General features: G+C 71.4%; 50 protein-coding genes (1 of these 50 running past the window's edge). 19 read left to right on the forward strand and 31 right to left on the reverse strand.

What is annotated here, in order from left to right; all coding sequences use genetic code 11:
- Positions 1–110 precede the first annotated feature (110 nt).
- Genes ACZ5GT_RS03640 through ACZ5GT_RS03675 form a run of 8 tightly spaced genes read right to left on the reverse strand, consistent with a single transcriptional unit; the run spans position 111 to position 6,680 of the window.
- Complete coding sequence (locus tag ACZ5GT_RS03640) at positions 111–443, reverse strand: metal-sulfur cluster assembly factor (protein WP_469013763.1); 333 nt, start codon at positions 441–443, stop codon at positions 111–113.
- A complete protein-coding gene (gene sufU / locus ACZ5GT_RS03645) occupies positions 440–907 on the reverse strand; it encodes a Fe-S cluster assembly sulfur transfer protein SufU (RefSeq protein ID WP_469013765.1) in 468 nt (155 codons plus the stop codon). The genes ACZ5GT_RS03640 and sufU overlap by 4 nt, the downstream gene beginning before the upstream one ends.
- Positions 908–923: 16 nt before the next feature.
- Positions 924–2,180 (reverse strand): cysteine desulfurase, encoded by a 1,257-nt coding sequence (locus ACZ5GT_RS03650; protein WP_469013768.1) that lies wholly within the window; start codon positions 2,178–2,180, stop codon positions 924–926.
- The gene (gene sufC, locus ACZ5GT_RS03655) at positions 2,177–2,944 is read right to left on the reverse strand and encodes a Fe-S cluster assembly ATPase SufC (RefSeq protein WP_469013772.1); all 768 of its coding nucleotides are present in this window, start codon (positions 2,942–2,944) and stop codon (positions 2,177–2,179) included. Before sufC ends, ACZ5GT_RS03650 begins: the two co-directional genes overlap by 4 nt.
- A 7-nt stretch (positions 2,945–2,951) precedes the next feature.
- Entirely contained in the window at positions 2,952–3,281 is a 330-nt protein-coding gene (locus ACZ5GT_RS03660; RefSeq protein ID WP_469013773.1) for a bifunctional 3-phenylpropionate/cinnamic acid dioxygenase ferredoxin subunit, read from the reverse strand.
- Positions 3,278–4,492: a Fe-S cluster assembly protein SufD gene (sufD, locus tag ACZ5GT_RS03665; protein ID WP_469013775.1), complete on the reverse strand. Its 1,215-nt coding sequence runs from the start codon at positions 4,490–4,492 to the stop codon at positions 3,278–3,280. The genes ACZ5GT_RS03660 and sufD overlap by 4 nt, the downstream gene beginning before the upstream one ends.
- A 53-nt stretch (positions 4,493–4,545) precedes the next feature.
- On the reverse strand, positions 4,546–5,967 hold the full coding sequence (gene sufB, locus ACZ5GT_RS03670) for a Fe-S cluster assembly protein SufB (protein WP_324785481.1): 1,422 nt from the start codon (positions 5,965–5,967) through the stop codon (positions 4,546–4,548).
- Positions 5,964–6,680: a helix-turn-helix transcriptional regulator gene (locus tag ACZ5GT_RS03675; protein WP_469013777.1), complete on the reverse strand. Its 717-nt coding sequence runs from the start codon at positions 6,678–6,680 to the stop codon at positions 5,964–5,966. Before ACZ5GT_RS03675 ends, sufB begins: the two co-directional genes overlap by 4 nt.
- Positions 6,681–6,894: 214 nt before the next feature.
- On the opposite strand from ACZ5GT_RS03675, the gene ACZ5GT_RS03680 reads away from it, so the two are divergent.
- Genes ACZ5GT_RS03680 through ACZ5GT_RS03690 form a run of 3 tightly spaced genes read left to right on the forward strand, consistent with a single transcriptional unit; the run spans position 6,895 to position 9,696 of the window.
- Positions 6,895–7,872 carry an ABC transporter ATP-binding protein gene (locus ACZ5GT_RS03680; RefSeq protein ID WP_469013780.1) on the forward strand — a complete coding sequence of 326 codons (978 nt, stop codon included), beginning with the start codon at positions 6,895–6,897 and terminating at the stop codon, positions 7,870–7,872.
- 20 nt (positions 7,873–7,892) lie between these two features.
- Positions 7,893–8,636: an ABC transporter permease gene (locus tag ACZ5GT_RS03685; protein ID WP_469014163.1), complete on the forward strand. Its 744-nt coding sequence runs from the start codon at positions 7,893–7,895 to the stop codon at positions 8,634–8,636.
- Positions 8,637–8,682: 46 nt separating this feature from the next.
- Positions 8,683–9,696 carry a COX15/CtaA family protein gene (locus tag ACZ5GT_RS03690; RefSeq protein ID WP_469013782.1) on the forward strand — a complete coding sequence of 338 codons (1,014 nt, stop codon included), beginning with the start codon at positions 8,683–8,685 and terminating at the stop codon, positions 9,694–9,696.
- Positions 9,697–9,736: 40 nt separating this feature from the next.
- Here ACZ5GT_RS03690 and ACZ5GT_RS03695 read toward each other — a convergent pair whose 3' ends face one another.
- The 3 genes from ACZ5GT_RS03695 to ACZ5GT_RS03705 form a co-directional block, all read right to left on the reverse strand.
- Positions 9,737–10,843, reverse strand: coding sequence for an amidohydrolase family protein (locus ACZ5GT_RS03695; RefSeq protein WP_469013783.1), 1,107 nt, complete (start codon positions 10,841–10,843; stop codon positions 9,737–9,739).
- 133 nt (positions 10,844–10,976) lie between these two features.
- Entirely contained in the window at positions 10,977–11,297 is a 321-nt protein-coding gene (locus ACZ5GT_RS03700; protein ID WP_360758962.1) for a hypothetical protein, read from the reverse strand.
- A gap of 58 nt (positions 11,298–11,355) precedes the next feature.
- Entirely contained in the window at positions 11,356–12,327 is a 972-nt protein-coding gene (locus ACZ5GT_RS03705) for a heme o synthase (RefSeq protein WP_469013786.1), read from the reverse strand.
- 338 nt (positions 12,328–12,665) lie between these two features.
- On the opposite strand from ACZ5GT_RS03705, the gene tkt reads away from it, so the two are divergent.
- Genes tkt through pgl form a run of 5 tightly spaced genes read left to right on the forward strand, consistent with a single transcriptional unit; the run spans position 12,666 to position 19,380 of the window.
- Positions 12,666–14,753: a transketolase gene (gene tkt, locus ACZ5GT_RS03710; protein ID WP_469013789.1), complete on the forward strand. Its 2,088-nt coding sequence runs from the start codon at positions 12,666–12,668 to the stop codon at positions 14,751–14,753.
- Positions 14,754–14,785: 32 nt separating this feature from the next.
- Positions 14,786–15,904: a transaldolase gene (gene tal, locus ACZ5GT_RS03715; protein ID WP_469013790.1), complete on the forward strand. Its 1,119-nt coding sequence runs from the start codon at positions 14,786–14,788 to the stop codon at positions 15,902–15,904.
- Between the two features lie 4 nt (positions 15,905–15,908).
- Complete coding sequence (gene zwf / locus ACZ5GT_RS03720) at positions 15,909–17,441, forward strand: glucose-6-phosphate dehydrogenase (RefSeq protein ID WP_360758954.1); 1,533 nt, start codon at positions 15,909–15,911, stop codon at positions 17,439–17,441.
- Positions 17,438–18,601: a glucose-6-phosphate dehydrogenase assembly protein OpcA gene (gene opcA, locus ACZ5GT_RS03725; RefSeq protein WP_469013792.1), complete on the forward strand. Its 1,164-nt coding sequence runs from the start codon at positions 17,438–17,440 to the stop codon at positions 18,599–18,601. The genes zwf and opcA overlap by 4 nt, the downstream gene beginning before the upstream one ends.
- Positions 18,598–19,380: a 6-phosphogluconolactonase gene (pgl, locus tag ACZ5GT_RS03730; RefSeq protein WP_469013793.1), complete on the forward strand. Its 783-nt coding sequence runs from the start codon at positions 18,598–18,600 to the stop codon at positions 19,378–19,380. The genes opcA and pgl overlap by 4 nt, the downstream gene beginning before the upstream one ends.
- Positions 19,381–19,445: 65 nt before the next feature.
- Here pgl and ACZ5GT_RS03735 read toward each other — a convergent pair whose 3' ends face one another.
- The 5 genes from ACZ5GT_RS03735 to ACZ5GT_RS03755 all read right to left on the reverse strand — a co-directional run bounded on the left by ACZ5GT_RS03735 (position 19,446) and on the right by ACZ5GT_RS03755 (position 26,086).
- A complete protein-coding gene (locus ACZ5GT_RS03735) occupies positions 19,446–20,285 on the reverse strand; it encodes a carbohydrate ABC transporter permease (protein ID WP_469013795.1) in 840 nt (279 codons plus the stop codon).
- Positions 20,282–21,646, reverse strand: coding sequence for an ABC transporter permease subunit (locus tag ACZ5GT_RS03740; RefSeq protein WP_469013796.1), 1,365 nt, complete (start codon positions 21,644–21,646; stop codon positions 20,282–20,284). Before ACZ5GT_RS03740 ends, ACZ5GT_RS03735 begins: the two co-directional genes overlap by 4 nt.
- A gap of 6 nt (positions 21,647–21,652) precedes the next feature.
- Positions 21,653–22,981: an ABC transporter substrate-binding protein gene (locus ACZ5GT_RS03745; RefSeq protein WP_469014165.1), complete on the reverse strand. Its 1,329-nt coding sequence runs from the start codon at positions 22,979–22,981 to the stop codon at positions 21,653–21,655.
- A 38-nt stretch (positions 22,982–23,019) separates the two neighbouring features.
- Positions 23,020–24,687 carry a glycoside hydrolase family 13 protein gene (locus tag ACZ5GT_RS03750; protein WP_469013798.1) on the reverse strand — a complete coding sequence of 556 codons (1,668 nt, stop codon included), beginning with the start codon at positions 24,685–24,687 and terminating at the stop codon, positions 23,020–23,022.
- A 130-nt stretch (positions 24,688–24,817) separates the two neighbouring features.
- The gene (locus tag ACZ5GT_RS03755) at positions 24,818–26,086 is read right to left on the reverse strand and encodes an ABC transporter substrate-binding protein (RefSeq protein WP_469013800.1); all 1,269 of its coding nucleotides are present in this window, start codon (positions 26,084–26,086) and stop codon (positions 24,818–24,820) included.
- 123 nt (positions 26,087–26,209) lie between these two features.
- Here ACZ5GT_RS03755 and ACZ5GT_RS03760 point away from each other — a divergent pair, with 123 nt between their 5' ends.
- The 3 genes from ACZ5GT_RS03760 to ACZ5GT_RS03770 are packed head-to-tail and all read left to right on the forward strand — an operon-like array spanning position 26,210 to position 29,791.
- A complete protein-coding gene (locus ACZ5GT_RS03760) occupies positions 26,210–26,725 on the forward strand; it encodes a PadR family transcriptional regulator (protein ID WP_469013802.1) in 516 nt (171 codons plus the stop codon).
- On the forward strand, positions 26,722–27,471 hold the full coding sequence (locus ACZ5GT_RS03765) for an ABC transporter ATP-binding protein (RefSeq protein WP_469013804.1): 750 nt from the start codon (positions 26,722–26,724) through the stop codon (positions 27,469–27,471). The genes ACZ5GT_RS03760 and ACZ5GT_RS03765 overlap by 4 nt, the downstream gene beginning before the upstream one ends.
- A gap of 40 nt (positions 27,472–27,511) precedes the next feature.
- On the forward strand, positions 27,512–29,791 hold the full coding sequence (locus ACZ5GT_RS03770; RefSeq protein WP_469013806.1) for an ABC transporter permease: 2,280 nt from the start codon (positions 27,512–27,514) through the stop codon (positions 29,789–29,791).
- Between the two features lie 99 nt (positions 29,792–29,890).
- Here the strand turns inward: ACZ5GT_RS03770 and ACZ5GT_RS03775 are convergent, their stop codons facing one another.
- The 7 genes from ACZ5GT_RS03775 to gap all read right to left on the reverse strand — a co-directional run bounded on the left by ACZ5GT_RS03775 (position 29,891) and on the right by gap (position 37,021).
- Positions 29,891–30,757, reverse strand: coding sequence for a hypothetical protein (locus ACZ5GT_RS03775; RefSeq protein ID WP_469013808.1), 867 nt, complete (start codon positions 30,755–30,757; stop codon positions 29,891–29,893).
- Positions 30,758–30,880: 123 nt separating this feature from the next.
- Positions 30,881–32,536 (reverse strand): glucose-6-phosphate isomerase, encoded by a 1,656-nt coding sequence (gene pgi / locus ACZ5GT_RS03780; RefSeq protein WP_469013811.1) that lies wholly within the window; start codon positions 32,534–32,536, stop codon positions 30,881–30,883.
- 330 nt (positions 32,537–32,866) lie between these two features.
- The gene (locus tag ACZ5GT_RS03785) at positions 32,867–33,202 is read right to left on the reverse strand and encodes an RNA polymerase-binding protein RbpA (protein WP_006349936.1); all 336 of its coding nucleotides are present in this window, start codon (positions 33,200–33,202) and stop codon (positions 32,867–32,869) included.
- Positions 33,203–33,430: 228 nt separating this feature from the next.
- Complete coding sequence (gene secG, locus ACZ5GT_RS03790) at positions 33,431–33,661, reverse strand: preprotein translocase subunit SecG (RefSeq protein ID WP_469014167.1); 231 nt, start codon at positions 33,659–33,661, stop codon at positions 33,431–33,433.
- A 168-nt stretch (positions 33,662–33,829) separates the two neighbouring features.
- On the reverse strand, positions 33,830–34,606 hold the full coding sequence (tpiA, locus tag ACZ5GT_RS03795) for a triose-phosphate isomerase (protein ID WP_469013816.1): 777 nt from the start codon (positions 34,604–34,606) through the stop codon (positions 33,830–33,832).
- A 6-nt stretch (positions 34,607–34,612) separates the two neighbouring features.
- Positions 34,613–35,824 carry a phosphoglycerate kinase gene (locus tag ACZ5GT_RS03800; protein ID WP_469013818.1) on the reverse strand — a complete coding sequence of 404 codons (1,212 nt, stop codon included), beginning with the start codon at positions 35,822–35,824 and terminating at the stop codon, positions 34,613–34,615.
- 189 nt (positions 35,825–36,013) lie between these two features.
- Positions 36,014–37,021 (reverse strand): type I glyceraldehyde-3-phosphate dehydrogenase, encoded by a 1,008-nt coding sequence (gap, locus tag ACZ5GT_RS03805; protein WP_360744534.1) that lies wholly within the window; start codon positions 37,019–37,021, stop codon positions 36,014–36,016.
- Between the two features lie 455 nt (positions 37,022–37,476).
- Between gap and ACZ5GT_RS03810 the strand changes: the two genes are divergently transcribed.
- Positions 37,477–38,757 (forward strand): MFS transporter, encoded by a 1,281-nt coding sequence (locus ACZ5GT_RS03810; protein ID WP_469013821.1) that lies wholly within the window; start codon positions 37,477–37,479, stop codon positions 38,755–38,757.
- 235 nt (positions 38,758–38,992) lie between these two features.
- Here the strand turns inward: ACZ5GT_RS03810 and whiA are convergent, their stop codons facing one another.
- The 4 genes from whiA to uvrC are packed head-to-tail and all read right to left on the reverse strand — an operon-like array spanning position 38,993 to position 44,101.
- A complete protein-coding gene (whiA, locus tag ACZ5GT_RS03815) occupies positions 38,993–39,982 on the reverse strand; it encodes a DNA-binding protein WhiA (protein WP_469013823.1) in 990 nt (329 codons plus the stop codon).
- A complete protein-coding gene (locus ACZ5GT_RS03820; RefSeq protein ID WP_469013824.1) occupies positions 39,973–41,064 on the reverse strand; it encodes a gluconeogenesis factor YvcK family protein in 1,092 nt (363 codons plus the stop codon). The genes whiA and ACZ5GT_RS03820 overlap by 10 nt, the downstream gene beginning before the upstream one ends.
- On the reverse strand, positions 41,061–42,017 hold the full coding sequence (gene rapZ / locus ACZ5GT_RS03825) for an RNase adapter RapZ (RefSeq protein WP_469013826.1): 957 nt from the start codon (positions 42,015–42,017) through the stop codon (positions 41,061–41,063). The genes ACZ5GT_RS03820 and rapZ overlap by 4 nt, the downstream gene beginning before the upstream one ends.
- Entirely contained in the window at positions 42,014–44,101 is a 2,088-nt protein-coding gene (gene uvrC / locus ACZ5GT_RS03830; protein ID WP_469013827.1) for an excinuclease ABC subunit UvrC, read from the reverse strand. Before uvrC ends, rapZ begins: the two co-directional genes overlap by 4 nt.
- 378 nt (positions 44,102–44,479) lie before the next feature.
- Between uvrC and ACZ5GT_RS03835 the strand changes: the two genes are divergently transcribed.
- The gene (locus ACZ5GT_RS03835; RefSeq protein ID WP_469013831.1) at positions 44,480–45,436 is read left to right on the forward strand and encodes a hypothetical protein; all 957 of its coding nucleotides are present in this window, start codon (positions 44,480–44,482) and stop codon (positions 45,434–45,436) included.
- A 138-nt stretch (positions 45,437–45,574) separates the two neighbouring features.
- On the opposite strand, the gene ACZ5GT_RS03840 is transcribed toward ACZ5GT_RS03835, so the two are convergent.
- Positions 45,575–46,000 (reverse strand): Rieske (2Fe-2S) protein, encoded by a 426-nt coding sequence (locus ACZ5GT_RS03840; RefSeq protein WP_469013835.1) that lies wholly within the window; start codon positions 45,998–46,000, stop codon positions 45,575–45,577.
- Positions 46,001–46,249: 249 nt separating this feature from the next.
- Between ACZ5GT_RS03840 and ACZ5GT_RS03845 the strand changes: the two genes are divergently transcribed.
- Positions 46,250–47,161, forward strand: a complete 912-nt coding sequence (locus ACZ5GT_RS03845) for a carbohydrate kinase family protein (RefSeq protein WP_469013839.1) — start codon at positions 46,250–46,252, stop codon at positions 47,159–47,161.
- A 190-nt stretch (positions 47,162–47,351) separates the two neighbouring features.
- Here the strand turns inward: ACZ5GT_RS03845 and uvrA are convergent, their stop codons facing one another.
- A complete protein-coding gene (uvrA, locus tag ACZ5GT_RS03850) occupies positions 47,352–50,375 on the reverse strand; it encodes an excinuclease ABC subunit UvrA (RefSeq protein ID WP_469013843.1) in 3,024 nt (1,007 codons plus the stop codon).
- 224 nt (positions 50,376–50,599) lie between these two features.
- Between uvrA and ACZ5GT_RS03855 the strand changes: the two genes are divergently transcribed.
- The 5 genes from ACZ5GT_RS03855 (at position 50,600) to ACZ5GT_RS03875 (ending at position 55,087) form a co-directional block, all read left to right on the forward strand.
- The gene (locus tag ACZ5GT_RS03855; RefSeq protein ID WP_469013845.1) at positions 50,600–51,286 is read left to right on the forward strand and encodes a maleylpyruvate isomerase family mycothiol-dependent enzyme; all 687 of its coding nucleotides are present in this window, start codon (positions 50,600–50,602) and stop codon (positions 51,284–51,286) included.
- Positions 51,287–51,357: 71 nt separating this feature from the next.
- Positions 51,358–52,014 (forward strand): MBL fold metallo-hydrolase, encoded by a 657-nt coding sequence (locus ACZ5GT_RS03860; protein WP_469013847.1) that lies wholly within the window; start codon positions 51,358–51,360, stop codon positions 52,012–52,014.
- A gap of 516 nt (positions 52,015–52,530) precedes the next feature.
- Positions 52,531–53,415, forward strand: coding sequence for an ABC transporter substrate-binding protein (locus ACZ5GT_RS03865; RefSeq protein ID WP_469013849.1), 885 nt, complete (start codon positions 52,531–52,533; stop codon positions 53,413–53,415).
- Positions 53,412–54,338 (forward strand): amino acid ABC transporter permease, encoded by a 927-nt coding sequence (locus tag ACZ5GT_RS03870; protein ID WP_469013852.1) that lies wholly within the window; start codon positions 53,412–53,414, stop codon positions 54,336–54,338. The genes ACZ5GT_RS03865 and ACZ5GT_RS03870 overlap by 4 nt, the downstream gene beginning before the upstream one ends.
- Before the next feature lie 20 nt (positions 54,339–54,358).
- Entirely contained in the window at positions 54,359–55,087 is a 729-nt protein-coding gene (locus tag ACZ5GT_RS03875; protein ID WP_469014169.1) for an amino acid ABC transporter ATP-binding protein, read from the forward strand.
- A 41-nt stretch (positions 55,088–55,128) separates the two neighbouring features.
- On the opposite strand, the gene aroQ is transcribed toward ACZ5GT_RS03875, so the two are convergent.
- Positions 55,129–55,602, reverse strand: a complete 474-nt coding sequence (aroQ, locus tag ACZ5GT_RS03880) for a type II 3-dehydroquinate dehydratase (RefSeq protein ID WP_469013854.1) — start codon at positions 55,600–55,602, stop codon at positions 55,129–55,131.
- 81 nt (positions 55,603–55,683) lie between these two features.
- Positions 55,684–56,765, reverse strand: the 3' portion of a protein-coding gene (locus ACZ5GT_RS03885) for a calcium:cation antiporter (RefSeq protein WP_469013855.1). The gene runs 19 nt beyond the window's last position; only the last 1,082 of its 1,101 coding nucleotides appear in the window; the start codon falls outside the window, past its right edge; it ends in the stop codon at positions 55,684–55,686.

The following is a 56,765-nucleotide window of genomic DNA, read 5'->3' on the forward strand; positions in this document are numbered from 1 at the left end:
CGGGGGGGTAGGCTGCCCCTCGAAAGCAGGCGGTCACAGAGAAACAAACACGCGGGGGCGCCCCCCCCCCCCCCCCCCCCCCCCGCGCTTGTCGCGTGCCGGGGAAGGTGTCAGACGTTGAACCCGAGCGCGCGCAGCTGCTCGCGTCCGTCGTCCGTGATCTTGTCCGGGCCCCACGGCGGCATCCAGACCCAGTTGATGCGCAGTTCGCTGACCAGGCCGTCGGTGGCGGACTTGGCCTGGTCCTCGATGACGTCGGTCAGCGGGCAGGCCGCCGAGGTCAGGGTCATGTCGACGGTCGCGATGTTGGCGTCGTCGACGTGGATTCCGTAGATCAGGCCCAGGTTGACGACGTCGATGCCCAGCTCGGGGTCGACGACGTCCATCAGGGCCTCGCGGAGCTCCTCCTCCGAGGCCGGCTTCATCTCAGCGGTGTCGGTCATGCCGTCTTCCTTTCGGCGTCGGCTCCGCCCAGGGCCTGGGCCGTCGCGTCCTTCCACGCCATCCAGCTCAGGAGGGCGCACTTGACCCGGGCCGGGTACTTGGAGACGCCCGCGAACGCGACCGCGTCCTCCAGGACCTCCTCCATCGCGTCGTCGGGCTCGATGCGGCCCTTGGACTGCATCAGCTCCAGGAAGGTCTCCTGGATCTTCTGCGCCTCGGCGAGGTCCTTGCCGACGAGGAGTTCGTTCAGCACGGAGGCCGAGGCCTGGCTGATGGAACAGCCCTGGCCCTCGTAGCTGACGTCCTCGATCTTCGTGCCGTCGTACTTCACGCGAAGGGTGATCTCGTCGCCGCACGTCGGGTTGACGTGGTGCACCTCGGCGTCGCCGTCCCGCAAGCCCCGCCCGTGCGGATTCTTGTAGTGGTCCAGGATGACTTCCTGGTACATCGAGTCCAGCTTCATGCGATCGCTCGTCCCGTCAGCCGAAGAAGTTCCGTACGTGCTCCAGTCCGTCGACCAGAGCGTCGATCTCGGCCGGCGTGGAGTACAGGTAGAACGACGCTCGCGTGGTCGCGGGAATTCCGTACCGCAGGCAGACCGGCCGGGCGCAGTGGTGACCGACCCGGACCGCGATGCCCTGCTCGTCGAGGACCTGGCCCACGTCGTGCGGGTGGATGTCGCCGAGCGTGAAGGAGATCGCCGCGCCCCGGTCCTCGGCCGTGGTCGGGCCGATGATCCGCAGGTCGGGGACCTGGGCCAGCCGCTGGACGGCGTACTCGGTCAGCGCGTGCTCATGGGCGAGGATCTTGTCCATGCCGATGGCGTCGAGGTAGTCGATCGCCGCGCCCAGGCCGACCGCCTGCGCGATCGGGGGCGTGCCCGCCTCGAACTTGTGCGGCGCCGGGGCGTAGGTCGAGGAGTGCATCGACACCGTCTCGATCATCTCGCCGCCGCCGAGGAACGGGGGCAGGTCCTCGAGCAGCTCCTGGCGGCCCCACAGCACGCCGATGCCGGTCGGGCCGCACATCTTGTGACCGGTGAAGGCCACGAAGTCGGCCTGCAGCGCCTGCACGTCCAGCGGCATGTGCGGGGCGGCCTGCGAGGCGTCGACGCAGACCAGGGCGCCGACCTCCTGGGCGCGCCGGACGATCGCCTCGACCGGGTTGACCGTGCCCAGGATGTTGGACACCAGCACGAAGGAGACGATCTTCGTCTTCTCGGTGATGACCTCGTCGATGTTCGACAGGTCCAGGCGGCCGTCGTCGGTGAGGCCGAACCACTTCAGCTTCGCGCCCGTACGTTGCGCGAGCAGCTGCCACGGCACGATGTTGGAGTGGTGCTCCATCTCCGTGATGACGATCTCGGTCTCGTGGTCCACCCGGTAGGGCTCCTCGGCCCAGCCGAGCATGTTGGCCACGAGGTTGAGCGACTCGGAGGCGTTCTTGGTGAAGATCACCTCGTCGCGGCTGGGCGCGTTGATGAACGCGGCGACCTTGTCGCGCGCGCCCTCGTACAGCGCCGTGGCCTCCTCGGCGAGGACGTGCACACCGCGATGGACGTTGGCGTTGTAACGCTCGTAGTACTCGTTCAGGGCGTCGAGCACCTGGCGCGGCTTCTGCGAGGTCGCCGCGTTGTCCAGGTAGACGAGCTTGCGGCCGTCGTGGACCTGGCGGTCCAGGATCGGGAAGTCCTTGCGCAGCGCCTCGGCGTCGAGGAGGCCCGGCAGTTGTGTCATGCCACAGTCTCCTTCGGGTTCGCGTACGCCTCGTAGCCCTCGTTCTCCAGCTTGTCCGCGAGCTCCGGACCGCCGGACTCGACGATGCGGCCGCCGGCGAACACGTGGACGTGGTCGGGCTTGATGTAGCGCAGGATGCGCGTGTAGTGCGTGATCAGCAGGGTGCCGACCTCGCCGGACTCGCGGACGCGGTTGACGCCCTCGGAGACGATGCGCAGCGCGTCGACGTCCAGGCCGGAGTCGGTCTCGTCGAGGATCGCGACCTTCGGCTTGAGCAGCTCCAGCTGGAGGATCTCGTGGCGCTTCTTCTCACCGCCGGAGAAGCCCTCGTTGACGTTGCGCTCGGCGAAGGAGGAGTCCATGTGGAGGCGCTCCATGGCCTCCTTGACCTCCTTGACCCAGGTGCGCAGCTTGGGGGCCTCGCCGCGGATGGCGGTGGCGGAGGTGCGCAGGAAGTTGGAGACGGAGACGCCGGGCACCTCGACCGGGTACTGCATCGCCAGGAACAGGCCGGCGCGGGCGCGCTCGTCGACGGACATCGCCAGGACGTCCTCGCCGTCGAGGGTGACGGTGCCGCCGGTGACCGTGTACTTGGGGTGCCCCGCGAGGGAGTAGGCGAGGGTCGACTTGCCGGAGCCGTTGGGGCCCATGATGGCGTGCGTCTCGCCCTGCTTCACGGTGAGGTCGACGCCCTTGAGGATCTCCTTCGTGGCGTTGTCGGCCTCGACGGTGACGTGCAGGTCTCGGATTTCAAGCGTAGCCATGGGTGCCTCAGGACTCCTGGGTGAGGGAGACGAGAACGTCGTCCCCTTCGATCTTGACGGGGTATACGGGGACGGGGCGCGTCGCGGGGAGGCCGGAAGGCTTGCCGGTGCGCAGGTCGAAGGCGGAACCGTGCAGCCAGCACTCGATCTGGCAGTCCTCCACCTCGCCCTCGGAGAGCGAGACGTTCGCGTGCGAGCAGATGTCGTAGATCGCGAAGACCTCCCCCTCGGCGTGCACGAGGGACACCGGCGTGCCGTCGATCTCCACCCGCTTCGGGGTGCCCTCCTCCAGCTCGCTCAGCGCGCAGACACGGACGAAGCCCGGCGTTTCACTCATGCGACGGACTCCTCCAGCTCCTGGTCGATCTTGGCGATGAGCCGCTCCTCGATGTCCGGGACGCCGATCTGCTGGACCAGTTCGGCGAAGAAGCCGCGCACGACGAGGCGGCGGGCCTCGTGCTCGGGGATGCCGCGGGCCATCAGGTAGAACAGCTGCTCGTCGTCGAAGCGGCCGGTGGCGGAGGCGTGGCCGGCGCCGACGATCTCGCCGGTCTCGATCTCCAGGTTCGGCACCGAGTCGACCCGGGCGCCGTCGGTGAGGACGAGGTTGCGGTTCATCTCGTAGGTGTCGGTGCCCTCGGCCGCGGCCTCGATGAGGACGTCGCCGATCCACACGGCGTGCGCGTCGTCGCCCTGGAGCGCGCCCTTGTAGACGACGTTCGACTTGCAGTGGGGCGCGTTGTGGGTGACCAGCAGGCGGTGCTCGTGGTGCTGGCCGGCGTCGGTGAAGTACAGGCCGAGCAGTTCGGCCTCGCCGCCGGGGCCGGCGTAGGTCACGCGCGGGTGGATGCGCACCAGGTCGCCGCCGAAGGTGACGACGATGTGCCGGAAGCCGGCGTCCCGGCCGATCAGGGCGCTCTGCTGGGCCACGTGGACGGCGGTGTCGTCCCAGTCGACCACGGTGACCACGGTGAGCTTCGCGCCGTCGCCGACGATGTACTCCACGTTCGCGGCGCGGACGGCGTCGCCGGTGTGGTCGATGACGACGGTGGCCTCGGCGAAGGCCTCCAGCTCGAAGACGGTGTGGCCGTAGGTCACGCCGCCCTCGCCGTGCAGGGCGAGGCGGACCGGCTCGCTCAGCACGGTCTCCTTCGGCACGGTGACGACGGTCGCCTCCTCGAAGGAGGAGTAGGCCTGGGCCGCGACCCGGTCCACCGGCGCGCCGGCCCGGCCGAGCCGGGCGTCGTCGCGGCCGACCGTCTCGACGGTGACGCCGTCGGGCGCGGAGAACTCGGCCTTGACCGAGCCGCCGGCGACCGCGGTGCCGTCGTGCAGGCCGCGCAGGCGCTCCAGCGGGGTGAACCGCCACTCCTCCTCACGGCCGTGCGGGACGGGGAAGTCCGCCACGTCGAAGGAGGGCGGCGCGCTCATGCGGGAGACGACGGTCGACTCGGCGGCGACCGCGATCGACCCGGCGGTGGTGGACCCCAGCGGTGGGGCCCCCGCGCGAGCGGAGCCGGGCGTGGTGGAGTTCTGGGCCTCAGCCATGGCTGTCGTAGTGCTCTCTTTCCTGAGTAAGACGTCTGCCGGTGATGGGGCGGTCAGCCGACCGCGCCTTCCATCTGCAGCTCGATCAGCCGGTTGAGCTCCAGCGCGTACTCCATCGGCAGTTCCTTGGCGATCGGCTCGACGAAGCCGCGCACGATCATCGCCATCGCCTCGAACTCGCTCAGACCGCGGCTCATCAGGTAGAAGAGCTGGTCCTCGGAGACCTTGGAGACGGTCGCCTCGTGACCCATGGACACGTCGTCCTCGCGGACGTCGACGTAGGGGTAGGTGTCCGAGCGGGAGATGGTGTCGACGAGCAGCGCGTCGCACAGCACGTTGGACTTGGAGCCGGGAGCGCCCTCACCGATCTCGATCAGTCCGCGGTAGGAGGTACGGCCGCCGCCGCGCGCCACCGACTTGGAGACGATGTTGGAGGACGTGTTCGGGGCCATGTGAACCATCTTGGCGCCGGCGTCCTGGTGCTGGCCCTCGCCCGCGAAGGCGATGGACAGGGTCTCGCCCTTGGCGTGCTCGCCCATCAGGTAGACGGCCGGGTACTTCATCGTCACCTTGGAGCCGATGTTGCCGTCGACCCACTCCATGGTCGCGCCCTCGTAGGCGACGGCGCGCTTGGTGACCAGGTTGTAGACGTTGTTCGACCAGTTCTGGATGGTCGTGTAGCGGCAGCGGGCGTTCTTCTTGACGATGATCTCGACGACCGCGCTGTGCAGCGAGTCCGACTTGTAGATCGGGGCGGTACAGCCCTCGACGTAGTGCACGTAGGCGCCCTCGTCGACGATGATCAGGGTCCGCTCGAACTGGCCCATGTTCTCCGTGTTGATGCGGAAGTAGGCCTGGAGCGGGATCTCCACGTGCACGCCCTTCGGCACGTAGATGAAGGAGCCGCCGGACCACACGGCGCTGTTCAGCGACGCGAACTTGTTGTCGCCGACCGGGATGACCGTGCCGAAGTACTCCTTGAAGAGCTCCGGGTGCTCCTTCAGGGCGGTGTCGGTGTCGAGGAAGATGACGCCCTGCTCCTCCAGGTCCTCGCGGATCTGGTGGTAGACGACCTCCGACTCGTACTGGGCGGCGACACCGGCGACCAGGCGCTGCTTCTCCGCCTCCGGGATGCCCAGCTTGTCGTAGGTGTTCTTGATGTCCTCGGGCAGGTCCTCCCAGGACTCCGCCTGCTTCTCCGTGGAGCGCACGAAGTACTTGATGTTGTCGAAGTCGATGCCGGACAGGTCCGAGCCCCAGTTCGGCATGGGCTTCTTCTCGAAGAGCTTCAGGCCCTTCAGGCGCAGCTTCGTCATCCACTCCGGCTCGGACTTCTTCGCGGAGATGTCCCGGACGACCTCTTCACTCAGGCCGCGCTTCGCCGCGGCACCGGCCTCGTCGGAGTCGGCCCAGCCGTATTCGTACTTGCCCAGGCCTTCGAGCTCGGGGTGGGCAGTCTCCGTGGGGAGTGTCATGCGGGGTTCCTCCCGGCCGTGCTTGTGGATGCGTTGTGGGAAATCTTGGGGATGAAGGTCGTGCAGACGCCGTCGCCGTGGGCGATGGTGGCCAGCCGCTGCACATGGGTCCCGAGCAGTTCGGCGAAGAACTCCGTCTCCGCCTCGCACAGCTGGGGGAACTGCTCCGCGACGTGGGCCATCGGGCAGTGGTGCTGGCACAGCTGCTCACCTTGGTGCGGGAGGGGCGCGCTGCGTGCCGTAGCAGCGTACCCGTCCGCGCTCAGGGCCTTGGCGAGGGCTTCGGCCCGCCGGTCGGGGGCGGCGCCCTCGACCGCCTTGCGGTACGCGCCCGCCTGCGCGGCGATCCGGGCGCGCGCGAAGGCCGCGACCGCCTCGCCGCCCTCACGCTCGGCGATCCAGCGCAGGGCGTCCGCGGCGAGCTTGTCGTACGACTGGTCGAAGGCGTCACGACCGCAGTCGGTGAGCACGAAGACCTTGGCGGGGCGGCCGCGGGTACGGGCTCCGTAGACCCGCTGCTCGCGCGCCTCCACGACGTCGTCGGCGGCCAGCGCGTCGAGATGCCGGCGTACGGCGGCCTGGGTGAGGCTCAGCCGCGCGGCGAGCTCGGCGACGGTCGACGGCCCGTGGTCCAGGATGGACCGCGCGACCCGGTTGCGCGTGGAGCGCTCACCGGTCGCGAGTTCCTCCTGCCGGGACGCAGTCGAAGGCACGCCGTTTTTCACAACGCCATTGTTGCGTAATTCGTGAGGGGCGGGCAAGCCGCCTCCTGACCGCCGGACGGTGCCCTGCGTCACTTAGGTATACCTAATCCCACCTGCGCGAACGATCTTCGACCGGTCGGCCGGGCGGAAGTGGCCGGCCGGGCGGTTCCGATCCCGCACCCGCCCGCCGGGGGCACCCGCGGCGAACCTAGACTCTGGACCCATGCGAAGTGAGCCCGCCCGCCCGTCTCCCGGCCACGACCTCCCGGGGAGACGCTTCGCGTCGCACCCGCTCATCGAGGTCCGGGCCCTGGTGAAGCGGTACGGCACGAAGACCGCCGTGGACGGTCTCGACCTGGTGGCCCGCGCGGGCGTGACCGCCGTGCTCGGCCCCAACGGCGCCGGCAAGACGACGACGGTAGAGACCTGCGAGGGCTACCGCAGGCCGGACTCCGGCACGGTGCGCGTCCTCGGCCTCGACCCGGTGCGGCAGGCCGGGGAGCTGCACCCGCGCATCGGCGTGATGCTGCAGTCCGGCGGCGTCTACTCGGGCGCGCGGGCCGACGAGATGCTGCGCCACGTCGCCCGGCTGCACGCGCACCCGCTGGACGTGGACGCGCTGATCGAGCGACTCGGGCTCGGCTCGTGCGGTCGCACGGCCTACCGGCGCCTGTCCGGCGGGCAGCAGCAGCGCCTGGCGCTGGCGATGGCCGTGGTGGGCCGCCCGGAGCTGGTGTTCCTGGACGAGCCGACCGCCGGCCTCGACCCGCAGGCCCGCCGCGCCACCTGGGACCTGGTGCGCGACCTGCGCGCGGACGGCGTCTCGGTGATCCTCACCACGCACTACATGGACGAGGCCGAGCAGCTCGCCGACGACGTGGCGATCATCGACGCCGGCCGGGTCGTCGCGCAGGGCTCCCCGGAGGAGCTGTGCCGCGGCGGCGCGGAGAACACGCTGCGCTTCGCCGGCCGCCCGGGCCTGGACGTCGGCTCGCTGCTGAAGGCGCTGCCCGCGGACTGCTCGGCGGACGAGCTGACGCCGGGCTCGTACCGGGTCGTCGGCAAGGTCGACCCGCAACTGCTCGCTACCGTGACCTCGTGGTGCGCCCAGCACGGGGTGATGCCGGAGAGGATCTCGGTGGAGCGGCACACCCTCGAAGACGTCTTCCTGGAGCTGACCGGCAAGGAGCTGCGCTCGTGACCGTGGGTACGTACACGCCGATGCCGGGCGCCGCCCCGCTCCCCCGCATGATCGCGGCGCAGGCCGTGCTCGAGACGAAGATGCTGCTGCGCAACGGCGAGCAGCTGCTGCTCACCGTCGTCATCCCCACCCTGCTGCTGGTGCTGTTCAGCTCGGTGGACATCGTCGACACCGGTGCGGGCGAGGCCGTCGACTTCCTCACCCCGGGCGTCCTCGCGCTGGCGGTGATGTCGACCGCGTTCACCGGCCAGGCGATCGCGACGGGCTTCGAACGCCGCTACGGCGTCCTGAAGCGGCTGGCCTCCTCGCCGCTGCCGCGCTGGGGCCTGATGACGGCGAAGACGGCGTCGGTGCTGGTCACGGAGATCCTCCAGGTGATCCTGCTGACGGTGATCGCCCTCGCGCTGGGCTGGTCGCCGCACGGCGACCCGGCCGCGGTACTGCTCCTGCTGGTCCTGGGCACGGCCGCGTTCTCCGGCCTCGGCCTGCTGATGGCGGGCACCCTGAAGGCGGAGGCCACCCTGGGCGCCGCCAACCTGGTGTTCCTGCTGCTGCTCGTGGGCGGCGGGGTGATCGTGCCGCTGGACAAGTTCCCCGCGGGCGCCCAGGACGTGCTCGGCCTGCTGCCCGTCTCCGCCCTGTCGGACGGCCTGCGGGACGTGCTGCAGCACGGGGCCGGCATGCCCTGGGCGGACCTGGGGATCCTGGCCGGGTGGGCGGTCGTGGGCCTCGCGGCCGCGGGGACGTTCTTCCGCTGGGAGTAGGCGCACCGTGGACCCTCGTGAAAGCGTGCACAAGCGGCGGCCTACCATGGGGCACGTGCCAAACCTCTCCCGCGCCGACGCCCAGGCCGCCGTGCGCAACCCGCTCGCCTTCGTCGCCGAACGCTGGACCCCGGCTCCCCGGACGGTTCAGCGGGCGGCTCTCTCCGCGCTCGTGATGTCGGTGGTCATCGTGGTCACCGGCGGTGCGGTGCGGCTGACCGGTTCCGGGCTCGGCTGCCCGACCTGGCCCAAGTGCACGGCCGACTCGCTCACCACCACCAGTGCGATGGGCCTGCACGGCGCCATCGAGTTCGGCAACCGCCTGCTGACGTACGTGCTGTGCGCGGCGGTCGGCTGGGCGATCGTCGCGGCGCGCGCCGCGAAGCCGCTGCGGCGCAGCCTCACCCGGCTGGGCTGGGCGCAGTTCTGGCTGGTGATGGGCAACGCCGTGCTCGGCGGCATCGTGGTCCTGGTCGGCCTGAACCCGTACACGGTCGCGGCCCACTTCCTGCTCTCCACGGCCCTGATCGCGGTCGCCACGGTGATGTGGCAGCGCACCCGCGAGGGAGACGGCGCGCCCCGGCCGCTGGTCGGCCCGGCCGTGCAGCAACTGGTGTGGTTCCTGGTCGCCGCGTCGGTCCTGCTGATCGCGGTCGGCACGGTGGTGACCGGCTCCGGCCCGCACGCGGGCGACTCCAGCGAGGTGGAGCGGATGCCGCTGGACTGGGAGACGGTCAGCAAGCTGCACGCCGTGCTGGCCTGGATCGTGGTGACCCTGACGTTCGCCCTGTGGTTCGTCCTGAAGGCGGTCGACGCCCCCAAGGGCCCGCTGGACCGCACCCGCGAGCTGTTCGTCGTACTGCTGCTGCAGGGCGCCATCGGCTACGTCCAGTACTTCACGAAGCTTCCCGAGGTGCTGGTCGCCCTGCACATGCTCGGCTCCTGCCTGATGTGGATCGGCGCCCTCAGGGTCCTGCTGGCCCTGCGTGAACGCCCCGAGGCCACGGCGGCCGACCTGCCGGGGCAGTCGACCGAGCTGAAGGCCGGCAGCTCCGCGTAGCGCGTGGGCCGGCCGGCGCCGCGGACCGCCCGCCCCTCGGTCAGTCCAGGCCGTACACCCGGTGGGCGTTCCCGGCCGCGAGCATGCCGGCCACCCGCTCCGCGTCGCCCTGCGACCAGGCGCCCTCGGACACCCAGCCGCCCAGCACCCGTTCGAGCGACTCGCGGAACAGCCGGGCGGCCACCACGTGCAGCTCGGGCAGGCCGTGGGCGCCGCTGGAGAAGAGGATCTTGCCGAAGGGCGCCAGCTCCAGGATCTCGGCGAGGACGGACGCGGCCCGGGCGCCGGTGCGGACCAGGGCGGCTCCCGAGTCGGCGTACACGTGCGGGAAGACGCCCGCGAGATGCGCGGCGTGGCGGTGGTACGGGTAGCCGTGCAGCAGGATCAGGTCCGTGCCGAGCCCGGCCGTCGCCCGGACGAAGTCGGTCAGCAGCACCGGGTCGGAGCGGTCGACGCGCCGGCCCGGGTCGCCGAGCCCCGCGTGCAGTTGCAGCGGCAGGCCGGAGGCCACGGCGATCCACAGCAGGTGGCGCAGGAGCACCGGGTCGCTCAGTTCGCCGCCGACGCCTCTCCCGGCCAGCCACCGCCCGGCCGCGCCCCGCACCTCCCCCGGCCCCGGCGGCTCGGGCGCCAGCGCCAGCCCGTGCCGCACGCCCGCCACGGAGGTGAACGCGACCGCGCTCCCGGCGGCCGTGTACACGGACTCGGCGAGGTTGGCGAGGAAGGACTCGACGGTGCCGGAGGTGTCGGCGACCTGTTCGGCGAGGAGTTCGAGGCGGACGACCTCGCGAGCGTCGGCGGCACCCGCGGACGCCATCTCCAGGGGGCCGGTGAGGTCCCCGGGCAGCCCGGTGTCGACCAGGTACGTCGTGATGCCGCTGCCGCGCAGCAGCCGGCGGCCCGCCTCCAGCACGCCGAGCTCACGGCGCCGGGCGAGATACCGGGCGGGCGGGCAGTGCGGTTCCAGGCCGAGCAGCGGAGGGCACCAGCGGCGCACGGCGAAGCCGGTCTGCGTGTCGAAGAGGGTGGTACCCGGGGCGGGCGGCCCCTCGGTGCGGGCGAGCTGGGTCTCGAACGTGCCGAGGCCCAGCTCCGTCCTCAGTACGCCGTGGCAGTACTGGTCCACGAGGGACGGCGTTTCGATCATCCGGACTCCCCGTCAGACGCTGCCTCGCAGGGCCTAACGGGTGAACCGGGCATCAGGTCGCGGTCCGCGCGGTCCGGTTTCCCCGGCGTTCTCCGCCGGCCTTCTCCGCCCGGTCGTTCGGCCGCCCGGTCGTTCAGCCGCCGAGCTGGATGCCGGCCATCCTCTTCCACTCGTACTCGCCGGTCCGCACCTTCGCCGCGAACTCGCCGTCGAAGGCCTCGTGGACGGTGACGCCCGCCTTCTCGACCGCCTTCTCGGCGATCCCGTACGTGGGGGCCACCAGGTCGCCCCAGCCGCCGTCCTCGCCGACCAGGACGATCCGGGCGCCGCGCTCGCCGATGTAGGCCACCTGGGCCTCGGCGCCGCCGTGCGCCTTGGAGAAGGCGTCGATCTGCTTGGCGAGCCGGGCTGCCTTCTGCTCGGCCTTCGCGTCAACCTGCTGCGTGTCTGCCATGGCCAGGATGCTACTCAGCGGTAGATCGACTGGCGAGGGCGGGGCACTGTGACGTACGTCAGCGCAGGAAGGGGTCCACGGCCACGGCCACGAACAGCAGGGACACGTAGGTGATCGACCAGTGGAACAGGCGCATCTCCTTGAGCTTCCCGCCCGTCACCTCGGCCTTGGCCCGGTTCTGCAGCGCGTGCGCCTCCCACAGCCACCAGCCGCCCGCGGCGAGGGCGACGGCCGTGTAGAACCAGCCGGTGTAGCCGAGCGGCGTCAGCAGGAGCGAGACGGCCACCATGACCCAGCTGTAGATCACGATCTGCCTGGCCACCACCTTGTTGGAGGCGATGACCGGCAGCATCGGCACGCCCACCCGCGCGTAGTCCTCCTTGACCTTCATGGACAGCGGCCAGTAGTGCGGCGGCGTCCAGAAGAAGATCACCAGGAAGAGGACGACCGGAGCCCAGGAGAGCGAGTCCGTCACGGCCGACCAGCCGATCAGCACCGGCATGCAGCCCGCGATGCCGCCCCACACGATGTTCTGCGCGGTACGCCGTTTGAGCAGCATCGTGTAGACGACGACGTAGAAGAGGAGCGCTCCGAGTGACAGCCAGGCCGACAGCCAGTTGACGGCGAACCCGAACATCAGCGTCGAGACGACGGCCAGCGTGATGCCGAAGGCCAGGCACTCGCGCGGGCTGACCATGCCGGTGACCAGCGGCCGCTGCGAGGTGCGGTCCATCAGCGCGTCGATGTCGCGGTCGATGTACATGTTCAGCGCGTTGGCGCCGCCCGCGGAGAGGTAGCCGCCGACGCAGGTGAGCAGGACCAGCTTCAGGTCCGGAACGCCCTGCTGGGCGAGGAACATCACCGGAACGGTGGTGATGAGCAGGAGCTCGATGATCCGCGGCTTGGTCAGCGCCACGAACGCCTTGACACGGGCCCCGAACGGCCGGCGGCTCGACTTCTGGCTGGCATCGAGCACCACCCCCGCTGGACGGGATTCGACGGCCGTCACGCACACCCCTGACAGAGACATCCCAGCGAGCCCTCACCATGTGAACCACAGGTAAAGGCTCGCGCGTACCACGCCACTGTAGACGTTGCCCAGACCCGGGCATCCGCGGGGGTCCGGTCGTGTCCGGCGGCGCGCCCGCACGAGCGGAACCCCGCCGCTTTGAGCGCACGGACGAGCGGCTGCGTATTCAGTTGCCGAACGCGCCACGGCGCGGCTGGGAGACGGACGCCATGGACTCCCGGCAGTCTGGAGCGACTCGAAAAGACGCACGTACCTACGGGGGTAGGCTCGACAACGGCCGGCGCCCGATGCACCGGCTATCGACATGCGTGACATGTGGAGAGGAGCCCTGACCCAGGGTGAGCACCAAGCCGACCACCACAGACCTCGAGTGGACCGAGTTGGACCAGCGGGCCGTCGACACCGCCCGCGTCCTGGCCGCCGATGCCGTACAGAAGGTCGGCAACGGCCATCCGGGTACGGCGATGAGCCTGGCGCCCGCCGCCTACACCCTCTTCCAGAAGGTGATGCGGCACGACCCGGCCGACCCGGAGTGGGTCGCGCGTGACCGCTTCGTGCTGTCCGCGGGCCACTCGTCCCTGACCCTCTACACCCAGCTGTACCTGGCCGGCTTCGGTCTGGAGCTGGACGACCTGAAGTCGTTCCGCACCTGGGGCTCGAAGACCCCCGGTCACCCGGAGTACGGGCACACCAAGGGTGTGGAGACGACGACCGGCCCGCTGGGCCAGGGTGTCGCCAACGCGGTGGGCATGGCGATGGCCGCCCGCTACGAGCGCGGTCTGTTCGACCCGGAGACCCCGCAGGGCGAGTCGCCCTTCGACCACTTCGTCTACTGCATCGCCGGCGACGGCTGCCTGCAGGAGGGCATCTCCGCGGAGGCGTCCTCGCTGGCCGGCCACCAGAAGCTCGGCAACCTGATCCTGCTGTGGGACGACAACCACATCTCGATCGAGGGCGACACCGAGACGGCCGTCTCCGAGGACACCGTAAAGCGGTACGAGGCCTACGGCTGGCACGTGCAGCGCGTCGAGCCGCAGGAGAACGGCGACCTCGACCCGGCCGCCATCCACGCCGCGGTCCAGCGGGCCAAGGCGGTCACGGACCGGCCGTCCTTCATCGCGATGCGCTCGATCATCGCCTGGCCGGCCCCGAACGCCCAGAACACCGAGGCCGCGCACGGCTCGGCGCTCGGCGACGACGAGGTCGCCGCCACCAAGCGGGTCCTCGGCTTCGACCCGGAGCAGAGCTTCGAGGTCTCCGACGAGGTCCTCAAGCACACCCGCCAGGCCCTGGAGCGGGGCCGTGCGGCGAAGGCCGAGTGGGAGAAGTCGTTCCAGCTGTGGCGTGAGCACAACCCCGAGCGCGCCGCCGAGTTCGACCGCGTGCAGGCGGGCGAGCTGCCCGCGGGCTGGGAGGAGAAGCTCCCGGTCTTCGAGACGGGCAAGGGCGTCGCCACGCGTGCCGCGTCCGGCAAGGTGCTGCAGGCGCTCGGCGCGGTGATCCCGGAGCTGTGGGGCGGCTCCGCCGACCTGGCCGGCTCCAACAACACCACCATCGACAAGGCGTCGTCGTTCCTGCCGGCGGGCAACCCGCTGCCGGAGGCCGACCCGTACGGCCGCACGATCCACTTCGGCATCCGCGAGCACGCCATGGCCGCGGAGATGAACGGCATCGCGCTGCACGGCAACACCCGGATCTACGGCGGCACGTTCCTCGTCTTCTCCGACTACATGCGCAACGCGGTGCGCCTGTCGGCCCTGATGCACCTGCCGGTGACGTACGTGTGGACGCACGACTCCATCGGTCTCGGCGAGGACGGCCCGACCCACCAGCCGGTCGAGCACCTGGCGTCGCTGCGCGCGATCCCCGGCCTGAACGTCGTCCGCCCGGCGGACGCCAACGAGACCGCCGTCGCCTGGCGCGAGATCCTCAAGCGGCACACCAAGGAGTTCGGCAAGGGCGCCCCGCACGGCCTCGCGCTGACCCGCCAGGGCGTGCCGACGTACGAGCCGAACGAGGACGCGGCCCGCGGCGGCTACGTGATGTTCGAGGCCGACGGCGGCGAGCCGCAGGTGATCCTGATCGCCACCGGTTCCGAGGTGCACGTCGCCGTCGAGGCGCGCGAGCGGCTGCAGGCCGACGGGGTGCCCACGCGGGTCGTGTCCATGCCGTCCGTGGAGTGGTTCGAGGAGCAGGACCAGGGGTACCGGGACAGCGTTCTGCCGCCGCACGTGAAGGCGCGTGTCGCGGTGGAGGCGGGCATCGGTCTCACCTGGCACAAGTACGTCGGGGATGCCGGTCGCATCGTTTCCCTGGAGCACTTCGGTGCTTCCGCCGACGGCAAGGTCCTCTTCCGCGAGTTCGGTTTCACCGCCGAGAACGTGACTGCCCAGGCGCGGGAATCCCTCGCCGCCGCCCAGCGCTGACGCCCACATACGACACGTAGGAGATGTATTCCATGACAGACGCACTCAAGCGCCTCTCCGAGGAAGGCGTGGCGATCTGGCTGGACGACCTGTCGCGCAAGCGGATCACGTCCGGCAACCTCGCCGAGCTGATCGACCAGCAGCACGTCGTGGGCGTCACCACCAATCCGACGATCTTCCAGAAGGCGATCTCCGAGGGCGACGGCTACGACCAGCAGCTGTCGGACCTCGCCGCCCGCAAGGTCACCGTCGAAGAGGCCATCCGCATGATCACCACGGCGGACGTCCGGGACGCCGCCGACATCCTGCGGCCGGTCTTCGACGCCACCGACGGCCAGGACGGCCGGGTGTCCATCGAGGTCGACCCGCGGCTGGCGCACAACACCAAGGCGACGGTCGCCGAGGCCAAGCAGCTGGCCTGGCTGGTGGACCGGCCCAACACCCTCATCAAGATCCCGGCCACCGAGGCGGGCCTGCCGGCGATCACCGAGGTCATCGGCCTCGGCATCAGCGTCAACGTCACGCTGATCTTCTCGCTGGAGCGGTACCGCAAGGTCATGGACGCCTACCTGGCGGGCCTGGAGAAGGCCAGGGAGCGCGGCCTGGACCTGTCGCGGATCCGGTCCGTGGCGTCCTTCTTCGTCTCCCGTGTGGACACCGAGATCGACAAGCGGCTCGACGCCCTGGGCACCGACGAGGCCAAGGCGCTGCGCGGCAAGGCCGCTCTCGCCAACGCCCGGCTGGCCTACCAGGCGTACGAGGAGGTCTTCTCCTCCGACCGCTGGCAGTCCCTGGAGAACGCGGGCGCCCAGAAGCAGCGTCCGCTGTGGGCGTCGACGGGCGTGAAGGACCCGGCGTACAAGGACACCCTGTACGTCGTCGACCTGGTGGCGCCGAACACGGTGAACACCATGCCGGAGGCCACCCTGCTGGCCACCGAGGACCACGGCGAGATCGCCGGGGACACCGTCGCCGGCACCTACGAGCAGGCCCGCGCCGATCTCGACGCGGTGGAGAAGCTCGGTATCTCGTACGACGACGTGGTCCAGGTCCTGGAGGACGAGGGCGTCGAGAAGTTCGAGGCGTCCTGGAACGACCTGCTGAAGTCGACCGAGGCGGAGCTGGAGCGCCTCGCCCCCTCGGAGGGCTGACATCTTGACACCTGTACACGGAGCGAACCCGCTTCGTGACCCCGCAGACCGACGGCTCCCGCGCATCGCGGGGCCGTCGGGTCTGGTCATCTTCGGCGTCACGGGCGATCTGTCGCGGAAGAAGCTCATGCCCGCCGTGTACGACCTCGCCAACCGGGGTCTGCTGCCGCCCGGCTTCTCGCTGGTCGGCTTCGCGCGCCGGGAGTGGCAGCACGAGGACTTCGCGCAGGAGGTCCACGACGCCGTCAAGGAGCACGCGCGGACGCCGTTCCGCGAGGAGGTCTGGCAGCAGCTCATCCAGGGGATGCGCTTCGTCCAGGGCACCTTCGACGACGACGACGCGTTCGAGCGGCTGCGCGCCACCATCGACGAGCTCGACAAGGCGCAGGGCACGGGCGGCAACTTCGCGTTCTACCTGTCGGTGCCGCCTCGGTCGTTCCCGGTGGTCATCCAGCAGCTGAAGAAGCACGGCCTGGCCGACCAGGAGAACGGTTCATGGCGGCGGGCGGTGATCGAGAAGCCCTTCGGCCACGACCTGGAGTCCGCCAAGGAGCTCAACCAGGTGGTGCACGAGGTCTTCGCGCCCGACCAGGTGTTCCGCATCGACCACTACCTGGGCAAGGAGACCGTCCAGAACATCCTGGCGCTGCGCTTCGCCAACACCATGTTCGAGCCGATCTGGAACCGGTCCTTCGTGGACCACGTGCAGATCACCATGGCCGAGGACATCGGCATCGGCGGCCGGGCCGGCTACTACGACGGCATCGGCGCGGCCCGTGACGTCATCCAGAACCACCTGCTGCAGCTGATGGCGCTGACGGCCATGGAGGAGCCCGCCTCCTTCGACGCGGACGCGCTGGCCGCGGAGAAGACCAAGGTGCTCGGCGCGGTGCGGCTGCCGAAGGACCTGGGCCGCGACACCGTGCGCGGGCAGTACGCGGCCGGCTGGCAGGGCGGCGAGAAGGCGGTCGGGTACCTCCAGGAGGAGGGCATCGACCCGCAGTCCAAGACCGACACCTACGCGGCCCTGCGACTGAACATCGACAACCGCCGCTGGGCGGGCGTCCCCTTCTACCTGCGCACCGGCAAGCGGCTGGGCCGCCGGGTCACCGAGATCGCGGTGGTCTTCCAGCGGGCGCCGCACTCCCCCTTCGACACCACGGCGACGGAGGAGCTGGGCCAGAACGCCATCGTCATCCGCGTCCAGCCGGACGAGGGCGTCACCGTCCGCTTCGGCTCCAAGGTGCCGGGCACGTCGATGGAGATCCGGGACGTGTCGATGGACTTCGCCTACGGCGAGTCCTTCACCGAGTCCAGCCCGGAGGCGTACGAGCGGCTGATCCTGGACGTGCTGCTCGGCGACTCGAACCTCTTCCCGCGCACCGAGGAGGTCGAGCTGTCCTGGAAGATCCTCGACCCGATCGAGCGCTACTGGGACACGCACGGCAAGCCGGCCCAGTACCCGTCGGGCACGTGGGGGCCCGTCGAGGCGGACGAAATGCTCGCACGAGAGGGACGGAGCTGGCGCCGGCCATGAAGACAGACCTCACGGACACCACGGCCAGCAAGATCAACAAGGCGCTGGTGCAGGGCCGCCGGGCCATCGGCACACCCGCCGTCGGCATGGTGCTCACGCTGGTCATCGTCACGGACGAGGAGAACGCCTACGACGCCCTGAAGGCGGCCGGCGACGCCTCCCGCGAGCACCCCTCGCGCACCCTGGTGGTCATCAAGCGCGTCTCGCGCACACCCCGCGACCGCACGTCGTCCCGGCTGGACGCCGAGGTGCGGGTGGGCGCGGACGCGGGCACCGGCGAGACGGTCATCCTGCGGCTGTACGGCGAGGTCGTCGACCACGCCCAGTCGGTGGTGCTGCCGCTGCTGCTGCCGGACGCCCCGGTGGTGGTGTGGTGGCCGGTGAACGCGCCGCTCGACCCGGCGAACGACCCGCTGGGCGCGCTGGCCCAGCGCCGGGTGACGGACACCTACGCCGCGGAGCAGCCGGTGAGCGAGCTGGCTGCTCGCGCCGACACCTACACCCCCGGCGACACCGACCTGTCGTGGACCCGCATCACGCCGTGGCGTTCGATGCTGGCGGCGGCCCTGGACCAGGTCACCTGCGAGGTGAAGGCGGTCGAGGTGGAGGGCGAGGAGTTCAACCCGAGCTGCGAGCTGCTGGCGATGTGGCTCGCGGACCGGCTGGACGTCCCGGTCCGGCGCTCCCTGTCCAGCGGTCCGGGGCTGACCGCGGTCCGTATGACCACCGACTGCGGTCCGATCGTCCTGGACCGGGCCGACGGCTCGCTCGCGACGCTGTCCATACAGGGCCAGCCCGACCGTGCGGTGGCGCTGAAGCGCCGTGACACGGCCGAGCTGATCGCGGAGGAGCTGCGCCGGCTCGACCCGGACGACACCTACGCGTCGGCGCTGCGGTACGGGGTGGAGCGGCTGAACGCGGTGGCTGCCGCGACGGCGGCGTTCGTCCCCGGGGCGCCGGTCACGGATGCCGGGCGCTCCGGCGCCGGGAACGCCGAGGACGCCGGGAACGCCGAGGACTCGGCCGCCGCCGACTCCGGTGCCGGTAAGCCGGCCAAAGGAGAACCGGTCGCTGTCCGGACCCCTGTCGAGGGCACTGCGAAAGGTCCCGCCGAGGAAGCGGCGGCGCAGGAACCGGTGACCAGGGCGGCGAGGAAGTGAGCGCTCCGCAGCTGGTCGTGCACCGCGACAAGGAACTGATGGCGCAGGCCGCCGCGGCCCGCCTGGTCACGAAGATCGTCGACGCGCAGGCCTCCCGGGGCTACGCGTCCGTGGTCCTGACCGGCGGCCGCAACGGCAACGGCCTGCTGGCCGCCCTGGCGGCCGAGCCCGCCCGGGACGCCGTCGACTGGAGCCGGCTGGACCTGTGGTGGGGAGACGAGCGCTTCCTGCCGGAGGGTGATCCGGAGCGCAACGTCACGCAGGCCCGCGAGGCGCTGCTGGACGCGGTGCCGCTGGATCCGAGGCGGGTGCACGCCATGCCCGCCTCGGACGGCCCGTACGGCACCGACGTGGACGCCGCCGCGGCCGCGTACGCCGAGGAGCTGGCCCGGGCGGCGGGCCCCGAGAACCACGCGCCGGTACCGGCCTTCGACGTGCTGATGCTGGGCGTCGGCCCGGACACGCACGTGGCCTCCCTGTTCCCCGAGCTTCCCGCGGTACGGGAGACGGAGCGCACGGTGGTCGGCGTCCACGGCGCGCCGAAGCCGCCGCCGACCCGGGTGACGCTGACGCTCCCGGCGATCCGGTCCGCCCGCGAGGTGTGGCTGCTCGCGGCGGGCCAGGACAAGGCGGAGGCCGCGGCGATCGCCCTGTCCGGCGCGGGCGAGATCCAGGCTCCGGCGGCAGGAGCCCGCGGCCGCGCCCGCACCCTGTGGCTGCTGGACGCCGCGGCGGCCTCCCAGCTGCCGCGGTCGCTGTACCCGCCCGCGCTGGCCTGAGCGCGGACGCACCGGCGGAAACACCCGGACGGGGTGCGGTGAGGACCTCCTCACCGCACCCCGTCTCATTTCACCGACCCGGCCATCACGCCCTGCACGAAGTGCCGCTGGAAGGCGAAGAACACCACCACCGGGACCACCAGGGACATGAACGCGCCTGGCGCCAGGACATCGATGTTGCTGCCGAACTGCCTTATCTGAGACTGGAGTTCCACCGTCAGCGGCTGCGAGGAGCTGTCCGCGAACAGCAGCGCCACCAGCATGTCGTTCCACACCCACAGGAACTGGAAGATGGCCAGGCTCGCGAGCGCCGGCAGGCCCACGGGCAGCACCAGGCGGGTGAAGATGCGCCATTCGCCGCCGCCGTCCATCCGGGCCGCTTCCAGCATCTCCTTCGGCATCTCGGCGAAGTAGTTGCGCAGCAGGAACACCGCGAACGGCAGCCCGTAGGCCACGTGGAAGAGGACGACTCCCGGGATCGTGCCGAACAGGCCCAGCTCGCCGAAGAGTTTGGCGACCGGCAGCAGTCCGATCTGCACCGGCACCACCAACAGGGCCACCACCAGCAGGAAGAGCGGATCCCGCAGGGGGAAGTCCAGCCAGGCGAAGGCGTATCCGGCGAGGGCCGCGATGCCGACGACGAGCACCGTCGTCGGCACCGAGATCAGCACGGTGTTCCAGAACGCCTGGGTGATCCCCGCGTTCTTCAGCAGCGCCGTGTAGTTGCCGAAGGACAGCTCACCGGGGCTCGCCAGGGCCGTCCACCAGCCGCCTTTCGCGGTGTCCTGGGCCGAGCGCAGGGAGGAGAGGAACAGGCCGGCCAGCGGGGTCAGCCAGATCAGGCCGATCAGCACCAGGAAGGCCTGCACGAGGCCGTTGCTCACAGAGCGCCGCAGCGCGTTCATCGCTGGCTCCTTCGGAAGCGGCGGACGTTGAAGACCATGGCGGGGATCACCAGGAGCAGCAGCAGGACGCCCAGCGCGCTGCCGAGCCCCTGGTCGTTGCCGCCGCCGAAGGACACCAGCCACATCTGGGTGGCGAGCACGGTCGCGTCCTCCTGTACCGGCCCGGGCGCGATGACGTAGACGAGGTCGAAGACCTTCATCACGTTGATGACGAGGGTCACGAAGACGACCGTCAGCACGGGCGCCAGCAGCGGCACCGTGATGCGCCGGAAGATCTGCCACTCGTTCGCGCCGTCCATCCGGGCCGCCTCCAGCGCGTCCCTCGGCAGCGTCGCGAGGCCCGCGCCGATCAGCACCATCGCGAACCCGGTCCAGATCCACAGGTACGCCCCGATGATCGCCGGCGTGACGAGCGCCGGGCCGAGCCAGGAGACTCCGTCGTAGGGCGGCGCGAAGTTGGCGGCGGGCAGCCGCACGGCGTACGGGCCCCCGTCCAGGCCCGCGAAGCGGAAGGATCCGTCGGAGGCGGTGGTCGTCGACGCGACCGTCCTGCCGTCGCGCACCGCGTCGACCCGCATCCCCGGCAACCCGCTCTCGCGCCGGTCGACCTTGCCCTGTTCCCCTCCCCCGCCGGGCGTGAAGTCCAGGTAGACGACGCCGCGCACGTCGCCGGGGGCTGCCTCGCGCCCGGCCGCCGGGTACGCGGGCCGCGCCCCGCCGGGGACGTCGTCGGGGCGCACCCCGACGAGGCCGAGCGTCACCGTGTCCCCCGGCGAGACGCTCGCGCTCGTCCGGTAGGAGCCGTCCGCCCCCTTGGTCAGCCCCTGGCCCTCGCGGGCCCGGGCGGTCGGGTAGGACGACGTGCCCGTGAAGGCGTCGTGCACGGAGACCACGGCCGCGTTCAGCACTCCCTTGTCCGGGTCCTCGTCGTAGGCGAGGCGGAAGATGATGCCGGCGGCGAGGAAGGACACGGCCATCGGCATGAACAGCAGCAGCTTGAAGGCGGTGGCCCAGCGGACCTTCTCCACCAGCACCGCGAGGATCAGCCCGAGACCGGTCAGCAGGGCCGGGGCCACGACGACCCAGACGGCCGTGTTCCGTACGGCTTTGAGGGTCGCCGGGTCGCGGAACATCTCGGTGTAGTTCTCGCCGCCGACGAAGCGGGTGCCGGAGGCGTCGAAGAAGCTGCGGCCGACCGAGAACAGCACGGGGTAGACGACGAGCGCGCCCAGCAGGAGCAGCGCCGGGAAGACGAACAGCAGGGCGACGGCGCGGGCCCGCCGACGCGCGCGCCGGACGCGCTCGGCGCGGGCGGCGGGCGGCCGCGGACTCGCGGTCTCTTTCACCAGGGTGGCGGTCATGGCGGGTCAGTCCCGGTAGGCCTTGGCCGCCGCGGCTTCCAGTTTCGCCGCGGTCCCCTTCGGGTCCGACGGGTCGCGCAGGAAGTCCTGCAGCAGCTTCCACTCGCCGGCGCCCTTGGTGCCGCCGAAGGCGGCGGGCGCCTGGTCGGACATGTCGAAGCGGACCGAGTCACCGGCCGCGACCAGGGACTTGGCGGTGGCGCGCGTGACGTCGTCGCCGTACTCGGCGAGGTCGAGCTTCCGGTTCGGGGAGAGGAAGCCGCCCGCCTTCGCCCACACGGCCGCGGCCTCGGGGGTGGCCAGGTACTCCAGGAGCTTCATGCCGGCGTCGGCGTTCTTGCCGTCCTTCAGGACGACGGCCGCGTCGCCGCCGCTGACCACCGGGGCCTTGCCGCCGCCGACGGCCGGGAAGGGGAAGAAGTCGGCGTCTTCGCCGATCTCCTTGCCGAACTGGTCCTTGGCCACGCCGGCGACGAAGTCGCCCTCGTAGACCATGCCGGCGTCGGGCTCGGGGCCGAAGACCTTCTCCACCGAGCCGGGGAAGTCGGTGTTGAGGGCCTCCTTCTGCCCGCCCGCCACCAGCTGCTTGTCCTTGAACAGCTTGCCGAGCGTACCGAGCGCCTCGACGACCGAGGGGTCGGTCCACTTCAGCTCGTGCGCGGCGAGGGCGTCGTACTTCTCGGGTCCGGCCTGGGAGAGGTAGACGTTCTCGAACCAGTCGGTGAGGGTCCAGCCGTCCTGCCCGGCGACCGAGAAGGCGGCGAGACCCGAGTCGGAGACGGTGTGCCCGGCCTTGAGCATTCCTTCGAAGGTGGTCGGCGGCTCGACGCCGGCCTGGGCGAGGGCGTCGGGGCTGTACCAGACCGTCGACTTGTGGGCGGCCTTGAAGTACAGGCCGTAGAGGCGGCCGTCCACGCTGCCGTACTTCTTCCAGATCGGGGCGTAGCCCGCGTCGACCGCCTTCTCGGTGGTGGCGGACAGCGGCCTGAGCCAGCCCTTCTTCGCGAACTGCTGGACCACGCCGACCTGCGGGACCATCACCACGTCCGGGGCGTTGCCGCCCTCGATCTTGCTGCCGACGACGGTGGAGACGTTGTCCCCGGTGGACACGAACTGGGTCCTGGCGCCGGTCTTCTCGCTGAACGCGTCCAGCACCTTCTGGAAGTTCTTCTGCTCGTTGCCGGACCAGACGCCGGCCACGGTGACCGTCTGGCCGCTGAGCGCCTTGTCCCCGCCGCCCGCCGAGACCGGTCCGCCGCCTCCGCAGGCGGTCGCGCCGAGCGCGAGGGCGAGGGCGGTGCAGCTCGTGAGCAGGGTGGTACGTCGTCGCATCATCATCGATGTTCCTTCGTGGGTGGAGTGGTGACGCTGGGTCAGAGATCGCTGAGCCACCAGGCCGCTGTCGAGCCGGACAGCACGCCGGCCGGACAGGGGCTGCTGGACAGCAGGGGGGTGCCGGAGACCGGCGCGGGGGTGGGCGCCGTGCCGAAGTTGACGGCGCAGACGAGGCCGTCGCCGCGGCCGAAGGCGAGGACGCCGGGCGGGCTGTCCAGCCAGCGCAGCGTGCCCTCGCCCAACTGCGGCAGCCGTGAACGCAGGTGGAGGCCGTCGCGGTACAGGTGCCAGAAGGAGCGGGTGTCTGCGAGGGCGCGGTCGGTGGCGTACTCGGCGAAGTACTCCGGCTGCGGCAGCCAGGGCCGCGCGCCCTCGGCGCCGGAGGTGAAGCCGAACGGCGATGCCTGCCCGGACCACGGCAGCGGCACCCGGCAGCCGTCGCGTACGCGGGCGCGGCTGCCGGTGCGACGGAAGATCGGGTCGGTGAGCACGTCGTCCGGCAGGTCGACGACCTCCGGCAGGCCCAGCTCCTCGCCCTGGTAGACGTACGCGGCGCCGGGCAGCGCCAGCATCAGCAGCGCGGCGGCGCGGGCGCGGGCGGCGCCGAGGCCGCTGCCCTGCGGGGTGGGTTCGCCGTAGCGGGTGACGGTGCGGACCTGGTCGTGGTTGTTGAGGACCCAGGTGACCGTGGAGCCGGTGCCGGCGATGTCCTGCATGGCCTCGGCGATGACCTTGCGGAAGGCGTCGGCGTCCCAGGGGGCGCTGAGCAGGTCGAAGAAGAACGCCTGGTGGAGCTCGTCCGGGCGGACGTACCGCGCGTGTTCGCGCGCGGTCGGCACGGAGACCTCGCCGACCAGCAGCCGCTCGCTGCCGTCCCGTGCCGTGTACTCCTCGCACAATGACCGCCAGCGGCGCCACACGCCGTGCACCTCGGGCTGGTTCCAGGCGAGCGGGTTGACCGAGTCGCGGGTGCGGGCGTCGGCCTCGGGGTCCGGGGAGTCGGGCAGCTCGGGGTGCTTGAAGAGGCCGGCGGCCACGTCGATGCGGAAGCCGTCGACGCCCCGGTCCAGCCAGAAGCGCAGAACGCGGTCGAACTCGGCGGGGATGTGGGGGTGGCGCCAGTTCCAGTCGGGCTGCTCGGGCGTGAACATGTGCAGGTACCACTGCCCGGGGCGGCCGTCCGTCTCGGTCACCCGGGTCCAGGCCGGGCCGCCGAACATGGCGTGCCAGTTGTTGGGCGGCTCGGCGCCGTCCGGGCCGCGGCCGTCGGCGAAGTGGAACCGTGCGCGGGCCTGGCTGCCGGGCGGCGAGGCGAGCGCCTCGCGGAACCAGGGGTGCTCGCTGGAGCAGTGGTTGGGGACGATGTCCAGCAGCACCTTGACGCCGAGCCGCCGGGCGGCCGCCACCAGCCGGTCGAACTCGGCGAGGTCGCCGTAGACCGGGTCGACGTCGCAGTAGTCGGCCACGTCGTAGCCGTGGTCGTGCTGCGGGGAGGGATAGAAGGGGCTCAGCCAGATCCCGTCGACACCGAGCTTCTTCAGGTACGGCAGTCCGGCCCGGACGCCGGCCAGGTCGCCGACGCCGTCGCCGGTGCTGTCCAGGAAGCTGCGGACGTACACCTGGTAGATCACTGCGTCACGCCACCAGCGATGCCTGTTCAACCCATTGGCCTGTCTCTGCGGAGGGGAGGGGTAGTTGTTGTGCATGCATGTTAGGTAGTCATGTCGCAGAGATGTCAACGAGCAGCCGTAAGCTACCGAAGAGTTCGCCCTTAATATGCTGATAAATCAGGCCAGTGGGACCGCAAGAGAGGCCTGTTCGATACTTAACAAGTAACTATCGACTGGGGATGGCGGCGAGTTCGCGCGCCAGCCGCCGCACCGCGGCCTCGGGCGTCATGTGCCCGGTCATCGCGTCGCGCACGACGGCCTGCACCACCAGGCTCACCTGGTCGTAGCGCGGGCTCTTGGGACGGGACCTGGCGGCGAGCACGCTCTCGCGCAGGGTCGGCAGGTACGGGAACCGCCGCACCAGTCCGGGGTCCTCGTACAGCGCGGCGCGCACCGGCGGCAGGGCGCCGCGGGTGAGGACCTGGCGCTGGACGGGCTCGCTGGTGAGGTACGCGATCAGCCGGGCGGCCGAGTCGGGATGGCGGGCATGCGTGCTGACGGCGAGGTTGGAGCCGCCGAGGACGCCTGCCCCCGGCCCGTCCGGCCCGGGCAGCGGCACGGCGCCGACCTTCCCGGCGACCGGCGAGCCCGCGGCCGACGCGACGACGTACGCGTAGGGCCAGTTGCGCAGGAAGAGCAGCCGGCCGTCCTGGAACGCCTGCTTGGACTCCTCCTCCTTGTACGTGAGCGCCTCTTTCGGTATCCAGCCCTCGCGGACACCGCGGGCCAGGAACCCGATCCCCTCGCGGGCCGCCGCCGAGTCCACCGTGACGCGTGCGCCCTCGTCGCCGAGGATGGTGCCGCCCGCCGAGTAGACGGCCTCGGCCGCGTTGACGGTGAGCCCCTCGTACGGCAGGAACTGGCCCGCGTATCCGTCGAGGCCGTGCCGCGGCGCGATGGTCTTCGCGTCGTGCTCCAGCTCGGCCCAGGTGCGCGGCGGCGGGACGCCCTCCGCGGCGAGGACGTCCTTGCGGTACAGCAGCAGGCCGGCGTTGGTGACGTACGGAACGGCGTACAGCTGCCCGTCGTAGGTCGCCGTGTCCTGCACCGGCCGCAGGAAGGTCTTCAGCGGGAAGCGGTCGCGCGGCAGCGGGCGGATCCAGCCGGCGGCCGCGAACTCCGAGGTCCAGTTGACGTCGATGTTGAGGACGTCGAACCGGCTGCGGCCGCCGCCGCGCAGGTCGGTGGCCATTTGCGCGTGCGTCTCGTCGGCGGAGTCCGGAAGCTCGACGAGCGTGACCTTCTCGCCGGGGTGGGTCCGGTTCCAGCCCTCCAGGAGGGGCCCGAGATACCCGGTGAGGTCCCCGGCGGTGGCGAACGTCAGGGGCCCGCGGCCCGCGCTCTCCTCGCCGGCCCGCGCGCCCGCGGCGACATGACCGGCCACGACCACGACGAGAACGAGGAGGCCCCTACCCGCGGCACGCGCCCACCGCATAGGTTCCTCCTTGCACGCCCGGCTCCGGCCGCCCTCGCCCGCAGTCAGAGGACATGTATACCTGTTAGGTATGCGCGATACTAGAGCCTGGCCCACATTCACCAGGACAGGAGGACAGCACACGTGCGCCTGCACCTCCTGGCACTCCTGGCGCGTGGTCCGGCCCATGGTTACGAGCTCAAGCAGGGCCTTGAGCAGCTGCTGGGCTCCGCGTACCCTCAGCCGAACGTCGGCCAGATCTACGTCACCCTCGGCCGCCTCGAGAAGCAGGGACTGATCGAGGGCGAGGACGTCGAGCAGTCGAGCCGGCCCAACAAGAAGGTCTACCACCTCACCGACACCGGGCGGGAAGCGCTGCGCGCCTGGTTCGAGGAGCCCGAGGACGAGCCGCGGGTGCGGGACGAGTTCTTCATGAAGCTGGCGCTCGCCCCGCGGACCGGACTCGCCGACCAGGTCGCCCTGATCAACAAGCAGCGGCGCCAGTACCTGAACACCATGCGCAAGCTGTCGAAACTGGCCGCCGCGGAAGACCGGGACAACCGCATCGCCCACCTGCTGATCGAGGGCGCGATGCTGCACCTGCAGGCCGACCTCGACTGGCTGGAGCGGTGCCAGGAGGAGCTGGAGGAGCTGGAATGAACGACAGTCCCGCTCCCGTGCTGCGCGCCGAGGGGCTGGTGAAGACGCATCACGGCGAGGGCGCGCCCGCGCACGCGGTGCGCGGGGTCGACCTGTGCGTGCGCCGGGGCGAGTTCGTGGCGGTCACCGGCCCGTCCGGTGCGGGCAAGTCCACGCTGCTGCACCTGCTCGGCGGACTCCAGCGGCCTGACCGCGGCAGCATCTGGCTGAACGGCGAATGCACGGACGCCTACAGCGAGGCGCGCTGGGCCGTGGAGCGCCGAAGGCGCATCGGGATCGTCTTCCAGTTCTTCAACCTGGTCTCCGGCCTGTCGGTCGCCGACAACGTGGAACTGCCGGCCCTGCTGGCCGGCGTCCCGCCGAAGCAGGCGCGCGCCGCGCGGGAGGAACTGCTGGCCGAACTGGGACTCGCCGGCAAGGAGCGCAGCATGCCGGGCGAGCTGTCCGGCGGTGAGCAGCAGCGGGTCGCGCTGGCCCGGGCGCTCGTCAACCGTCCGCCGCTGCTGCTCGCCGACGAGCCCGCCGGCAGCCTGGACAGCAAGGGCACCCGCGAAGTGACGCGGCTGCTGTCCCGCTTCCACCAGCGCGGCCAGACGATCGTGCTGGTCACCCACGACGCCCGGCTGGCGAGCGCCGCGGACCGCGTGATCAGCTTCTTCGACGGGCGGATAGCCGACGACGCCGAACTGGACGGGACACCCGCCCGCGGCACCGGCATCTCCGGCGTGCTGGAGCTCGGGGACTGACATGCGTGCCGACGACGACCGGCGAAGGGGCTGACACCGCGTGCGAGCCACACTGCGCTGGGCGCACTCCGATCTGCGCACGCACCGCGGCGAGGCGCTGTTCCTCGTCCTCGCCACCGCCGGGATCGTGGCGTCCCTGCTGCTGGCCACGGCCCTGTTCGGGTACGCCACCAACCCCTGGCAGCGCGTCTTCACACAGGCGCGCGGCGCGCACGTGTGGATCCACACCGGTAAGTCCGCCGCGCTGCGCGAACTGGCCCGCCTGGACGGCGTCGAGTCCGTCGCCGGCCCGTACACCACCGAGTCCGCCACCCTCGCCTCGCGCGGCGCCCGCGCCTCCGTCGAACTGCGCGCCACCCCGGCACGCCCCGCCGTCGGGCGCCCCCTGCTCGTCTCCGGAAGCTGGCTGCGGCCCGCCCAGCCCGACGGCGTGGTCCTGGAGACACGCCTCGCCCGTGCCCTGCTGGCCGGCCCCGGCGACACCCTCACCCTGCCCGGCACCGCGCGGACGCTGACCGTGCTGGGGGTGGCCGACAGCGCCGAGCCGCGCTACCGGCCGGGTGAGCAGCCCGGCCTCGTCTGGGCGCCGCCCTCCGCCGTGCGCGCCCCGGCCGGCCAGGTCATCGGGCTGCGCCTGACCGACCCCGGCGACACGGACTACGCCGTCCAACGCGCCGTCACCGTCCTCGGCGCCGGCGCCATCGGCGAGGTGTCCACCTGGCAGCAGGCACGCGCCGAGGCGCAGGGCGACAGCCGGCTGCTGGGACAGGTGCTGGCGCTGTTCGGCCTGGGCGCGCTGGTCGCCGCCGGGCTCGCCGTGCACGGGGCGATCGCCACCCGCATCCGCGGCCACCTGCGGGACATCTCGGTGCTCAAGGCGATCGGCTTCACTCCGGGCCAGGTGGTCCGCGTCTTCCTGCTCCAGCACGTCGCATACGCCCTCCTCGGCGCGGCGGCCGCGGCCGCGCTCACCCAGGCTCTGGGCAGCCGGGTCCCCGGGCGGCTCGGGGACGCGGTGGGCGTGTGGCAGGGGCTGACGGGACACACCGCCCTGCTGTTCGCGGTGCCGGCGGGCGCGGTGCTGTTCATCGGCGCGACCACCGGGCTCGCGGCGTGGCGGGCGGGGCGGGTGCCGCCGGTCCCGGTGCCCCGGCCCGCCGCGGCAGGCGGGCGGCTGTCGGGCGCGGCCCGCCGGGCGCTCGGGCTGCGGCTGCCGCCGGCGCTGGTCCTGGGCTGGCACAAGGCGTTCACGCGCCGTCCGCGCTCGCTGGCGACGGTGGCCCGCCTCGCGCTGCCGCTGCTGCTGATCGTGGTGGCGATGAGCGCGTGGACCACCATCGACCGCATCCACGGCAGCCCGGAACGGATCGGCCTCGCCGCCGCGCTCACCGTCCACGCGGACGCGGGGCTCGGGGACCGGGACGCCCGCGCCCTGCTGGACCGTGATCCACAGGTCGCCGCCGCCTACCCGGGCGTGGAAGTGGCCGCCCTGGTCCCGGGCCAGACCGCGACGATCGCCCTGCGCGGCCTCGGCACCCGCCGGGAGCCGTACCCGTTCGCCCTGGCCGAGGGCCGCGCCGCGCGCGGCGACGACGAGGCGGTCGCCGGGCAGGGGCTGCTCGACCTGCTGGACGTCCACGTCGGCGACTGGGTGCGGATGACCGTGGGCGACCAGCCGCAGATCCTGCACATCGTCGGCCGCAGCATCGAACCGGAGAACGCCGGCCGGGTCATCTCCACCTCGCTCGACACCCTCCGCGAGAACGACCCCCGTCTCGCGCCCTCCCTGTACCAGGTACGGCTGCGCCCCGGCGCCGACCCGCGCGAGGTCGCCGGCCGCCTCAGCGCCGCCGGGCACGGGCACCTGGAGGTGCACGCCGTGACCAACCCGGCCGACGGTCTGTCGGCGCTGCGCGGGGTCGTCGTCGGTCTGATCGCCGTGCTGGCCCTGATCGGCCTGATCGAGCTGCTGACCGCGATCGGCGGCACCGTGCGGGAGGGTGAGCGCGACCTGCTGGCGCTCAAGGCGATCGGTCTGTCACCGCGTCAGATCACCGCCGTCACCGTGACGGCCACGGGCTGCACCGCCCTGGCCGCCGTCGTCGCCGGTACGCTCCTCGGCACGCCGCTGGCGCACTGGCTGATCGACCGGCAGGGCCGGTCGAGCGGCATCGGCGCCGGTATCGCGCAGATGCCGTCGCCGATGCTGCTGATGCTGTTCGGTACCGGAGCCGTGCTGGGCGCGGTCGCGCTCGCCGCGCTGCCGGCCTCACGCGCGGCCCGGCGGCGGCTGGCGGACACGCTCGCCGCGGTGGCCTGAGCCGAGGCCCGGCCGCGCGGCCCGCCGCGCCGGTCAACCGCCGTGCGGACGCCGCGGGTCTTGCGGTCAACCGCCGTGCGGACGCCGCGGGTCTTGCGGTCAACCGCCGTGCGGACGCCGCGGGTCGTACGGCGGGCCGGGGGCGTACGGGTTCCCCTGGCGCGGCATCCGGCCGCCGGGCGCGTACGGCGGCCGCGGGGACATGGGCGGTCGTGGGGGCAGCGGGGGCAGGGTCGCCGGGTGGGCGGTGAGCCGGATGCCGTACCGCTGCCGCAGCCGGCGCAGCTCCAGCAGGGAGATGGCGGTGACCGTCACGGGGGCGCCCAGGACGAAGACGACGCCCAGGGTGAGGCTCATGCCGTGCAGGTCGCCGGTGAGCAGGTCCGGGACGGCCATCAGCCAGGTCGTCACGGTCGCCAGCAGCGGCGGCAGGCAGCGGTGCACGGCGGCGGTGCCGAAGAAGTTGCCGGTGAGCCGGACCGCCCCCGCCATGACGAAGATCGCCGCCCACAGCGCGGCGAGGGACAGCAGCAGCTTCGCGAGGATCCCGAACGCGTCGCCCAGCCGGAACAGCAGCAGCGTCAGCAGGACCGAGCCGACGAACAGCAGCAGCAGTTTCAGCGAGTTGACCAGCGGCACCCGCAGTTGCCCCAGCGAGCCGGTGCGCCGCCAGACGAAGAGCATCACGCCGACGGTCAGGGGCGTGAGGAAGAACAGGACGGCGGAGGCGGTCGCCGCGTTGTCCAGCATCTCCTCGAGGGCGAAGCCGCCTTGGACGTAGGTGTAGACGCCGAGGGCGGCGACCGCTCCGGCGATCACCCGCACCCGTTTGAGGCGCTCCACCGTCGGGTCGAGCGCCTCCGGTATCCAGGTCGGATGGAACACCGCGCGCGCCACGCCGTGGGGCTTCAGGAACGACCGGGCGGTCAGCGTACCTCCGGTCCAACTCCCCTGCGTTCGGCTCACGTTGCACTCCCCCGGGCGGCCGTCGTGGTGATCGCCCGGGAGTCTACGGGAACCGGACGCGGGCCCGCCGCCCACTCACCGGCGCTGCCGACACCGGTGTCGGCAGCGCCCGCGCGGCCACGGTCAACCGCGCCCGCGCAGTCGCCGGTACGTGGCGACCAGTGCCCTGCTGGACGCGTCGAGGCCCGGCACCTCGGCGCCCTCGGTGAGCGCGGGTTCGACGCGCTTGGCCAGCACCTTGCCCAGTTCGACGCCCCACTGATCGAAGGAGTCGATGTGCCACACGGCGCCCTGGACGAACACCTTGTGCTCGTAGAGGGCGATGAGCTGGCCGAGCACGGACGGGGTGAGTTCCCGCGCCAGGATGGTGGTCGTCGGGTGGTCGCCCCGGAACGTCTTGTGCGCGACCAGGTCCTCCGGGACGCCCTCCGCGCGGACCTCGTCCGGGGTCTTGCCGAAGGCGAGGGCCTGCGTCTGTGCGAAGAAGTTCGCCATCAGCAGGTCGTGCTGCCCCTTCAGCTCGTCGCCGAGCTCGGCGACCGGCTCGGCGAAGCCGATGAAGTCGGCCGGGATCAGCTTGGTGCCCTGGTGGATCAACTGGTAGTAGGCGTGCTGCCCGTTGGTGCCCGGCGTGCCCCACACGACCGGCCCGGTCTGCCAGTCGACCCGCTGCCCGTCGCGGTCGACGGACTTGCCGTTGGACTCCATGTCCAACTGCTGCAGGTAGGCGGTGAACTTCGACAGGTAGTGGCTGTAGGGCAGCACGGCGTGCGACTGGGCGCCCAGGAAGTTGCCGTACCAGATGCCCAACAGGCCGAGCAGCAGCGGAACGTTGGACTCGGCGGGCGCGGTGCGGAAGTGCTCGTCGACGATGCGGAAGCCGTCGAGCATCTCCCGGAAGCGGTCCGGGCCGATGGCGATCATCAGGGACAGGCCGATGGCCGAGTCGTAGGAGTAGCGGCCGCCGACCCAGTCCCAGAACTCGAACATGTTGTCCGGGTCGATACCGAAGCCGGTGACCTTCTCGGCGTTCGTCGACAGGGCGACGAAGTGCCGGGCGACCGCCTTCTCGTCGCCGCCGAGCCCCGCGAGCAGCCAGGACCGGGCCGAGGTGGCGTTGGTGATGGTCTCGATGGTGGTGAACGTCTTGGACGCGACGATGAACAGCGTCTCCGCCGGGTCCAGGTCGCGGACGGCCTCGTGCAGGTCGGCGCCGTCCACGTTCGACACGAACCGGAACGTCAACTCCCGTGCCGTGTAGGCGCGCAGGGCCTCGTAGGCCATCGTCGGGCCCAGGTCGGAGCCGCCGATGCCGATGTTGACGACGTTGCGGATGCGCCGGCCGGTGTGGCCGGTCCACTCGCCGGAGCGGACGCGCTCCGCGAAGCCGGCCATCCGGTCGAGGACTTCGTGGACCTTGGGCACCACGTTCTCACCGTCGACCTCGATCACCGCGTCGCGCGGGGCGCGCAGCGCGGTGTGCAGCACCGCCCGGTCCTCGGTGACGTTGATCTTCTCGCCGCGGAACATCGCGTCGCGCAGGCCGAACACGTCGGTGGCGGCGGCCAGCTCCCGCAGCAGCCGCAGCGTCTCGTCGGTGACCAGGTGCTTGGAGTAGTCGACGTACAGGTCACCGACCTCGAGCGCGTAGCCGGTGCCGCGGCCGGGGTCGGCGGCGAACAGGTCGCGCAACCGTGCCTCGCCGAGTTCCTGGCGGTGCCTCGTCAGCGCGGTCCACTCGGGCGTCTGGTTGAGCCTGGTACGGCCGTGTGCGTTCATGTCCGACTTCAGCCTTCTTTCCTGCCTGCTCCGGGCTGTTCCAACCTAGTTGATCAGCCGATGAGGTGAGCCGCCGTCGCGTCGTCGTGCGGCGCAACAACAGGTACGTCCGGCTTGAGCGCAGGTGTCAGCGAAATGACGAACAGGGCGAAGAAGACGGCCGCCCGGCGGGCGGCGGCAGGGCACGGCCCCCTGGGGGCACGGCGGAGCCGAGGGCGCGGCGGAGCCGGGAGCACGGCGGTGCTCCGCGGTACGGGTGCGCACGCATCCCCGCGGGCACGGCGGACCCCGTGCGGCCAGGCACCCGGGCGCCCGGCCGGCTCACAACTGTCAGATCTCGCCGCGCAGTTTGGCGAGCGCCTCGGCAAGGATCGCCTCGCCGTCCGCGTCGCTGCGCCGCTCCCGGACGTAGGCGAGGTGGGTCTTGTAGGGTTCGGTGCGCGGCGGGTCCGGCGGGTTGTCCTGGTCCTGTCCGGCCGGAAAGCCGCAGCGCGGGCAGTCCCAGGTGTCGGGTACCTGCGCGTCGCTGGCGAAGCTCGGCTGCGTCTCGTGCCCGTTGGAGCACCAGAAGGAGATGCGCAGCCGCGGCGCGGACTCGCCACGCTCGGCCTCGCCCATCGGCCCCGCCCCGACCCGGCTTCCTCGGATCGCGTTGCCACTTGCCACGGTCGTAACTCCCTGCGTGATGGTGCCGCGAAGCGAGTCGGCGTTCCGCTTCGCTGCGAGCGCCTCAGTCTACGTAAGGCCCAACGCGCGTCCAGTGATTGGAGTTACCGCCCCACACCCAGACGCAAGCCCCATGATAGGCCGCGCTCAGGTGCGCGTACCGAACATGGGGCCTTACGTGCGAAATGTGCTGCGGTATGCCTGCGTGGTGAACCGCGTCAGCCTTGATCAGCTGTTGGTCTTCATCAGGATGCCCAGCACGATGATGCACGCGAACCACAGCAGACCGATCACCAGGGTGATGCGGTCGAGGTTGCGCTCGGCGACCGAGGAGCCGCCGACGGACGACTGCATGCCGCCACCGAACATGTCGGAGAGGCCGCCGCCCTTTCCCTTGTGCATCAGCACCAGCAGCATCAGCAGCAGGCTGAAGACGATCAGGGCGATCGAGAACCCCAAAACCACGGCTGGACCAACTTCCTCGGATTCGGATGGACGACGGGGGCACAGCGCCATGGCTGTGCCCCCGCAAGGGTACGACGGATCGCCGCTACCGCATACTCCCAGCTCGTGTCACTGGTCGATCGTCGGTCGAGCACCGGTGACTCGCCGGTCGCTACCGACCGCTCACTGGTCGCGGAAGCGCACGATCTTGACGAACTCGTCGGCGTCCAGCGAGGCGCCCCCGACCAGGGCGCCGTCGATGTCGGCCTGCGCCATGATCTCGGCGACGTTGCCGGCCTTGACGGAGCCGCCGTACTGGATGCGGACCTTGTCGGCCAGCTCCTGCGTGTACAGCTCGGCGATCTTCCCGCGGATGGCGGCGCAGACCTCCTGGGCGTCCCCGGCGCCGCAGACCTTGCCGGTGCCGATGGCCCAGACGGGCTCGTAGGCGATCACGACGGTCTCGGCCTGCTCGGCCGGCACGTCCTTCAGGCCGCCCTCGACCTGCGCGAGCGTGTGCGTGACGTGGTCGCCCGCCTCGCGGACATCCAGTTCCTCGCCGACGCACAGGATCGGGGTCAGGCCGTGCTTGAACGCCGCCTTGACCTTGGCGTTCACCACCTCGTCGGTCTCGTCGTGGTACTGGCGGCGCTCGGAGTGGCCAACGGCCACGTACGTGCACTTCAGCTTGGCCAGCATCGGGCCCGAGATCTCGCCGGTGTAGGCGCCCGAGTCGTGTGCCGAGAGGTCCTGAGCGCCGTACTTGATCCGGAGCTTGTCGCCGTCGACCAGCGTCTGCACGGAGCGCAGGTCGGTGAAGGGCGGCAGGACGGCGACCTCGACGGCCTCGTAGTCCTTGTCGGCCAGGGCGAAGGCGAGCTTCTGGACGTGCGCGATGGCCTCGAGGTGGTTGAGGTTCATCTTCCAGTTGCCCGCCATCAGCGGCGTGCGCGTACTCATTGTGGTTCAGTCCTCCAGTGCGGCGAGGCCGGGGAGCGTCTTGCCCTCGAGGTATTCGAGGGAGGCGCCGCCGCCGGTCGAGATGTGGCCGAATGCGTCCTCGTCGAAGCCCAGCAGGCGGACGGCGGCGGCGGAGTCGCCGCCGCCGACGACCGTGAAGGCCTTCGAGTCGATGAGGGCCTGGGCGACCGCCTTGGTGCCCTCGGCGTAGTCGGGGTGCTCGAAGACGCCCATGGGGCCGTTCCAGAAGACGGTGGCGGCGTCGGCGAGCTTCGAGGCGTACAGGTTGCCGGTCTCCGGACCGATGTCGAGGCCCTGCTGGTCGGCCGGGATGGCGTCAGCGGCGACGGTGGCGGGGTTGGTGGGCGCCTTGGTCTTCAGGTCCGGGAACCCGGTGGAGACCAGCGCGTCGACGGGGAGGACCAGCTCGACGCCGGTCTTCTCGGCCCGCTCGATGTATTCGCGCACGGCCGGGACCTGGTCCTCCTGCAGGAGGGACTTGCCGATCTCGTAGCCCTTGGCCTTGAGGAAGGTGTAGGCCATGCCGCCGCCGATGAGGATGCGGTCGGCCTTGCCGAGCAGCTGGTCGATGACGGCGAGCTTGTCGGAGACCTTGGCGCCGCCGAGCGCGACGACGTAGGGACGGTGGACGTCCTCGGTGAGCTTCTTCAGCACGGCGACCTCGTTGGCGATGAGGTAGCCGGCGGCGTGCGGCAGGCGGGCCGGGAGGTCGAAGACCGAGGCGTGCTTGCGGTGCACCGCGCCGAAGCCGTCGCCGACGTAGAGGTCGGCGAGTTCGGCGAGCTGGTCGGCGAAGGCGCCGCGCTCGGCGTCGTCCTTGGAGGTCTCGCCGGCGTTGAAGCGGAGGTTCTCGATGACGGCGACCTGGCCGTCGGCGAGGCCCGCGACCGTCGACCGGGCGGACTCGCCGACCGTGTCGGTCGCGAACTCGACGCTGGCGCCGAGGAGTTCACCGAGGCGCGCGGCGGCCGGGCCGAGCGAGTAGGCCGGGTCCGGGGCGCCCTTGGGACGGCCGAGGTGCGAGGCGACGACCACGCGGGCGCCGGCCTCGGCGAGGGCCTTGACGGTGGGCAGGACGGCGCGGATGCGGCCGTCGTCGGTGATCGTGGTGCCGTCCAGCGGCACGTTGAGGTCGGCGCGGACGAAGACCCGCTTGCCGCCGACGCCTTCGGAGAGAAGTTCGTCGATCGTCTTCATGTGAGGACTCCTAGAGGGGGCTCGGGAAGCTCGGACGCCCGGGAGGGCTGCTCATGTCCGTGAGGCTGGCTGTCCGCGTGGCGCGGCCGCGAGGGCCGACCGGGCCACAGCCACGCGACACAGGGCTCGGACAGCGCGGCGATGCGCTGCCCGAGCCCTGTTCTCACATCGAGGTGCCTGCTGGGGTGATCAGAGCTGGTCGCCGACGAAGACCGTGAGGTCGACGAGGCGGTTGGAGTAGCCCCACTCGTTGTCGTACCAGCCGATGACCTTCACGTTCTTGCCCTCCTGAACCATCGTCAGGGAGGAGTCGAAGGTGCAGGACGCGGGGGCGTTGACGATGTCGGAGGAGACGATCGGGTCCTCGGTGTACTCGAGGATGCCCTTCAGCTCTCCTTCGGAGGCCTTGAGGAAGGCGGCGTTGACCTCTTCCTTGGTGACCTCGCGGCTGAGTTCGATGACGAGGTCGGTGACCGAGCCGGTGGGGACCGGGACGCGCATGGCCATACCGTCCAGCTTGCCCTTGAGCTGCGGCAGCACCAGGGCGGTGGCCTTGGCGGCACCGGTGGTGGTCGGGATGATGTTCTCCGCGGCGGCGCGGGCGCGGCGCAGGTCGCGGTGCGGGAAGTCCAGGATGCGCTGGTCGTTGGTGTACGCGTGCACCGTCGTCATCAGGCCCTTGACGATGCCGAAGTTCTCGTCGAGGACCTTCGCCATCGGGGCCACGCAGTTGGTGGTGCAGGAGGCGTTGGAGATGACGTGGTGGTTCGCCGGGTCGTACTTGTCCTGGTTGACGCCCATCACGATGGTGATGTCCTCCTCCTTGGCCGGAGCCGAGATGAGGACCTTCTTCGCGCCGCCGGCGATGTGCTTCTCGGCGTCGGCCTTCTTCGTGAAGATGCCGGTCGACTCGATGACGATGTCGACGCCCAGCTCGCCCCACGGGATGTCGGCGGGGTCGCGCTCGGAGAGCACCTTGATGGTCTTGCCGTCCACGGTGATGGTGTCGGCGGTGTGGGAGACCTCCTGCTTGAGGCGGCCCAGGATGGTGTCGTACTTCAGGAGGTGTGCGGTGGTCGCGGTGTCACCCAGGTCGTTGACAGCCACGATCTCGATGTCTGCACCCTGCTCCAGCAGCGCGCGGAAGTAGTTACGACCGATGCGGCCAAAGCCGTTGATGCCTACGCGGATCGTCACGAACCGATCTCCTCGTTGGTACGCCGGCACGTGCCGGCGAGCTGTATGGGATGTCCCCGACCACCCCCGACCCTACCTCCCCGAGGGCTTCCGGGTGACATCGAGTTGCCCCATACCCGGCACGTCGCGACGTACCCGTCAGTAGAGGTACGGACCGCCCGGCCGGGCCGGTCCGGCCTGCGCGGGAACCGCCGGTGACGGGCTCGTGAACCGCCTCTCGGCAACGGGATCACGGGGCGTTTTCCGGTCAACCTCCCGAGACCCTGATGACTTTCGCCGGCCGTTCGTCGACGATCTCCATCGGTCGCGGGCGGTCGCGGGCGGTCGCGGGCGGTCGCGGGCACGGACGGTCAGCCATGAACGCGAGGTTCGGCTCGCACGCCGGAGCCACCGCCGCCGAAGGCTCCGGAACACCGAGGGGGGAAGGGGGCCGTCGAGGTCCTCATGACGATGTCGTGAGCACGTACTCCGTGGCGTCGACGAACTTCCGACGCTTCTGGTTCGGGCAGACGCTCTCCCAGTTCGGGACCCGGATCGGCACGCTCGGGCTGTCCGTGACGGCCGTCGGGCTGCTCGACGCGAACACCCGGCAGGTGGGTGTGCTGGCCGCGGCGTCCACCGTCTGCTACCTCGTGATCGGCCTGCCCGCGGGCGCCTGGGTGGACCGGATGCTCAAGCGCCGGACGATGATGGGGGCGGCTCTGACACGCTGCCTGACCGTCCTCGTGGTCCCGGTCCTCTGGCTCACCGGGGACCTGCGCATCGAGGTGCTCTACGCCGTCGCCGTCGTCGTGGGCGTGGTGAGCGTCTTCTTCGACGTCGCCTACCAGTCGTACGTTCCCGTCCTGGTGCCGGAGGACGACATAGGGGCCGCCAACGCCCGGCTCGAGGCCACGGCGCAGGTGGCCACACTGGGCGGGCCCGCGCTGGCCGGGCTGCTCATGCGGGTCGTCAGCGCACCGGTAGTGATGCTCGTCGACGCGCTCGCCTACCTGGTCAGCTTCCTGTCCCTCAGCGTGACGAAGGACGGTGAGCGCGGGCCGGCACCGAAGGAGGCCGGGGCCCGCGGGCATCTCATCGCCGACATCGGGGAGGGGCTGCGGTTCGTCCGGGACCAGCCCGTCGTCCGGCGGCTGGCGGTCTCCATGGGGGTGTCCAACTTCTTCGCCACCCTCGTGTCCACCCTGGTCCCCGTCCTGGTCATGCGCACCATCGGCTTCGACTCGTTCGTGCTCGGGCTCATCATGACCTGCGGGGCCGCGGGGGGCGTGGTGGGCGCCCTGCTCGCGCCGCGGGTCAGACGGCGTTTCAGCGCCGGTGCCGTGATGTCGTGCGGCCTGCTCATGGCGGCCCTCTTCACCGTCGCCAACCCGGTGGCGGCAGCCGTCTCACCGCACGGCAAAGTCTTCGCCGGGGCGGTCCTGCTGGTCGGGGAGTTCGGTATGACCGTGGGTGCGCTGCTGTTCAACGTGACCCAGGTCAGCCTGCGGCAGGCGCTGTGTCCCACGCGTCTCCTGGGCCGGATGAACGCCTCCGTCCGCTTCATCGTCTGGGGGAGCATGCCGCCGGCGGCCCTGGTGGCCGGGTGGCTCGGCTCGGCGATCGGCGTGGTCGGCACGCTGTGGGTCGGCGTGGTGGGCAGCGTGGCGACGGTGCTGCCGATCCTCACCGTCGACCGGGTCATGGCCACCGCCTCCGACGCCCCTGAGACGCGGGAGCCGGATGCGGTGCGGTGACCCCCGCGAGAGTGCCGGGAACCGGTGAGCGCGTGCCGGCGCGGGCGTTCCGACGCCGACGGCGAGCGGGTCTCTCGGGGGGCGGGCCGCTCGGGCGGGAACCGGCGCCAGGCCCGCGCGCAGCGGGGACGGGCAGGTCGGGCGCGGGTAACGGGCACCGGCAGGTCGGGCAGGCGCAACGGGCACCGGCAGGGCAGGCGCGCAGCGAGCACCGGCAGAGCGGGCGCGGGTGTGGTCAGCCCACGAGGTTTTCGGCCATCTCCTCGGTGAGGCTCGACTCCGTGCCCGGGACGCCGAGGTCGGAGGCGCGCTTGTCGGCCATCGCCAGCAGGCGGCGGATGCGGCCGGCCACGGCGTCCTTGGTCAGCGGCGGGTCGGCGAGGGCGCCCAGTTCCTCCAGGGAGGCCTGCTTGTGCTCCATGCGCAGCCGGCCGGCGGCGGCGAGGTGCTCGGGGACGTCGTCGCCGAGGATCTCCAGGGCGCGGGCCACCCGGGCGCCGGCCGCGACGGCCGCGCGGGCGGAGCGGCGCAGGTTGGCGTCGTCGAAGTTGGCGAGCCGGTTGGCGGTGGCGCGCACCTCGCGGCGCATCCGGCGCTCTTCCCAGGCCAGCACCGACTCGTGGGCGCCGAGCCGGGTCAACAGGGCGCCGATGGCATCACCGTCACGGACGACGACCCGGTCGACACCGCGCACCTCGCGGGCCTTCGCGGCGATCGACAGCCGGCGGGCGGCGCCCACCAGGGCGAGCGCGGCCTCGGGGCCCGGGCAGGTCACCTCCAGGGAGGAGGAACGGCCGGGCTCGGTGAGCGAGCCGTGCGCCAGGAAGGCTCCGCGCCAGGCGGCCTCGGCGTCGCAGGTGGCGCCGGACACCACCTGCGGGGGCAGGCCGCGGATCGGGCGGCCACGGCCGTCGACCAGGCCGGTCTGCCGGGCCAGCTGGTCGCCGCCGGCGACGACCCGGACGACGTAGCGCGAACCGCGGCGCAGTCCGCCCGGCGCCATCACGATCAGCTCGGAGGTGTGGCCGAAGATCTCCAGGATGTCCCGCTTGAGACGGCGGGCCGCCATGGCGGTGTCCAGCTCCGCTTCGATCACGATGCGCCCGCTCACCAGGTGGAGGCCGCCGGCGAACCGCAGGACGGCCGAGACCTCCGCCTTCCTGCAGCAGGTCCGGGTGACGGGGAGCCGGGAGATCTCATCCTTCACCGCTGCCGTCATCGCCATGGGCCGATCCTTCCATGCATCCGAAAAATACGGTCGTACGCGGCGGCGAGGAGCTCCGGGTCATGTCTTGGAGTCCCGTCCGTCCGGGCCACCGGCGCCAGCTCGACCGCGGCCCCCAGCCGCTCGGCGGCCTCGACGAGTACGTCGCGGTCGGGCACGGCGGCCTCGTCGGCCAGCACCACGTCCAGGGCGAGTTTAGGGGCGTGTCGTCCCAAAACCTCCAAATGACGCTGCGGGGAGAAGCCTTCGGTTTCTCCGGGCTGCGGCACCAGGTTCAGTGAGAGTACCCGGCGTGCCTTGGTCTGGGTGAGCGCGTCCAGCAGCTCGGGGACGAGCAGGTGCGGGATGACGGACGAGAACCAGGAACCGGGGCCGAGCACCACCCAGTCCGCGTCCAGCACCGCCTCCACGGCCTCCGGGACGGCGGGCGGGTCGTTCGGTACGAGGTGCACGGACTGCACCTCGCCGCGGGTGAGGGCGACGGTCGCCTGACCGCGTACGGTCTCGACCTGGTCCGGCCGGTCCGGGTCGTGGCCCTTGACCAGCGCCTGCAGCTCCAGCGGTACGGCGGACATGGGCAGCACGCGCCCGTGCGCACCGAGCAGTCTGCCGACCAGGTCCAGCGCCTGGACGTGGTCGCCGAGCTGTTCCCACAGGGCGACGATCAGCAGGTTGCCGACCGCGTGGTCGTGCAGGTCGCCCTGGGAGTGGAAGCGGTGCTGGATGACCCGGGCCCAGGTCTGGCCCCAGTCGTCGTCGCCGCACAGCGCGGCCAGCGCCTTGCGCAGGTCGCCGGGCGGCAGTACGCCCAGCTCGTCGCGCAGGCGCCCGCTGGAGCCGCCGTCGTCGGCCACGGTGACGACCGCGGTGAGGTCGCCGGTGATCCGGCGCAGCGCGGCGAGCGAGGCGGACAGGCCCATACCGCCGCCGAGAGCGACCACCTTGGGCTGTGCGCCGCGGCGGCGGTGCCGGGCGCCGCGGGCCTCGACCAGCCGGCCGCCACGGGCCTCGACCAGCCGGCCGCCGCGCCCCTCGGGCACGGCCCTGCGCAGCCTGCTCAGCCGCAGAGAGCGTTGCGTCATTCCCGTCCCATGTCCCGGTGCACGACCACCGTCTCCACACCCTCGGCCGCGAGACGCGCGGCGAGCTTCTCCGACGTGGCGACCGAGCGGTGCTTGCCGCCGGTGCAGCCGATGGCGATGGTCACGTAGCGCTTGCCCTCGCGGCGGTACCCGGCCGCGATCAGCCGCAGCAGCTCGGCGTAGCGGTCGAGGAACTCCTTCGCGCCGGGCTGGTTGAAGACGTACGCGGCGACCTCCTCGTTGAGGCCGGTGAAGGGGCGCAGCTCCGGGACCCAGTGCGGGTTGGGCAGGAAGCGCATGTCCGCGACCAGGTCGGCGTCGACCGGAAGGCCGTACTTGAAGCCGAAGGACATCACGGTGGCCCGCAGCTCGGGCTCCTCCTCGCCGGCGAACTGGGCGTCCATCTTGGCGCGCAGCTCGTGCACGTTGAGGCTGGAGGTGTCGATGACCAGGTCGGCGTCGCCGCGCAGTTCGCGCAGCAGCTCGCGCTCGGCGGCGATGCCGTCGACGATGCGTCCGTCGCCCTGGAGCGGGTGCGGGCGGCGCACCGACTCGAAGCGGCGCACCAGTGCCTCGTCGGAGGACTCCAGGAAGACGATCCGCCGGGTGACGTGTCTGGCCTCAAGGTCCGCGAGCGACTCGCGGAGGTTGTCGAAGAAGCGCCGGCCGCGGACGTCGACGACGACCGCGATGCGTGCCACGTTGCCCTGGGAGCGGGCGCCGAGCTCCACCATGGTGGGGATCAGCGCGGGCGGCAGGTTGTCCACGACGAACCAGCCGAGGTCCTCCAGGCACTTGGCCGCCGTCGACCGCCCGGCTCCGGACATGCCGGAGATGATCACCAGCTCGGGGATCGCGGCGTCGGGGACCCCGGCCGCCTCGATGGTCGTGCCCGTACTCACCTGTGCTCCGTCTCCGGTCCGGTCTTGTCGTCCGTGCTCGTTCTCGTTCATGTCTCCTGCCCCCGTCGCTCGTCGGGTGCCCCCGTCGTCACGGGTTCCCCGGAACCCATGGTGCCGGGTTCCTCCTCCATGATCTCTCCGGTCGCCGTGTTCACGGCGGGTGCGGCCGGAGCGGTCTGGGCGAGGGCCACGGCGATGGTCTCGGCCGTCTTGCGGCCTATGCCCGGCACCTCGCAGATCTGGTCGATGGTGGCCGAGCGCAGCTTCTTCAGCGAACCGAAGTGTTTCAGCAGCGCCTGCCTGCGGGTGTCACCGAGGCCCGGCACGTCGTCCAGCGGGCTCGCGCGGAACCGCTTGGCGCGCTTGGTGCGCTGGTAGGTGATGGCGAACCGGTGGGCCTCGTCGCGGACGCGCTGCAGCAGGTAGAGGCCCTCGCTGGTGCGTGGCAGGACCACCGGGTCGTCCTGGTCCGGCAGCCAGACCTCCTCCAGGCGCTTGGCGAGGCCGCACACGGCCACGTCGTCGATGCCGAGCTCGTCGAGAGCCTTCTTGGCGGCGGCGACCTGTGGCTGCCCGCCGTCGACCACGACCAGTTGGGGCGGGTAGGCGAACTTCCTGGGGCGGCCGTCGTCCTCGGTGAGGCCGTTGCCGGGACCGCTGCCGGAGCCGTTGCTGTCGCCGTTGCCGGGGCCGTCCGCGTCCGGGTTCTCGCCGTCCGCCCACTCGCCCGTCCGCTCCTTCTCGGCGAGGTAGCGCCGGAAGCGGCGGCTGATCACCTCGTGCATGGAGCGGACGTCGTCCTGCCCCTCGAAGCCCTTGATCTGGAAGCGGCGGTACTCGCTCTTGCGCTGCAGGCCGTCCTCGAAGACGACCATGGAGGCCACCACGTCGTCGCCCTGGAGGTGCGAGATGTCGTAGCACTCGATCCTCAGGGGGGCGCTGTCCAGGTCGAGGGCTTCGGCGATCTCCTCCAGGGCGCGCGAGCGGGTGGTGAGGTCGGAGGCGCGCCTGGTCTTGTGCAGCACGAGCGCCTGCTGGGCGTTGCGCTCCACGGTCTCCATCAGGGCCCTCTTGTCGCCGCGCTGCGGGATGCGCAGCGAGACGCCCGAGCCGCGCCGCCCGGCGAGCCACTCCTGGACGGGTTCCACCGGGTCGGGCAGGGCGGGGACCAGGACCTCCTTGGGGACCGCGTCGCCGCTCTCCTCGCCGTAGAGCTGCTGCAGGGCGTGTTCGACGAGGGCGCCGGTGGTGATCTCCTCGACCTTGTCGGTCACCCAGCCGCGCTGGCCGCGCACGCGTCCGCCACGCACGTGGAAGATCTGGACGGCCGCCTCCAGCTCGTCCTCCGCGACGGCGATCAGGTCGGCGTCGGTCGCGTCGGCGAGCACGACGGCGTTCTTCTCCATGGCCTTCTTCAGGGCCTCGATGTCGTCGCGCAGGCGGGCCGCCCGCTCGTACTCCATCTCCTCGGCCGCCTCCCGCATCCGCTGCTCCAGGCGGCGGAGGTAGGTGCCGGTGCGGCCGGCCATGAAGTCGCTGAATTCCTCGGCCAGTTCGCGGTGCTCCTCGGCGGAGACCCGGCCCACGCAGGGCGCGGAGCACTTGCCGATGTAGCCGAGCAGGCAGGGCCGGCCGGTGCGGGCGGCGTTCTTGAAGACGCCGGCCGAGCAGGTGCGGACCGGGAAGACGCGCAGCAGGAGGTCGACGGTGTCGCGGATCGCCCACGCGTGCGAGTACGGGCCGAAGTACCGCACGCCCTTCTTCTTGTGACCGCGCATCACCTGCACGCGCGGGTACTCCTCGTTCATCGTCACCGCGAGGTACGGGTAGCTCTTGTCGTCGCGGTACTTGACGTTGAACCGGGGGTCGAACTCCTTGATCCAGGAGTACTCCAGCTGCAGCGCCTCGACCTCGGTGGACACCACCGTCCACTCCACCGACGCGGCCGTGGTGACCATCGACCGGGTGCGCGGGTGCAGGTTCGCCAGGTCCTGGAAGTAGTTCGCCAGGCGCTGGCGCAGGCTCTTCGCCTTTCCGACGTAGATCACCCGGCGGTGCTCGTCGCGGAACCTGTACACCCCGGGAGAGTCCGGGATCTGTCCCGGACGGGGGCGGTAGCTGGAGGGGTCGGCCATGTCTCACACCCTACTGGCGTGGGGTGACAGCGCGGCGAGCCTGTGGACAACGCCGGGGGACCCCGGGGGACCGTCTTCCGCGCTGTCGCGGGAGGGCCGTTCTCCGGTCGTCCCGGCCCGGGAGCGGGGCCGTTCCCGAAGGTCCCAGGACAGGGACGGGCCGCTGTCCCCCGGCGCCCGGTCGCGTCTCGGCCAGGAGTACGACGCCGTCCGGCTCCAGGTGTTGTCGGGACTTGGCCGACACGCTTCAATGCGGGGGAATCCGGGGCCGTGAACCAGGGCCTACGGATGTGAAGACGCCCGGACGCGGACGGATGCCCCGCGGCGGCGCGAACCGGTCTGACCAGCCGAAGCGAGCTTTCACAGAAAGGCCCCTGCATGCCGCACGCCACACAGCACGCGGACATCGCCGCCGTCGCCACCGCGGAACTGGCCACGGCCCTGCGGGGCGGCCCCTTCCACGTCGCGCTGCGCGCCGCGATCGCCGCCCGTGGACTGCCGCTGCAACGGGTGCAGCACCATCTGTCGCGGTACGGGGTCAAGGTCGGCGTGACGAGCCTGAGTTACTGGCAGCAGGGCGCCCGGCGCCCGCAGCGGCCCGAGTCCCTGCGCGCGGTACGGGCACTGGAGGAGATCCTGCAGCTGCCGGAGGAGTCCCTGATCAGGCTGCTCTCACCCGAGGGGGACGGGCCTTCCGGACAGCGGCCCGACGGCCGCTCCTACCGCTCCCCGGCGGAGGCGTCGGGCGTCCTGGACCGACTGCTGGCCGAGCTGGGCCTGCCCCCCGACGGCGGACTGCACACCCTCGGCCACCACGAGCGGATACGGGTCGGGGCGCGCCGTGAACTGGCGGGACGCGAGTCGCACCACATAGTGCGCGCCCACCGGGACGGCGTCGACCGGTTCGTGGCCGTGCACCACGGCGATCCCGGGTGCGTGCCGGAGCGCATGGGCGTGCGGGCGCTGGAGAACTGCCGCACCGGACGGGTGCGGACGCACGCGGAGACCGGCGTGCTCGTGGCGGAGCTGCTCTTCGACACGCGGCTGCGGGCCGGGGACACCTTCCTCTTCCGGTACGGCGTCGAGGACGGCACCGCGGGGGTGTCGCGCGAGTACGTCCGCGTCTTCGGGCCGGCCGGCGGGCAGTACGCCCTCCAGGTGCGTTTCGACGAGCGGGCGCTGCCGGTGCGCTGCCACCGCTTCGCGCAGCACTCGGCCGCGGCGCCCCGCAGCGGCCGCCAGGACCTCGCCCTCAGCGGCCGGCACCACTCGGTCCACCTCGTGGAGCCGCGGGTGCGGACGGGACTCGTGGGGATCGGCTGGGAGTGGGAGTGAGCCGCCCCCGGTCCGGTGACTCCGGCGGCCGATGAGGCGCGCGGCGACTCAGACCTGCGGCGGCTCAGGCCTGCGGCGGATGAAGCGTGCGGAGGCGTGCGGCGGATGAGGCGTGCGGCGGATGAGGCGTGCGGCGGCTCAGGCCTGCGGACCGGCGACGATCCTGCCCTTCTCGGCCCGCACCGGCAGCTCGTCGAGCGGCGCACCGGCCGGGGAGCGCAGCACCTTGCCGGTGGTGGCGTCGAACTCGCTGCCGTGGCACGGGCAGATCAGCTTCGTCCCCTGCAGCGTGCTGATCGCACACCGCGCGTGCGTGCAGATCGTGCTGTACGCCTTCAGCGAGCCGTCCGCGGCCCGGCTGACCACGACGTTGTGGTCCTGGTACAGCTTGGCGCTCCCCTCGGCGATCTCGCTCTCGGCGCCGAGGTCGACGGGCGCGGTCGGCACGGCGGAGGTGGTGGTGCCGCCGGCCAGGGAGCACGCGGTGAGGCCGAGCCCCGCCACGGGAGCGACGGCGGCTCCCCGCAGGACGGTACGACGGCTCGGGGAGGGACGGCCGGGCATGAGCATCTCCACTGATGAGGGGCTGTGCAAACCGCACGATACCGGGGCGCCGCGCCGGGCTCGGCGGCGGGCCCGGGCCGGGCGTGGCCGTCTTGACCGGACGCCTGAGCGCTTGTGCGAGCGTTCACACGTCCCTTCGGATGGGATACGCGGCCGCCCGACGGCCGTCTTCCCGGCGGCCCGCCGGGAGCGCGGCCCGCACAGCGCAGCGGTCGTCCGAACCACGCAGTCCGAGGAAGGAACCGTCTCGTGATCGTCGTCGCCGGTGAGGCTCTGATCGACCTGGTACCGCAGGGCACGGGTGCCCTCGCCGCCCTGCGGCCGGTGCCCGGCGGCGGGCCGTACAACACCGCCGTGGCCCTCGGCCGGCTCGGCTCCCCCACGGCCTTCTGCTCCCGTACCTCCTACGACTCCTTCGGCGAGGCGCTGCTCGACGGGCTGCGGGCGGCGGGCGTGGACGTCTCCGTCGTGCAGCGCGGCCCGGAACCGACCACCCTCGCGGCCGCCACGATCGACGAGCACGGCTCCGCCGCCTACTCCTTCTACGTCGAGGGCACCGCCGACCGGCTGTTCGCGACGCCCCCGGCGCTCCCGGCCGGGACGCGGGCCGTGTCCTTCGGCACCTGTTCGCTGGTCCTGGAGCCGGGCGCGAGCGCCTACGAGGAGCTGATGCGGAGCGCGGCCGCTCAGGGGGTGTTCACCACGCTCGACCCCAACATCCGGGCCGGGCTGATCCCGGACGCGGACGCCTACCGTGCCCGTTTCCTGCGCTGGCTGCCCTCGGTGTCGCTGCTCAAACTGTCCGAGGAGGACGCCCGGTGGCTCGGCGGCTCCCCGCGCGAGTGGCTGGCCGCGGGTCCCGCGGCCGTCGTGATCACCCGTGGCGGCGACGGCCTGACCGCCTTCGTCCGGGACGGCGGCGAGTACTCGGTGCCGGGTGAGGAGGTCGACGTCGTGGACACCATCGGCGCCGGCGACACGGTGAACGCGGCCCTGCTGCACGGGCTGTCCGCCCGGGACGCCCTGTCCGGGCGGGCCCTGGCGGGTCTGGGGGCGGACGACTGGGAGCGGCTGCTGCGGTTCGCGGCGCGCGCGGCGGCGGTGACCTGCTCCCGGGCGGGCGCCGAGCCGCCGTACGCGGGGGAAGTGAACGAGGCGTAGCGGCGCGGGCGGACCCGCCGGGCGCGGGCCAGGCGTAGCGGCCGGGCCGCCGACGACGCGCGGCGCCCCACGGACGGGTTGTCTGCGTCCGTGGGGCGCCGCGGCTGTTCGGTTTTCACGTCAGTCAGTCCTGACGTCCGCCGGTCGGTCCTGACGTCCGCCCGTCTGACGTTCGCCGGTCCTGACGGCGTCAGGCCTTCCGGGCCCGCGTGGTCTTCTTCGCGGGCGCCGCCTTCTTGCCGGCCGTGCTCTTGGCGGCCGTGCTGTCGGCGGTACCGGTCGCCGCCGTCTTCTTCGCCGCCGTCCTGGCCGCGACCGCCTTCTTCGCCGTCGACTTGCGGGGTGCCTTCACCGAGGCCGCGTCGCTGATCCGGTCGGCGCCGAGGACCTCCCGGAGGAACTTGCCGGTGTGGCTGGCCGGGACCCCGGCGACTTCCTCGGGCGTGCCCTCGGCGACGACGAGTCCGCCGCCGGCGCCGCCCTCGGGTCCCATGTCGACGACCCAGTCGGCGGTCTTGATCACGTCGAGGTTGTGCTCGATGACGATGACCGTGTTGCCCTTGTCGACCAGGCCGGAGAGCACCTTGAGCAGCTTGCTGATGTCCTCGAAGTGCAGACCGGTGGTCGGCTCGTCCAGGACGTAGACGGTGCGCCCGGTGGAGCGCTTCTGCAGCTCGCTGGCGAGCTTCACGCGCTGCGCCTCACCGCCCGACAGGGTGGTCGCGGCCTGCCCGAGCCGGACGTAGCCGAGACCGACGTCGTTGAGCGTCCTGAGGTGGCGGTTGATCGCCGGGACGGCCTCGAAGAAGTGCATCGCCTCTTCGATCGGCATGTTCAGGACCTCGGCGATGGACTTGCCCTTGTAGTGGACCTCCAGGGTCTCCCGGTTGTAGCGGGCGCCGTGGCAGACCTCGCACGGGACGTACACGTCCGGGAGGAAGTTCATCTCGATCTTGATCGTGCCGTCGCCCGCGCAGTTCTCGCAGCGGCCGCCCTTGACGTTGAAGGAGAAGCGGCCGGGCTGGTACCCGCGCACCTTGGCCTCGGTGGTCTCCGCGAACAGCCTGCGGATGTGGTCGAAGACGCCGGTGTACGTCGCCGGGTTGGACCGCGGGGTGCGACCGATGGGCGACTGGTCGACGTGCACGACCTTGTCGACGAGGTCGTCGCCGTCCACGCGCGTGTGCCGTCCGGGGACGCTCCGCGCGCCGTTCAGCTCACGGGCCAGGTGCGTGTACAGGATGTCGTTGACCAGCGTCGACTTGCCGGAGCCGGAGACGCCGGTGACCGCGGTGAACACGCCCAGCGGGAAGGACACGTCGATGTCCTGGAGGTTGTTCTCGCGGGCGCCGTGCACCGTGAGCCGGCGGGACGGGTCGTGCGGGCGGCGGATGTCCGGCAGCGGGATGGACTTCCGGCCCGCCAGGTACTGGCCGGTCTGCGACTCGTCGTTGGCCAGCAGTTCCTTCAGGGAGCCGCTGTGCACGACCTTGCCGCCGTGCTCGCCCGCGCCGGGACCGATGTCGACGATCCAGTCGGCGACCTTGATGGTGTCCTCGTCGTGCTCGACCACGATGAGGGTGTTGCCCATGTCGCGCAGCCGGACCAGGGTCTCGATGAGCCGGTGGTTGTCGCGCTGGTGCAGGCCGATGGACGGCTCGTCGAGGACGTACAGCACGCCGACGAGACCGGAGCCGATCTGGGTGGCCAGGCGGATGCGCTGGGCCTCGCCGCCGGAGAGCGTGCCGGCCGCGCGGTTGAGGGAGAGGTAGTCCAGGCCGACGTCGACCAGGAACCGCAGCCGTTCGTTGACCTCCTTCAGGACGCGCTCGGCGATCTTCTTGTCGCGCGCGCTGAGCTTCAGTTCGCCCAGGAAGTCCGCGCAGTCGCTGATCGACATCGCGGAGACCTCCGCGATCGACTTGCCCATGATCGTGACCGCGAGGACGACCGGCTTCAGGCGCGTGCCCTCACAGGTCGGGCAGGGCACCTCGCGCATGTAGCCCTCGAAGCGCTCCCGGCTGGCGTCGCTCTCCGCCTCGCCGTGCCGGCGCTTGACGAACGGGACCGCGCCTTCGAAGGGCGTCGTGTACACGCGCTCGCGTCCGTACCGGTTGCGGTAGCGGACCTCGATCTGCGTCTTGTGGCCGTACAGCAGCGCCTTCCTGGCGCGCTGCGGCAGCCCCGCGAAGGGGATGTCGGTCCGGAATCCCAGCGCGTCCGCGAGGGCTCCGATCAGGCGGTCGAAGTAGTCCTTGGTGTGGCCGTGCGACCAGGGGTGGATGGCTCCCTCGTCGAGCGACTTGTCCTCGTCCGGAACGATCAGCTCGGGGTCGACCTCCATGCGCGTGCCGATGCCGGTGCACTCGGGACAGGCGCCGAAGGGCGAGTTGAAGGAGAAGGAGCGCGGCTCCAGTTCCTCGAAGGACAGGTCGTCGTAGGCGCAGTACAGGTGCTCCGAGTACATGCGCTCACGCTCGGGGTCGTCCTCGGGCAGGTCGACGAAGTCCAGCACGACCATGCCGCCGGAGAGGCTGAGCGCGGTCTCCACGGAGTCGGTGAGGCGGCGCTTGGCGCTCGCCTTCACCGTGAGGCGGTCGACGACCACCTCGATGGTGTGCTTCTCCTGCTTCTTCAGCGTGGGCGGGCTGGACAGCTGGACGGTCTCGCCGTCCACGCGCGCACGGCTGTAGCCCTTGGTCTGGAGGTCGGCGAAGAGGTCCACGAACTCGCCCTTGCGCTCGCGCACCAGCGGCGAGAGCACCTGGAAGCGGCTCCCCTCCGGCAGCTCCAGCACCCTGTCGACGATGGCCTGCGGCGACTGGCGCGAGATCGGGCGGCCGCACTCCGGGCAGTGCGGCTTGCCGATGCGCGCGAAGAGCAGGCGCAGGTAGTCGTAGACCTCGGTGATGGTGCCGACCGTCGAGCGCGGGTTGCGCGAGGTCGACTTCTGGTCGATGGAGACCGCCGGGGACAGGCCCTCGATGAAGTCGACGTCCGGCTTGTCCATCTGGCCGAGGAACTGGCGGGCGTACGAGGAGAGCGACTCCACGTAGCGCCGCTGGCCCTCGGCGAAGATGGTGTCGAAGGCCAGGGAGGACTTGCCCGACCCGGACAGGCCCGTGAAGACGATGAGCGAGTCCCGGGGCAGGTCGAGCGACACGTTCTTCAGGTTGTGCTCGCGCGCGCCACGGACGATGAGACGGTCGGCCACGCCGGTCCGCACCTTTCTTGAGAGAAGTGACAGGGGCGGGGCCCCCGTCCTTCTCAGACTAGGGGGAGCCACTGACAACGCCGGGTCGGATTCTCGGGACGCATAACAATCCCCGGACTTCCAGCATGCCCGACGCCACAACCGACCCTATAGCACGTGCATTCGATTTCCGGCATTGCTTCACCGGCTTCACCCGAAGGTGTGGCGGAGCTAGGGTCAGCACCATGATTGATCACGGTCATGACCTGGTGTCTCTGCACGACGCGACCGAACGGCTGCTCAGCGCGGCCGCCGAACTGGACGACGCCGCGGCGGCCCGGCCGTCGCGGCTGCCCGGCTGGACCCTCGGCCACATCCTGGCCCACCTCGCCCGCAACGCGGACGCCCTGGTGAACGTCATGGAGGGCCGCCCCATGTACGCCTCCGGCGACTCCCGGGACGCCGACATCGAGCGGGACGCGCCGCGCCCGCTGCGGGTGCACCTCTCCGACGTGCGCGAGAGCGCGGCCCGCTTCCAGGAGGCGAGCGCCGTGCCGGCGGACTGGTCGCGGACGGTGGAGCTGCGCAACGGCGTCACCGACTCGGCGGCCCGGGTGCCGTTCCGGCGGTGGGTCGAGGTGGAACTGCACCACGTGGACCTCGGGATCGGCTACGAGCTGGAGGACCTGCCGGCGGAGTTCCTGGAGCGTGAGATCTCCTTCCTCGCCGAGCGGTTCGCGGGCCGTGCGGACGTGCCCAGCGCGCGCCTGACCGACGGCACGCGCGCGTGGAGCACGGGCCGGGAGGCGGAGAAGCCGGAGATCACCGTCACCGGCCCGGCGCCCGACCTGCTCGGCTGGCTCTCCGGGCGCCGCGACGGCTCCGCGCTCACCGTGGAGGGCGGTGCGCTGCCGGCACTGCCTCCGCTCTGACGGCCGACGCCCCGGGCCGGCGGCCCATGGCGGGGGACCCCGCGCCGGTCCCCCGCTATAGGCTGACCGGCATGACGTACAGCGGACAGGTGACGGTCGGCGGCCCGGCGGACGTGCACGAGCTGAAGGACCTGATGATCACCAAGATCGCGGTCGGCCCGATGAACAACAACGCCTATCTGCTGCGCTGCCGGGCCACCGACGAACAGTTGCTGATCGACGCGGCGAACGACGCCGACACACTGCTCGGGATGATCGGTGACGACGGCATCGCCTCCGTCGTCACCACCCACCAGCACGGCGATCACTGGCAGGCGCTGGCCGAGGTCGTCGAGGCCACCGGCGCCCGTACGTACGCGGGCCGCGACGACGCCGACGGCATCCCGGTGCCGACCGACGTCCTCGTCGACGACGGCGACGTCATCCGGGTGGGGCAGGTGGAGCTCACCGCGCGCCACCTGGTCGGCCACACGCCGGGCTCGATCGCCCTGGTCTACGACGACCCGCACGGGCACCCGCACGTGTTCACGGGCGACTGTCTGTTCCCCGGTGGCGTGGGCAACACCCGCAAGGACCCGAAGGCGTTCGCCAGTCTGATCCACGACGTGGAGACGAAGATCTTCGAGGTGCTGCCGGACGAGACCTGGGTCTACCCGGGCCACGGCAACGACACGACGCTGGGCGACGAGCGTCCGCATCTGCCGGAGTGGCACGCGCGCGGGTGGTGACGGCACCGGGCCGCCCGCGCCTCATGGCGATACGGCAGCCGGCCCGGACAGCACACAGGGGCGGTCGGGTCCTGTGACCTGCCGCCCCTGCCGCGTCGGCCCGCTTGCCGCCTCGGTGAGGACGGGCCGTTGACCCATGGGGAGTCATGCCCTACAGCGTCCGGGGCGCCGGAAGCGTCACACCGCGGCGGCGCACAGCACACGGCGCCACGCCCCGCGCACACTCCCGCACGCCCGCCTGACGCCCATCCGTGCGCGCCCCGTGTGAACCCTTCGCACACACCGGCGCCTTACGCGCGCTCGCGGTCCGCCTCGTCGCGCAGTCAACTGGAAGCCGCCCCGCTCAGGATGACGGCTCCTGCGCGGTACGGGCCGCCGGCCTCCCGATCCCGCCCTCGGCCGGCGGCCCGGGCGTCCCCCGACGCTGTTCACAAAAATGAAACACGCATTCCCATCATGCGGACAGTTGCCGCCATGACCTCGACAAACGGGACGGTGGGCTGCCAATCTCCCGCCATGCATCCTGCCCCTCGCGCGCTGCACCGCGCCGTCGCCGCCGCCACCATCGCCCTGCTCGCCACCGCCGTCGGCTGTGCTCCGCAGCCGGAGGACAAGGCCGCCGCCTCGCCGTCCGGGTCGGCCGGGAGCACGTGCGCCAAGGGTGAGCTGGCCACCAAGACGTCCGGCAAGCTGACGATCGCCACCGACAAGCCGGCGTACGAGCCGTGGTTCAAGGACGACGAGCCCGCCAACGGCCAGGGCTTCGAGTCGGCGGTCGCCTACGCCGTGGCGAAGCAGCTGGGCTACGGCAAGAGCGCCGTCGTCTGGCAGAGCGTGCCGTTCAACAAGGCCTTCGCGCCCGGCGTGAAGACCTTCGACTTCGACATCAACCAGGTGTCGATCAGCGCCGAACGCAAGAAGGCCGTGGACTTCTCCTCCGGCTACTACGACGTGCGCCAGGCCGTCATCGCGCTGAAGGGCACCAAGGCCACGAAGGCGACCGGCGTCGCGGACCTCAGGGGTCTCAAGCTCGGCGCGCAGGTCGGCACCACCAGCCTCGACTACATCACCGACGTGGTGAAGCCGAAGCAGCAGGCCGCCGTCTTCGCCAAGACCGACCAGGCCAAGTCCGCCCTGAAGAACGGCCAGGTCGACGCCATCGTCACCGACCTGCCGACCGCCTTCTACATCACGGCCGCGGAGGTCACCGACGCGAAGATCGTGGGCCAGTTCGAGAACCAGGGCGGCACGCCGGAGCAGTTCGGACTCGTCCTCGACAAGGGCAGCGCGCTCACCTCGTGCGTGAGCCGCGCCGTCGACGCGCTGCGCGAGGACGGCACGCTGGCGGGGATCGAGAAGCAGTGGCTCTCCGAGGCCGTCGACGCCCCGGTGCTCAAGTGACGGTGGCGAAGCAGCAGTCAGGGCAGGAGTGGGGCGAGGAGTCGGGCCAGGGCTCCGGCAAGGACGACGGGCGCGACGGGTACGTGCCGTCGCCGCGGCGGCTGGAGCGCGAGCGCCACAAGCGCGCACGGGCCCGCCGGGCGACGGCGATCGCCGCGCTGTCGACCCTCGTCACCGGGTTCGTCCTCTACCTGGTCGTCGTCCGGGCGCCCGGCTGGCCGCGCACCAAGGAGACGTTCTTCGATCCGCAGTACGCGCGCGAGGCGTTTCCCAAGGTCCTCGAAGGGCTGTGGCTGAACGTCCGGTTGCTGCTGGTCTGCGGGGCGGCGGTGCTGGTCCTCGGCATGCTGATCGCCGTCGCCCGCACCCTGCGCGGTCCGGTGTTCTTCCCGCTGCGGGTGCTGGCCGCCGCGTACACGGACTTCTTCCGCGGACTGCCGCTGATCATCAACCTGATGATCGTGGTCCTCGGCGTGCCCGCGCTGCGTCTGCAGGGCGTGACCGTGGATCCCGTGCTGCTCGGCGGTACGGCGCTCACGCTGACGTACTCGGCGTACGTGGCCGAGGTGTTCCGCGCCGGCATCGAGTCCGTCCACCCCTCACAGCGTGCCGCGGCCCGCTCGCTCGGCCTGACCAACCGGCAGGCGCTGCGGTACGTCGTGCTCCCCCAGGCCGTGCGCCGTCAGGTGCCGCCGCTGCTGAACGACCTGGTGTCGCTGCAGAAGGACACCGGGCTCGTCTCCATCGGCGGCGCGATCGACGCCGTGCGGGCCGCGGACATCATCGTGGGCCGCAGCCTCAACTACACGCCGTACATCGTGGCGGGCCTGCTCTTCGTGGCGCTGACCATTCCGATGACGCGGTTCACGGACTGGGTCACGGCCCGGATGGACCGCCGCCGAGCCCAGGGAGGAGCACTGTGAGCGACACGCCCGTGCTGCGCATGGAGTCCGTCCGGAAGACCTTCGGCGACTCGGTCGTCCTGCGCGACGTCGACCTGGAGGTGGCCCCGCACACGGTGACCGCGCTGATCGGCGCCTCCGGCTCCGGCAAGTCGACGCTGCTGCGCTGCGCCAACCTCCTGGAGGAGATCGACGACGGCGCGATCTGGCTGGACGGCGAGGAGATCACCGACCCGCGCGCCGACCAGGACGCGGTACGCCGCCGTATCGGCGTCGTCTTCCAGGCGTACAACCTGTTTCCGCACATGACCGTGCTGGAGAACATCACGCTCGCCCCGCGCCGGGTGCACGGCGCCTCCCGGGAGGAGGCCGAGCAGCGGGCCAGGGAGCTGCTGGAGCGGCTCGGGCTCGGCGACCGGGCGGACGCCTACCCGGACCGGCTCAGCGGCGGCCAGCAGCAGCGTGTGGCGATCGTCCGCGCCCTCGCCGTACGCCCGCGTCTGCTGCTGCTCGACGAGATCACCGCCGCTCTCGACCCGGAACTCGTCGGCGAGGTCCTGACGGTCGTGCGCGACCTGAAGGAGGACGGCATGACCATGGTGCTGGCCACGCACGAGATGGGCTTCGCCCGGGACGTCGCCGACCAGGTGTGTTTTCTGGACGGAGGCGTGGTCCTGGAGCGCGGCACGGCCGAGCAGGTCTTCGGCGACCCGCAGCGGGAACGCACCCGGCGTTTCCTGCGGCGGATCGTGGAGGCGGGCCGGCTGTAAGGACCGGACGCCCTCGGGGCGAACGCCCCGGGGGCGGGCGCTCACACCTGGGCCTGCGCCGCCCCCACCAGCGCCGCGACGCGCTCCACGCCGAAGACGTACCCCTGCACGCCGCATCCCGCGATGACCCCGTCGGCCCGCAGCGAGACGTAGGAGTGGTGCCGGAAGGACTCGCGCTGGTGGATGTTGGAGATGTGCACCTCCAGCACCGGCAGCCCGTCGCAAGTGTTGAGTGCGTCCAGGATCGCGACCGACGTGTGCGAGTAGGCGCCGGGGTTGATCACGATGCCGCAGTGGCCGAGCCGCGCCTCATGGATCCAGTCCACCAGTTGACCCTCGTGATTGGACTGCCGGAAGTCCACGGTGCCGCCGTGCGCGGCCGCCGTCCTGGCGCACAGTGCCTCGACGTCGGCCAGAGTGTCCTTGCCGTAGATCTCCGGCTGCCGCTGACCGAGAAGGTTCAGGTTGGGTCCGTTGAGAATCATGATCGGGGCGTTGGCCAGGGTGCGGGGCACGGTTCCTCCGGTCGCGGGCGGGGCGGGCTGATCGGCCCCGGTCTATCACGGTGCGCCCGGCACGGTGCGACCCGGCACCCGTCATGGATTGACCGCGAGCTCCAGGTAGGCCGCGAACAGCACCAGGTGGACTCCGCCCTGCAGGGGGGTCGCCCGGCCCGGTACCACCGTCAGCGAACTCACCACCACGGTGAGGGTGAGCAGCACCATGTGCGTGGCGCCGAGGCCGAGCACGAGCGGGCCGGAGAGCCACACGGACGCCAGCGCGACCGCGGGAATGGTAAGCCCGATGCTGGCCATGGCCGAGCCGAGGGCGAGGTTGAGGCTGGTCTGCACACGATCGCGGCGGGCGGAGCGCAGGGCGGCGATCGTCTCGGGGAGCAGCACCAGCATCGCGATGATCACGCCGACGACCGCGTGGGGCAGTCCGGCGGCCTCCACTCCGGACTCGATGGTGGGCGAGACGCCCTTGGCGAGCCCGACCACACCGATCAGGGCCAGGCCCAGCAGTCCCAGGCTGATCAGGGCGGTGCGGGCGGACGGCAGCTCGGCGTGGTCGTCGGCGGTGATCACCTCGCCCTGACGGGTGATGGGGAGGAAATAGTCGCGGTGCCGCACGGTCTGGGTCGCGACGAACAGGCCGTACAGGACGAGCGAGGACAGAGCGGCGAACGTGAGCTGGACGGCGGAGAACTCCGGGCCCGGCTTGCTCGTGGTGAAGGTCGGCAGCACGAGGCTGAGGGTGGCCAGGGTGGCGACGGTCGCGAGGGCGGCGCCGGTGCCTTCGGGGTTGAAGACCGCGGTGCCGTGGCGCAGCGAGGCGACGAGGAGGCAGACGCCGACGATGCCGTTGCAGGTGATCATCACGGCCGCGAAGACGGTGTCCCGCGCCAGGGTGGCGCCCTTGTCGCCGCCGTCTGCCATCAGGGTGACGATCAGGGCCACCTCGATGACGGTGACGGCGACGGCCAGGACGAGGGAGCCGAAGGGCTCGCCGACCCGGTGGGCGACCACCTCGGCGTGGTGCACCGCGGCCAGGACGGCGCCCGCGAGGACGAGCGTCACCAGCGCGACGATCACGCCGGGCAGGTCGCGCCCCCAGGTGAGGGCCAGCAGCACGACCGCGAACACCGGCGCGAGAGACGTCCACCGGGTGGCGATCG

This window comes from Streptomyces sp. NPDC031340, from assembly GCF_055569945.1.

Coding starts and splice junctions, on each gene's coding strand:
- ACZ5GT_RS03875 (WP_469014169.1), top strand. CDS start 54,359: ATGGAGTCCGTCCGGAAGACCTTCGGCGACTCGGTCGTCCTGCGCGAC.
- ACZ5GT_RS03740 (WP_469013796.1), bottom strand. CDS start 21,646: ATGACCGCCACCCTGGTGAAAGAGACCGCGAGTCCGCGGCCGCCCGCC.
- whiA (WP_469013823.1), bottom strand. CDS start 39,982: ATGGCGATGACGGCAGCGGTGAAGGATGAGATCTCCCGGCTCCCCGTC.
- opcA (WP_469013792.1), top strand. CDS start 17,438: ATGAAGACAGACCTCACGGACACCACGGCCAGCAAGATCAACAAGGCG.
- sufU (WP_469013765.1), bottom strand. CDS start 907: ATGAAGCTGGACTCGATGTACCAGGAAGTCATCCTGGACCACTACAAG.
- ACZ5GT_RS03650 (WP_469013768.1), bottom strand. CDS start 2,180: ATGACACAACTGCCGGGCCTCCTCGACGCCGAGGCGCTGCGCAAGGAC.
- ACZ5GT_RS03855 (WP_469013845.1), top strand. CDS start 50,600: ATGATTGATCACGGTCATGACCTGGTGTCTCTGCACGACGCGACCGAA.
- tal (WP_469013790.1), top strand. CDS start 14,786: ATGACAGACGCACTCAAGCGCCTCTCCGAGGAAGGCGTGGCGATCTGG.
- ACZ5GT_RS03690 (WP_469013782.1), top strand. CDS start 8,683: ATGGGGCACGTGCCAAACCTCTCCCGCGCCGACGCCCAGGCCGCCGTG.
- sufB (WP_324785481.1), bottom strand. CDS start 5,967: ATGACACTCCCCACGGAGACTGCCCACCCCGAGCTCGAAGGCCTGGGC.
- ACZ5GT_RS03800 (WP_469013818.1), bottom strand. CDS start 35,824: ATGAAGACGATCGACGAACTTCTCTCCGAAGGCGTCGGCGGCAAGCGG.
- ACZ5GT_RS03765 (WP_469013804.1), top strand. CDS start 26,722: ATGAACGACAGTCCCGCTCCCGTGCTGCGCGCCGAGGGGCTGGTGAAG.
- uvrC (WP_469013827.1), bottom strand. CDS start 44,101: ATGGCCGACCCCTCCAGCTACCGCCCCCGTCCGGGACAGATCCCGGAC.
- rapZ (WP_469013826.1), bottom strand. CDS start 42,017: ATGAACGAGAACGAGCACGGACGACAAGACCGGACCGGAGACGGAGCA.
- ACZ5GT_RS03840 (WP_469013835.1), bottom strand. CDS start 46,000: ATGCCCGGCCGTCCCTCCCCGAGCCGTCGTACCGTCCTGCGGGGAGCC.
- ACZ5GT_RS03660 (WP_469013773.1), bottom strand. CDS start 3,281: ATGAGTGAAACGCCGGGCTTCGTCCGTGTCTGCGCGCTGAGCGAGCTG.
- ACZ5GT_RS03700 (WP_360758962.1), bottom strand. CDS start 11,297: ATGGCAGACACGCAGCAGGTTGACGCGAAGGCCGAGCAGAAGGCAGCC.
- sufC (WP_469013772.1), bottom strand. CDS start 2,944: ATGGCTACGCTTGAAATCCGAGACCTGCACGTCACCGTCGAGGCCGAC.
- ACZ5GT_RS03750 (WP_469013798.1), bottom strand. CDS start 24,687: ATGCACAACAACTACCCCTCCCCTCCGCAGAGACAGGCCAATGGGTTG.
- tpiA (WP_469013816.1), bottom strand. CDS start 34,606: ATGAGTACGCGCACGCCGCTGATGGCGGGCAACTGGAAGATGAACCTC.
- ACZ5GT_RS03640 (WP_469013763.1), bottom strand. CDS start 443: ATGACCGACACCGCTGAGATGAAGCCGGCCTCGGAGGAGGAGCTCCGC.
- ACZ5GT_RS03695 (WP_469013783.1), bottom strand. CDS start 10,843: ATGATCGAAACGCCGTCCCTCGTGGACCAGTACTGCCACGGCGTACTG.
- ACZ5GT_RS03755 (WP_469013800.1), bottom strand. CDS start 26,086: ATGCGGTGGGCGCGTGCCGCGGGTAGGGGCCTCCTCGTTCTCGTCGTG.
- ACZ5GT_RS03745 (WP_469014165.1), bottom strand. CDS start 22,981: ATGATGCGACGACGTACCACCCTGCTCACGAGCTGCACCGCCCTCGCC.
- pgi (WP_469013811.1), bottom strand. CDS start 32,536: ATGAACGCACACGGCCGTACCAGGCTCAACCAGACGCCCGAGTGGACC.
- ACZ5GT_RS03680 (WP_469013780.1), top strand. CDS start 6,895: ATGCGAAGTGAGCCCGCCCGCCCGTCTCCCGGCCACGACCTCCCGGGG.
- ACZ5GT_RS03865 (WP_469013849.1), top strand. CDS start 52,531: ATGCATCCTGCCCCTCGCGCGCTGCACCGCGCCGTCGCCGCCGCCACC.
- ACZ5GT_RS03835 (WP_469013831.1), top strand. CDS start 44,480: ATGCCGCACGCCACACAGCACGCGGACATCGCCGCCGTCGCCACCGCG.
- sufD (WP_469013775.1), bottom strand. CDS start 4,492: ATGGCTGAGGCCCAGAACTCCACCACGCCCGGCTCCGCTCGCGCGGGG.
- ACZ5GT_RS03685 (WP_469014163.1), top strand. CDS start 7,893: ATGCCGGGCGCCGCCCCGCTCCCCCGCATGATCGCGGCGCAGGCCGTG.
- ACZ5GT_RS03820 (WP_469013824.1), bottom strand. CDS start 41,064: ATGACGCAACGCTCTCTGCGGCTGAGCAGGCTGCGCAGGGCCGTGCCC.
- ACZ5GT_RS03860 (WP_469013847.1), top strand. CDS start 51,358: ATGACGTACAGCGGACAGGTGACGGTCGGCGGCCCGGCGGACGTGCAC.
- ACZ5GT_RS03705 (WP_469013786.1), bottom strand. CDS start 12,327: ATGTCTCTGTCAGGGGTGTGCGTGACGGCCGTCGAATCCCGTCCAGCG.
- ACZ5GT_RS03735 (WP_469013795.1), bottom strand. CDS start 20,285: ATGAACGCGCTGCGGCGCTCTGTGAGCAACGGCCTCGTGCAGGCCTTC.